Raw genomic sequence first — 57,671 nt, 5'->3', positions numbered from 1 at the left:
CCGCCAAAGCGCCTGGACCATTCTGAAGGCGGCCGCGGAGAAGGCCGGCATTACCCAGCCTGTTTCTCCGCACACCCTGCGGCACTCCTTCGCCACCCACCTGCTGGAGGGCGGCGCGGATGTCCGTGTGGTGCAGGAGATGCTGGGCCACGCGTCCGTCACCACCACGCAGATCTACACGCTGGTCACCGCCGATACGCTCCGTGAGGTCTACGCCGCAGCGCATCCGCGCGCCCTGGGCTAGGGCGGCGGAGCCGAAGGGCAGGCCGCCCGTTCCGGGCTAGACTCGCTCCCATGACCGTTGCCGTTGCCCTGTGCTTCCTGCTGAGGGAAGAATCCGGGCAGAGCTGCGTGCTGCTTGGCCGGAAGAAAACCGGCTTCGGCGTCGGGAAAGTCGTGGGGGTCGGAGGGAAACTGGAGGCGGGGGAGTCCGACGGCGACGCTGCATGCCGCGAGATGCAGGAGGAAACCGGGGTGCGCGTCAGGCCCGAGGACCTGGAACTGGCCGGACGGATTTTCTTCGACTTCCCGGCGCAGCCGGCGTGGAACATGGACACCGCCCTCTTCGTCGCGCGGCGCTGGAGCGGCGTGCCGGTCGAGTCGGCGGAAATCGCCCCGTCCTGGCACCGCGTGGACCAGCTGCCGCTGGGGCTGATGTGGCAGGACGCCGGGCACTGGCTGCCGCTGGCGCTTTCGGGGGACCAGCCGCGGCTGCGGGTGGTGATGCGGCCGGATAACGAAACGGTGGCCGACGTCGAGAATCTCGACACCGGCCACCGGGTGGCCTGGCAGTTCTAGCGGTCCAGCGCCCGCTGGCCGGGTCCGTTGTACTCACTGAGCGGACGGATCAGCGAGTTCGATTCCAGCTGTTCCATGATGTGCGCCGTCCAGCCGGTGATCCGGCTGGCCACGAACAGCGGGGTGAACATTTCCGTATCGAACCCCATCAGGTGGTAGGTGGGGCCGGCGGGGTAGTCCAGGTTCGGCTTGATGTCCTTCGCCTCGGCCATCGCGTGCTCCAGCCCGTCGTACAGGCCGAGGATTTCGGGGCGGCCGTAATAATCGATCATCTTGTCCAGGGCGGCCTTCATGGTCGGCACGCGGGAATCGCCGTGCTTGTAGACCCGGTGGCCGAAGCCCATCACCTTCTTCTTTTCCGCCAGGGCCTGCTCCATCCAGGTCCGGGCCCGGGCGGCGGCCTCCTCGCGGGATTCGTCGGTGCGGATGCCGATTTGTTCGAAGGTGTGCATCACCGCTTCGTTGGCGCCGCCGTGCAGCGGGCCTTTCAGCGCGCCGATGGCACCGGTGACGGCCGAGTGCAGGTCGGACAGCGTGGAGGTGATGACCCGGGCGGTGAAGGTGGAGGCGTTGAACGAGTGCTCGGCGTACAGGATCATGGAAATGTTGAACGCGTCCACTACCTCGGGGGCTGCCTCCTCGCCGAAAGACATCCAGAGGAAATTCGCCGCGTAGCCCAGGTCATCGCGCGGTTCCACCAGCTCCTGCCCGCGGCGCCGGCGCTGGTCGTAGGCCACCACCGCCGGGAACGCCGCAAACAACTCCAGGGCCTTGGCCATGTTCGCTTCCGGCGACGAGTCCTCGGCCAGCCGGTGGCGGGCTCCGATCACGCTGGCCGCCGTCCGGCAGACGTCCATCGGATGGGCTTCAACCGGCAGCGAATCGATGACCGACTTCACCACCGGATCCAGTGCGCGGCCGCCACGTTCGGCGGCGCTGAAGTCCCGCAACTGGTCCGCGTCGGGCAACTCCGAGTTCCACAGCAGATACGCCACCTCTTCGAAGCTGCAGTGCGCGGCCAGGTCCTGGACGGGGTAGCCGCGGTACAGCAGCGAGTTGGTCTCCGCGTTGACCTTGGAGATCTTCGTGGTGTCGACGACGACGCCGGCCAGCCCTTTGTGGATCTGCGGTGCTTCAGTGGTTGCATCGGTGCTCATGACGACTCCTATGTCTTGTGGTCAGTGCTGACCGGGCACTTGGAAATTGAATACAGAGGTGTCGAATTGGTTATACGCCTCATAATCCACCAATTCGTACAAACGCGCACGGGTCAGCATGTGCGGGACCTGTGCTTGCTGGGTTCCGTCGGCCTTGATCGCGTCCAGGGTCCGCTCGGCGGCCCCCATGGCGCTGCGCAGCAGGGTCACCGGGTAGATGACCATGTTCACGCCTACCGAGGCCAGTGCTTCGGCGGTGAACAGATCGCTCTTGCCGAATTCGGTCATGTTGGCCAGCACCGGCACGTCGACGGCGTCGCGGATGGCGGCGAATTCCTCCAGGGTGCGCATGGCTTCGGGGAAGATGGCGTCCGCTCCGGCGTCGACCAGCGCGCGGGCGCGGTCCTGTGCCGCGGCCAGGCCGTCCACGGCGCGGATGTCGGTCCGGGCCATGATCAGGAAGTTCGGATCGCGGCGGGCGTCGGCGGCGGCCCGGATGCGTTTGCTGGCGGTCTCCAGGTCCACCACGTTCTTGCCGTCCAGGTGGCCGCAGCGTTTGGGGTTGAACTGGTCTTCGATGTGGCAGCCGGCCAGGCCGGCGTTTTCCAGTTCCTGCACGGTGCGGGCCACGTTCATCGGTTCGCCGAAGCCGGTGTCGGCGTCCACCAGGGCGGGCAGGTCGGTCATCCGCGCGATTTGTCCGGCCCGGGTGGCGACTTCGGTCAGCGTGGTCAGGCCGATGTCCGGCAGCCCCAGGTCGTTGGCCAGGACCGCGCCGGAGATGTAGACGCCGTCGAACCCCTTCTCCTGGATCAGCCGCGCGGAGAGCGGGTTGAACGCTCCCGGGAACTGCTGCAGCTCTCCGGACGCCAGTGACTCGCGCAGCGTCCGGCGCTTCTGCTCGGGTGTTGTGGCGGGGTAGAGCATTTAGAACAATCCCTTCGGGCCCGCGGAGAGGTCGATGACCCCGTTGGCGGCCTGGATATTCAGCTGGTCCAACTCGCCGGCGGCCAGTTCGGGCAGCCGCTCGACGGCGGCCAGGAACCTGTCGATTTCGGCATCGTCGACGATCCCGGCGGCCAGGGTGCGCAGCTTGTGGACGTACTGTTCGCGGGTGAACGGGCGTGCGCCCAGCGGGTGGGCGTCGGCCACGGCGATTTCGTCGGTGATGACGGTCCCGTCATTCAGCGTGAACTCCACCGAGCCGCCGAAGGCCTTCTCGGCGATGTCCAGCGAATGGTAGCGGCGGGTCCACTCCGGGTCTTCCTCGGTGCTGACCTTATGCCAAAGCGCCACGGTGTCCGGCCGGCCCGCCCGCTCGGGGGCGTAGGAGTCTACGTGGTGCCAGACGCCGTCCTGCAGGGCCACGGTGAAGATGTACGGGATCGAGTGGTCCAGTGTTTCGCGCGACGCCGTCGGGCTGTACTTTTGCGGGTCGTTGGCGCCGGAGCCGATCACGAAGTGCGTGTGGTGGCTGGTCTTGATCAGCACGGACTTCACGTTCTCCGCGTCGGCGGCCTCGGGGTGTTCCCGGTGCAGCTTGCGGGCCAGATCGATCCAGGCCTGCGCCTGGTATTCGGCCGAGTGTTCCTTGGTGTAGGTGTCCAGGATGGCGCGCTTCGCCTCTCCCGGTGCCGGCAGCGGGACGGTGTAGGAGGCGTCCGGGCCGTCCAGCAGCCAGGCGATGACGCCGTCTTCGCCTTCGTAGATCGGCACCGGCGAGGTCTGCCCGCGCATGGCCCGGTCCACCGCTTCCACCGCCATCTTGCCCGCGAAGGCCGGTGCATGGGCCTTCCAGGTGGAGATCTCGCCCTTGCGCGACTGGCGGGTCGCCGTCGTCGTGTGCAGCGCCTGGCCGACGGCCTGGAAGATGGTTTCCACGTCCAGGCCCAGCAGCGTTCCGATGCCCGCTGCAGCCGACGGGCCCAAGTGGGCCACGTGGTCGATCTTGTGTTTGTGCAGGCAGATGGCCTTGACCAGGTCCACCTGGATCTCGTAGCCGGTGGCGATGCCGCGGAGCAGGTCGCGGCCGTTTGAACCGACATGCTGGGCCACCGCGAGGATCGGCGGGATGTTGTCGCCCGGGTGCGAGTATTCGGCGGCCAGGAACGTGTCATGGTAGTCCAGTTCGCGCACCGCCACGCCGTTCGCCCACGCCGCCCACTCCGGCGAGGTTTTCTCCGCGATGCCGAAGATGCCGGCGCCGTTACCGCCGCCGGAGAGGGGGTGGCTCAGCGCCTGTGCCCGCGCGGCGACGATGGGGCCGCGGTTCAGCGAAGCGATGGCCACCGAAGCGTTGTCGATGATCCGGTTGATCACCATGTCGGCCACGTCGGCCGAAACCTCCACCGGATCGGTGGCGACCTGGGCAATCTTGTAGGCGAGCTGGTCCTCTCGCGGCAGGTTCTCTTCGCTGCGGTAAACGCGCACTTTGTGGTCGACGGTCATTAAACTGTCCTCTCGGCTGGCAGATCGGGTCGATGGTTTGGATCGGTGGACTTGAAATGTTCCAGGCTCTGGTGCAGATGGATGCGGGTGGCCGCCGCTGCCACCTGGCTGTCGCCGCCGGCGATGGCGCCGGCGATGTTGGCGTGTTCGGCTGCCGAGGCCAGCAGCCTGGCCGGATTGTCCCGGGCCAGCCGTCGGATCCTCACCAGGTGGACGCGGAGGTTGGTCATCGCCTGGTGCAGGTAGGTGTTTCCTGCCGCCTGGTCCACGGCAGCATCCAGCCGGCCGACCAGCTCGTAGTATGCCTGCGGATCCGGTGCAGAGCCGCGCATGGCGTCTGCTGCGGCAAGGAATTCCTGCTGCAGCTGGCGGAAACCGGCCGGTTCGCCGCGAGCGGCGGCCAATGCCGCCGCTTGGCATTCCAGAGCCGTGCGCAGTTCGAAGAGCTCGGTGACATTCTCCAGCGAGATGGCGGCGACGACGACGCCGCGTCCGGCATGAGGGGCGGTCAGCCCTTCGGCATTGAGCCGGCCCAGTGCCTCGCGCAGGGGAGTGCGGGAGACGCCCAGCCGGGCCGCCTGCTCAACCTCGCCCAGGACGGTGCCCGGAGGCAACCGCCATTCGACGATGTCCTCCCGCAGCGCCCAGTACGCGCGCTCGCTGGCCCGTAGGGGCGGGCTAGCTGTCCTTGGCTGGTGCCGTTCCGCGATACTCACCCTCCTACTGTATACACGAAAGTCCAAATGACGCTAGGGGAAGCGGTAAAACCACGCTTCCTGTCGAGCTGTGTATACATAACGGGTGGTTGCCGCAACCGATCGACCGGCTGCTGGTGGCCAGGCGGTTGTCGCCCTAGACTTTGTCGATGTGGTGTGGAGCACCATGCCATCCCTTCACGCAGAATGCAGGTGAGTGCAATGGTCGGACGTGTGGTGCATTTCGAAATTCCAGCGGAAGACCAGGACCGCGCGAAAGAGTTCTACACCGCGGCCTTTGGTTGGAATATCAATACGATGCCGGAGATCGATTACACCTCACTGGGGACAACCCCGACCGACGACCAGGGCATGCCAACCGAGCCTGGGGCCATCAACGGCGGCATGTTCCGCCGCGAAGGTGAGCTGACCGGTCCGATCATCACCGTCGACGTTGATGACATTGACGCTGCGTTGGAAAAAATCGGCAACCTGGGTGGATCGACAGTCAAGGCCAAAGGCGCCGTACCGCAGATGGGGTACTTCGCTTACTTTCGGGACAGTGAGGGTAACTTGATGGGGCTGTGGCAGACCGATCCGGCTGCCGGATAGTGTCTGGGGCCCCGCTCCCTTTTCTCGGGTGGCACCCCTAATCTCCAGTTCTCTTCGGATGTGCTGAGCATCGGTAAACGGCCCGCCAAAACGAGTTGAACCTTAGACCTCTACTTGAAGCTAAAGGCTCGCCGATCGTCAGCGGCCTGTCGATCGATAACAGGACCGTCGCTGTAACCTTGTCAGGAAGAAGTACGGCAGCGAAACGATGGAAGCTGGGTTTGATACGTGAGCAGCGAACAAGGTGCGACAACCACTCTGCGGCAAGCGGACGAGGATGTCCTGGGCCCCACCGGCCGACCGCTGACCGAGTTCCCTGAACCGCCCGCCTTGGCATCGCACGGTCCCGCGCGGATTGTGGCAATGGTCAACCAGAAGGGCGGCGTGGGTAAGACCACGTCCACCATCAACCTTGGCGCTGCCTTGGCCGAACTCGGCCGCAAGGTGCTGCTGGTCGATTTCGACCCGCAGGGCGCGCTGTCCGCCGGTCTCGGCACGAATCCGCATGAGCTCGACCTGACCGTCTACAACGTGCTAATGGACCGCAAGACGGACATCCGCGAGGCGATCCAGCCCACCGACGTGGAGAACATCGACCTGCTGCCGGCCAACATCGACCTCTCCGCCGCCGAGGTGCAGTTGGTCAATGAAGTTGCGCGCGAGCAGGTCCTGGCGCACGCGCTGCGCAAAGTGGAGGATGACTACGACATCATCCTTATCGACTGCCAGCCCTCCTTGGGCTTGCTGACCGTCAACGCGCTGACCGCGGCCCACGGCGTGATCATTCCGCTGATCTGCGAGTTTTTTGCGCTCCGGGCGGTGGCGCTCCTGGTGGAAACCATCGAGAAGGTCCAGGACCGGTTGAATCCGCGCCTCCAGATCGACGGCGTGCTCGCCACCATGTACGACCCGCGCACGCTGCACAGCCGCGAGGTCATCGGCCGCCTGCTTGAGGCCTTCGGAGACAAGGTTTTCGAAACCGTGATCAAGCGCACGATCAAGTTCGCTGACGCCACCGTTGCCGCCGAGCCGATCACCAGCTATGCCGGCAATCACGCCGGAGCCACCGCCTACCGCCAGTTGGCCAAGGAGCTCATTTCGCGCGGAGGCGCCCCCTGATGACCCTGACGCCGGCAGGCGAGATGCCTGCTGGTCGTCCTCCGGCAGTTCAGGACTCGGTGTCCCCGGCAGATCAGGAAACGGTGTCGGTCGGCCCGGACGGCGACCGGAAGACGGCCGGGTTTGCTGTGACTTTGGACAACTTCAGCGGGCCCTTCGATCTGCTGCTGGGGCTGATTTCCAAGCACGAAATGGACATCACGGAAGTGGCGCTCTCCCGGGTCACCGACGAATTCATTTCCTATATACGGGGCTTGCAGGCCGACGGCGATGACAAAGCGTTGGACGAAGCCAGCGAGTTCCTGGTCATCGCCGCCACCCTGCTGGACCTCAAGGCCGCCCGACTGCTGCCGACCGGCGAGGTCGAAGACGATGAAGACATCGCCCTGCTCGAGGCCCGTGACCTGCTCTTTGCCCGGCTGCTGCAGTACAAGGCCTTCAAGGAGATTGCGGCGCTCCTGGGACAACGCTTGGCCCGGGAGTCCGACCGCTTTCCACGCCAGGTATCGCTGGAGCCGCACTTTGCCGCGTTGCTGCCGGAGCTGATCTGGCGCACGCCGCTGGCGGAGTTCGCAGCCCTCGCGGCCAAGGCGCTGGAGCCCAAGGAGCCCGCGCCCACCCAGGTCGGCCTCTCGCACCTGCACGCTCCGCCGGTCAGCGTGAAGGAGCAGGCCGCCATCCTGGGCGCCCGGCTCCAGGCCGGCGGGCCGCTGTCCTTCCGCACGCTCACCGCTGACGCGGATGGCACCCTGGTGGTGGTGGCCCGCTTCCTGGCGCTGCTGGAGATGTTCCGCGATGCCGTCATCGCGTTCGACCAGGCGGCCCCGCTGGGCGAGCTGACGGTCCGTTGGACCGGCCCGGACGCGGAATGGACCGGCGAGAACCTCAGCGAAGAGTATGAAGACACCCCGGTGCCGGATACGGCCGCGGACGGAACGGAGGAGACCCATGACTGATCCTGTGAAGGACGCAGCGGGCGGGCCGGAGATGGACGTGGACCAGTTGCCCGGCGGGGCCCGCGCCGCGTTGGAGGCGGTGCTGATGGTGATCGATGAACCGGCCTCGGAGATCGAATTGGCCACCGCGCTTTCCCTGCCGGTGGACACTGTCCTGGCGCTACTGCTGGACCTGCAACGGGATTACGACGGCGGTGCCCCCTCGGGCGGTCTGCCCGCCGCTGCGCCCCGGGGCTTCGAACTGCGCAATATTGCCGGCGGCTGGCGCATCTTCTCTCGCAGCGATTTCGCTCCGCTGGTGTCCGGCTTCGTGCTGGAAGGACAGACCGCCCGGCTGACCCAGGCCGCTTTGGAGACGCTGGCAGTCATCGCCTACCGCCAGCCGGTCTCCCGGGCCCGGGTTTCCGCCATCAGGGGAGTCAACGTTGACTCGGTGGTGCGGACGCTGACTCAACGCGGGCTGATCGAGGATTCCGGCACCGATCCGGAGACCGGAGCCATCCTGTACCGGACCACCTCGTATTTTCTGGAAAGATTGGGTATAGGAAGCATCGGCGAACTGCCGGAGATCGCCCCGCATCTGCCGGGGCTGGAAAACCTGTCCGAGTACGACGACGCTTCGCTCTAGACTGCCGGCAGCCGGCAGCGCCAGACCATTGACGTAGTTCCCACGGGTAAGGATCCACCATGACACAACCGCCTCGTTCCGGCTCCGGACGGAATAATCCCCGCGGCGGAAAGCGTCCCGGCGACGCCCGCCGTCCCGGCGACGCCCGCCGTTCGGACGACGCCCAGCGCCGACCGGAAGGCGGCTCGGCCCAGGGGCGCGGCCGGCCCGTTCAGGGCAGCGGTGCCGGCGGCGCAGGCAGGACCGGTGCCAGCAAGCCGGGTGGCGGCCGCCCCGGCTCCGGCGCCAGCCGGGACCAGAGCCGCAGCGAATTCGGCAAGAGTGCCGGTCAGCCCGGTGCCCGCAGGGGACCGGCCGAACCTGGTGCGGGCAAGCCGGGGAGCCGCAAGCCGTCGACGGCGGGCCCGGGCGCAGGTAAGCCGGCCACCGGCAAACCTTACGGCAGCAAGGCCGCCGGCAAGGCCGGTGCGGGTAAGGCCCGCGGTGCCAAGCCGCAGCGCCCCGCAGGGCCCAAGGCCTTCGGCCGGGAGCGCTTCGGCCAGAACCTGGGCCCCGTGAGTCGACCCGCTCGTGGTTCGCGTTCCGGTGCCGGCGCCGGAGCAGTCTCCGACTTGCACGATCCCGAGGGAGTGCGCCTGCAGAAGGTCCTCGCCGGGGCCGGTGTCGCCTCGCGCCGCGTGTGCGAAGAACTGATCCAGGCCGGACGGGTTGAAGTGGACGGCGTCGTCGTGCGTGAGCTCGGCGTGCGGGTCGATCCCGCCCGCGCGGTCATCCACGTGGACGGTATCCGCGTGCAGATGGATGAGACGCTGACCTACCTGGTCTTCAACAAGCCCAAGGGGGTTGTCTCCACGATGGAGGATCCCGAAGGGCGCCCGTGCATCAGCGACTACCTCAAGCCCCAGCAGGGCCAGCGGCTGTTCCATGTGGGCCGGCTTGACCAGGCCACCGAAGGTCTGCTGTTGCTGACCAACGACGGCGAGCTGGCCAACCGCCTCACCCATCCGTCCTACCAGGTCCCCAAGACGTATCTAGTGCAAGTCCGTGGACCCATGGCTCACGGTGTTGGGGCGCAGATGAAAGCCGGAATCGAGCTGGAAGACGGCGTTTCCTCGGTTGATTCGTTCAAGCTGGTTGACTCCACTCCGGGACACGTCCTGGTGGAAGTTGTGCTGCACTCGGGCAAAAACCGGGTGGTGCGGCGTTTGTTCGACGCCGTCGGCCACCCGGTGGAACGGCTGGTCCGGACCCAGGTCGGACCCATCCGGCTGGGCGATCAGCGCCAGGGCAGCATCCGCGCACTGGGCCGCCAAGAAGCCGGACATTTGCTGGCATTGGTGGGGATGTAGCAGGTGAACCCAGCACATGTGCAGGCCACCCATCTGTCCGGGCCGGTCCTGGTGATCGGAACCGGGCTGCTGGGGGCCAGCATCGGTCTCGGCCTGCGTGCCCGCGGTATTGACGTCCTGCTGTCGGATCCTTCGCCGTCGGCCCAGGCCGTGGCCCAGGACATCGGCGCCGGACGGGTCCTGCCGGCGGGCGAACGCGTGGAGCCACAGTTGGTGGTCGTCGCGGCGCCGCCGGATGTTACCGCCGCCGTGGTGTCCCAGGCGCTGCGCGACTACCCGGACGCCGTCGTCGTGGACATTGCCAGCGTCAAGACGGCCGTCTTCGAGGCCCTGGCCAAGGACCCGGACCTGACCGAGGCCGACCTTGGCCGCTACGTGGGCACCCACCCGATGGCCGGCCGCGAGAAATCGGGTCCGGTCGCCGCCCGCGGCGAGATCTTCACGTCGATGCCGTGGGTCCTGTGCCCGTCGGAATGGTCCTTGCCGGGCGCCGTGAAGACCGCGCAGGCGCTGGCCATCGATCTGGGCGCCGTGGTTTCGAGGATGTCCGCGGACGAGCATGACACGTCCGTGGCGATGATTTCGCACCTGCCCCAGGTGATGTCCTCGCTGCTGGCCAGCCGGCTGCAGGACACCCCGGCGCATGCCTTGTCGCTGTCGGGCCAAGGCCTGCGCGACGTGACCAGGATCGCTGCCAGCGACCCGGCGCTGTGGGTGCAGATCCTCGGCGCCAACGCGGCCCGGCTAGTGAACCTCCTGTACGGCGTCCGCGAAGACCTGGAACGGCTGATCAGGACTCTGGAACAGCCGGAGGCCGACGGCGCCCGGCTGGATATGGCCCAGCTGATCAGCGAGGGCAACGCCGGCCAGGCCCGGATTCCCGGCAAGCACGGTGCGCCTCCGCAGGCGTTCGCGTGGCTGACCGTGCTGGTCGACGACACCCCTGGCCAAATTGCCCGCCTGCTGACCGAAATCGGCGAGGTGGGCATCAACCTGGAAGATCTCCGCCTAGCGCACTCGGCCGGCCAGCCGGTGGGACTGGCGGAGATCGCGGTGCTGCCCAGCAAGCGCCACGAACTGATCGAATATCTCACCTCACATGGATGGAAGGTTGTGCAATGAGCGCGGCGGAAGTGGACATGGCTCGTTACCGGCTGGGCAAGGCCCTGGTGGTTGCCATCGACGGGCCCTCGGGCTCCGGCAAGTCGTCCGTCAGCAAGGAAACCGCGCGCCGGCTGCATGCGTCCTATCTGGACACCGGCGCCATGTACCGCGCCGTGACCTGGTACTGCGTCAACACCGATGTGGACCTGGCCGACGCAGCTGCGGTCGAGCAAGCCTGCAAGGACGTGGACCTGCAGATCGGCACCAACCCGGACGATGAATTTGTGCGCATCGGCTCGACCGACATCACCGACGAGATCCGCGAGCCGTCCATCTCCGCATCGGTCAGCGCCGTGGCCACCACGCTGGGCGCACGGGCCGAACTGGTCCGCCGCCAGCAGCAGATCATTGCGGATTCGGGCCGCCGGATTGTTGCCGAGGGCCGCGACATCACTACGGTAGTCGCGCCCGACGCCGAGGTGCGGCTGCTGCTGACCGCCAGCGAAGAGGCAAGGCTGCGGCGGCGCGGCCTCCAACTGGGCGGCACCCAGAGCGACGCCGACCTGCACGAGCAGGTGTTGGCCCGGGACGCCAAGGATTCGACGGTCGTGAATTTCTCCGAGGCCGCGGACGGCGTTTTCACCGTGGATTCGTCCGATTTGGACTTCGAACAGACCGTGGAAGCGGTGCTCGCCGTCGTGCGGCGTGCCGCGCACTGAGCCCGCCCGGGCCGGAGGATTCACCGCCCCGTCCGCTGGGGTCCGCGCTGGGCCGGCCGGTGGGCAAGGTACTGGACCATCTGGTCTACCGGACCCGCATCCATGGACGCGAAAATGTTCCGGCCGGCGGCCCGGTCATCTTCGCAGGCAACCATCTGAGCTACCTCGACGGTCCGGTGATGGTGGGGGCGCGCCCGCCCGATGCACGTGCTGGTCAAACAGGAAATGTTCACCGGATTCCTCGGCAAGGTCCTGCAGTACTCCGGTCAGATTCCGGTGGACCGCAGCGGTGACCGGGCAGCCCTCGGCGACGCCAAGGCCTTGTTGGCCGAGGGCCGCTGTGTCGGAATCCTGCCCGAGGGAAGCCGGGGCGCCGGGGACGCCGCCGAGGTCACAGACCTACCGGCGGCTGCCCTCGGCGTCCGGGCGTGTTTCAATTGACACTGCAGCCGAAGCGATCCGCCGGCAGTTGTCCGGCCATGTCCGGCACAGCGTGGCGTTCACCGGGCAGCGGCTTCCGGCCGCCCACACCCGCAGCGACAACCGGCTTGCAGCCTACCCAGAAGGAACAGACGATGAGTGAGACCCAGCCCGGATCCTCCCCGGCGGAACGGCCGGCCGACGAGGAATACCGTCCGGCGGGCGAAGACCAGGTCGTCGAGCGCATGCTTGCGCTTGACGACGACGAAGCCGAGTTGCGGGCAGCATCGCTGCGCGCCGGCTTGGCGGACTACGAGCTTGATGACGAAGACGCGGCACTGCTGGCCGCCGGAGAAGAACCCATCTCCGAGGAAGAGCCGCTGCGCGTAGCACCGGTGCTGGCCATCGTGGGCCGGCCCAATGTGGGCAAGTCCACGCTGGTGAACAGGATCCTGGGCCGGCGCGAGGCCGTGGTCGAAGACACTCCGGGTGTCACCCGTGACCGCGTCTCCTACTCGGCCCACTGGAACGGACGCCCCTTCACGCTGGTGGACACCGGCGGCTGGGAACACGACGCCAGGGGGATCCACGCCCGCGTGGCCGACCAAGCCGAAATCGCGGTGGACATGGCCGACGCCGTTCTGCTGGTGGTTGACGCCAATGTGGGCGCTACGGCCACGGACGAAGCGGTCGTGAAGATGCTGCGCCGCAAGAAGAAGCCGGTCATCCTGGTGGCCAACAAGGTGGACGACATGGCCCAGGAAGCCGAGGCCACCACGCTGTGGGGCCTCGGTTTCGGCGAGCCACATCCCGTGTCGGCGCTGCACGGCCGGGGCGCGGCCGACATGCTCGACGCCGTCATGGACGTGCTGCCCGAATTTTCCGCCTATGGGGGACTGGAGCGTACCGGCGGCCCCCGCAGGGTTGCGCTGATCGGCCGCCCGAACGTGGGCAAATCGTCGCTGCTCAACAAGCTGGCGGGCAGCGAGCGGGTGGTGGTCGACTCGCTGGCCGGCACCACACGTGATCCGGTCGACGAAATGATCGAACTTGGTGGACGCACCTGGCGGTTCGTTGACACGGCCGGCATCCGCCGCCGCGTGCACATGCAGCAGGGCGCCGATTTCTATGCCTCGCTGCGAACCCAGGCCGCGCTCGAAAAGGCGGAGGTCGCCGTCGTGCTGCTGGCCGTGGATGAAGTGCTCAGCGAGCAGGACGTGCGCATCCTGCAGTTGGCCATCGATTCGGGCCGGGCGCTGGTGCTCGCCTTCAACAAGTGGGACCTGCTGGACGACGACCGCCGCCGGTACCTCGAACGCGAGATCGAGCAGGATCTGGCCCACGTGGAGTGGGCGCCTCGGGTGAATATTTCGGCCAAGACCGGGTGGCACAAGGACAGGCTGGTGCCGGCGCTGGACCGTGCACTCGAGTCCTGGGACAAGCGCATCCCCACCGGGCGCCTCAACGCGTTCCTGGGCGAACTGGTGGCCGCCCACCCGCACCCGGTGCGCGGCGGCAAGCAACCGCGCATCCTGTTCGGCACGCAGGCGACCTCGCGCCCACCGAAGTTTGTGCTGTTCACCACCGGCTTCCTGGATCCGGGCTACCGCCGTTTCATCACCCGCCGGCTGCGCGAAACCTTCGGTTTCGAAGGCACCCCGATCGAAGTCAGCATGCGCGTTCGCGAGAAGCGGGCACGCAAGCGCTGACCTGGCTGCGGCCGCCGGACAACGTGCCGGCGGCCGCTGCGCCGGGCGGGCCCTCGAGTGGTCATGGCCGGTGCAAAAATGCTGTACAGTATTTGAGGTGGTTCCGCCGGATGCATGAAGGCGGAGCTTCGGGTTGTGGCGCAGCTTGGTAGCGCACTTGACTGGGGGTCAAGGGGTCGCAGGTTCAAATCCTGTCAACCCGACGGAAATGGGCAGCTGACCAGTAGAAGATACTGGTTGGCGGCCCTTTGTGGTTTCCGGCATGATGAACGTCCCGCCGCCCAGCAGGGCAGCGGGACGTTTTTTCATCGAGTGGCCCGAACGTTATGTAGGCCTGGCCTACTTGGCCGGATCTTGCCGCTTCCTTACCTGGGCGGACGACCAGCCCTGCCGGTGGAGTCTCTCGAATCCGTCGAGGAGCAGGTCCAGCGCGAACTCGAACTCAAACTGATCGTCACAGCCGTGACCGATGACCGAGCCGTCGTCATGTTGCGCCGCGGTGGCGACGGTGACAATGTTCGGGTACAGCTCCTGCATCTGGGCGAACATGGCCGCCTGCGCTTCCGGCGTCAGCGCGGGCGGCGCTTCCGCCGCCGGGGCGGCCGACCCGTCGAAGAGCTCCTGGGTGAACCCCCACATCCGACCCCCCAAGGCATGCATGACGTGGTGGGCGAGGTCGGGGGTGAATCCGCCAGCAAGGAAAATGCCGGCGAACGAATCCTGATACTCCAGTACGGCAGGGGTGGGGCGTGCACGGGATTCGATCGCCTGGCGGGCCCACGTGTGGCGCTGGAGCGCCTGCCGGGCGGAGAGCACCCGTAGCCGGATTGCGCTCCTCCAATCGGCCCCAGGGGCCGGCGGGTCGATTTCCCGGATGAGGACCTCCACCATCCCGTCGAGCAGGTCCTCCTTGTCTGCGACGTGCTTATACAGCGCCATTGGGACCACATCGAGCTCCTGCGCAAGCCGGCGCATGCTGAGCGCGTCGATCCCCAGTGTGTCTGCAAGGGCGACGGCGGTTTCCAGGACCCGGCTCCGGTTAAGGCGAACGCGCGCTCTGCCTTCGGCTTTCTGAATCATTCCGTCACCTCTCAACGCATGGCAAAATCCGCCGTTGACAAGTGTACAGCGTACGCTGGGCTGGCGAAGCAGTAGGTGTACGCCGTACACTTTAGGTATCCCTTGAGCCAGGCAACGATCGCCCGTTGCAGGAGAATGACAATGAAATTCACTCAGCAGTCCCGGACTTTGAAGCGAGTTCCGATCGATCCGCTTCGAAAGACCTCGCTGGCCGCCGGCGGGCTCTATCTGCTCACCTTCGTGTCAATCCCGACGCTGTTTCTGTACGGCCAGGTGAAGAGCGATCCGGCCTACATCACGGGGCCGGGCCCGGACACAGCAGTCGTCTTGGGAGGGGTCCTTGAGGTGGTCGTCGCCCTCGCCTGTATTGGCACCGGTGTCGCGTTGTACCCGGTGGTCAAGAGGCAGAACGAGGGCATCGCGCTCGGGTTCGTTGCAGCTCGGACCCTCGAAGCCGGCGCCATCTTTGCGGGTGTTGTGGCCCTCATGTCGATCGTCACGCTCCGGCAAGCCGGCTCTGGCGAAGAGTCGCTGGTCACCGGCCAGGCACTGCTCGCCCAGCACATCTGGACCACCCTTCTCGGCCAAGGCCTCCTCCCGGCATTCAATGCGCTGTTGCTCGGTTCGCTCATGTATAAGTCACGCCTGCTGCCGCGAATACTCCCCGTCTTCGGTTTCATCGGTGCTCCGTTGCTCATCGCGGGTGCTGTCGGCATGCTGTTCGGTCTGTGGGGGCCGGTGTCGCCGCTGTCTGGTTTCGGGGCACTTTTCTTGGCCATATGGGAGTTTGGCATGGGCCTGTGGCTGGTGGTCAAGGGGTTCAAGCCCGAGGCCCTTGCACGTCTCACTTCCGCCGGCTCCGACGTCGCCGCAAACGTTGAGGTGGTCCGGTGAGACCCACGGGCCCTTTCCATTAGCTTGTGCAGGGCCTTGTGTGCCTATACTTTCAGCGATGGCGGGGAACTCGGTTTCTTGCCTGGAGCAACTGGATGTCCATGGTGCGAGAAAGGCAACCTATGAGCAATATTCCCGCCGACCTGAAGTACACCGCTGAGCACGAGTGGGTGGCTGCCGCAGATGCCGAGGGCACTGTGCGCCTGGGTATCACCGACTTTGCCCAAGACGCCCTCGGCGACGTGGTCTATGTGCAGATGCCGGAAGCCGGCTCCTCCATCACCGCCAACGACGTCGTTGGTGAAGTGGAATCGACCAAGAGCGTCAGCGACATTTACGCTCCGGTGAGCGGCGAAGTCGTGGCCGTCAACGACGCGCTGGAGTCCGATCCGGCACTGATCAACTCCGATCCGTACGGGGAGGGCTGGCTGCTGGAGGTGAAGCTGTCGGATCCGGGGGCGCTGGAGACCCTGCTCAGTGCCCCGGAGTATGAACAGCAGGTAGGCTAGAGCTACCGGAACCAAATCGACGGCCAACCGGTCTTAGACCGGTTGGCCGCTACATTTTTACGGAGGATCTATTGATGGTGGGCGACGCTCGCAACGCCGCAAACGACGGGCACGGCCACGGCCACGGCCGGCACCTAGAGGCGCATGCGGAAACCACATCCATCTTTTTGCCGCCGCAGACTCTGGCCCACGTCAAGCCGATGCTCAGCCCCGAGGAAGAGGCATCGGTGGCAGCTTTGCCGGCCGGGTCGGCGCTCCTGATAGCCCACGGCGGCCCTAATGCCGGTGCCCGGTTCCTGCTGGACCAGGACGTCACTACGGCCGGCCGGCACCCGGAGGCGGACATCTTCCTGGACGATGTGACGGTCTCCCGCAAACACGTTGAATTCCGCCGGTCGGGCGACGGCTTCATGGTCGTTGACTCGGGCAGCCTCAACGGCACCTACGTCAACAACGACCGGGTGGACAGCTTGCAGTTGCGGACCGGCAATGAAGTGCAGATCGGCAAGTTCCGCCTGACCTTCTACGCAGGCACGGCGGCAAAGGGGCAGGGCTAACCGGTGCCGGCGCCCCAGCCAGCGCGGCGCACCCTCGGGTCGTCCCGGGAGGGCTACCGCAGCAGCGTCCTCAATATCGGCGAGGTGTTGCAGCAGCTGACGGACGAGTTCCCGCAGATCAGCGCCTCCAAGATCCGGTTCTTGGAGGAAAAGGGCCTGATCAGCCCACAACGCACGCCGGCCGGCTACCGGAAATACACGGGCCAGGACGTTGAGCGGCTCCGTTTTGTGCTGGCGCTCCAGCGGGACCAGTACCTGCCGCTCAAGGTGATCAAGGACTATCTGGACGCGATCGACCGCGGCGAGCGGCCGGAGGCGCTGCCCGGCGGCATGACGCTGGCGCCCAGGATGGTGTCGGACCCGCTGGCCGCTGAACTGAACGGTCGCGGCCGGGCACTGACAAGAGGGGAGCTCCTGCAGGTCAGCGGAGCTTCGCCGGAATTGGTGGACGACCTGCTCGCCTACGGTCTCATCCACGAGCAGGACACGCGTTTCGACGAACACGCGCTCAAGGTGGTTCGCGCCTGCATGCAGTTGGGCAGCCACGGAATCGAGCCGCGGCACCTCCGGTCCTTCCGGGCCGCGGCGGACCGGGAAGTGGGGCTGGTGGAGCGGGCCGTGGCGCCGCTGGCCTCCCGCCGCGACGTCGCCTCGCGTGCCCGTGCCGCGGAAACCGCCAAGGAAATCAGCGATCTGTGCCTGAATCTGCACACTGCCCTGGTCCACGGGCATCTGTCGCAGATGGAGCGCTGAACGGAGGAGCCATGCTCGAACTAGAGGTTGTCGGAGTCCGCATCGAGCTTCCGTCGAACCAGCCGCTGGTGCTGCTCAAAGAAACCGACGGGGAGCGTCATATTCCCATCTGGATAGGCGCTCCGGAAGCCAGCGCCATCGCTTTCGCCCAACAAGGCATCAAGCCGCCGCGTCCCATGACGCACGACCTGCTCAACGATGTCGTGGAGGCGCTGGGCAGGCGCATCACCGAAGTCCGCCTGGTCACCGTGCAGGACACAGTCTTCTTCGCCGAGTTGGTTTTCGACGGCGGCGCTACCGTCAGCTCTCGTGCGTCGGACGCCATCGCGGTCGCTCTGCGCGTGCCGTGCCCCATCTACTGCGCGGACGAGGTGATGGAGGAGGCAGGGGTCAAGATCGCCGAAGCTTCCGACGACGAGGAATCGGGCGGCGAGACGCAGGACAACGCGGAAAGCCAACTGCGCCAGTTCCGCGAATTCCTTGCCGACGTAGAGCCCGAGGACTTCGAAAAGTAGCCGCTGCCGGGATGCAATTCCCGCATTGAAGCCGGCCAGGCCAAGGGCACCGGATCCGACACGCCGCAGCAAAAATGCCAGCGTCTTTGACCGGCGGCCCCCGCCGTTCTAACGTCGAAGCATACAGTTCCCATTGCACCGCAGGCCAACTCAGGGCAGACTGAAACCAGACCTCTGGGCTGACTGCGATGCTCACTTCCCCACAGGGAACTTCGACAAGGAGGGTTCACGTGAGTCCTAAAGGTGATGCAGGCGAGATGCCGCACGCTCGAACGACCGGTGCTGCCATACCCGCAAGCGCCCAGGGCCTGCTGTTCACCGAAGACTTGCCCGTGCTGGACGAGGACGCCGGTTACCGCGGCCCCACAGCCTGCAAGGCAGCCGGTATCACCTACCGGCAGTTGGACTACTGGGCACGTACTGGACTGGTGGAACCCGCCGTCCGCGGCGCGTCGGGCTCCGGCTCCCAGCGCCTCTACAGCTTCCGGGACATATTGGTCCTGAAGGTGGTCAAGCGCCTGCTGGACACCGGTGTCTCGCTGCAGCAGATCCGTTCCGCCGTTGAGCACCTGCGGGAACGCGGCGTGGAAGACCTGGCCCAGATCACCCTGATGAGCGACGGCGCCAGCGTTTACGAGTGCACCTCCGCCGACGAAGTCATCGACCTCGTCCAGGGCGGGCAGGGCGTCTTCGGCATTGCGGTCGGCCGGGTGTGGCGGGAGGTCGAGGGCAGCCTCGCGCAGCTCCCCAGTGAACACGCCGCCGAGCAGCACGAGTTCCACGACGATGAACTGAGCCGTCGGCGCGCAGCGCGCAAAATCAGCTGACCTCAGCACAACTTAACAACAGCGGGAGGGGCTCCGGTTTCGGAGCCCCTCCCGCTGTTATGTCGGATCGGGGCGGTCTTCGCCGCGGTGCGGCAGAGGGAGCCGCTTGGTCAGCTGGGCTGGCGGCGGAGCGCACGGCTGCGCATCCGGCCCGAATCGGTGATGTTCTTGAGCAGGTCGTCGAAGAGCGAGGCGGCCTGCCTGGCGGATTCGCCGGGCCACTGATGGACGGAATGTGCCGCCCCCTGGATCTGCTGCCAGTTCGCTTGCTCAACGATGGTGGGGGAGAGCAGCAGGTCACCGAACATGGTCTTCATTTCCGCCAGCCGGTAATTATGTTCGTTGGAACTGGGCCGGACGCGGTTGGCAACCACACCTGCGGTTTTGAGCTCCGGCGCGAACTCCTCCCGGAACAGGTCGATCGCCCGCATGGTGCGTTCGGTGCCTGCAACCGAGAAGAGGCTGGGCTCGGCCACCAGCAACACCCGGTTGCTGGCAGTCCATGCCATCCGCGTCAGGCCGTTGAGGGACGGCGGGCAGTCGATGAGTACCAGTGAATACCCATTCACGCGCGAGAGCACGGTGGAAAGCCGGCGCAAGTCCCGGCGGCTGAGGTCCGGGCGGTCGTAGATGCCGGAATAGGCCGAGCCGACGGCGACATCAAGGACGTTTCGGCCCGACGACGTGGCCGGGCCGGACTCCGCTGCGCCCACCCAGCCGCTCGGGGCGACGTTCTCGGACAGATCGGCTCTACGTGCGTTCTTAAGCAACCGGCCGATGTCGGTCGGGTGGGACGGCTTGACGCCGAGCCCCGTGGTGGCATCAGCATGCGGATCCAAGTCGATGACCAGGGTGGGAATTCCCGCTGCCAGCGCCGCAGAGGCCAGGCCCAGCGTGACCGAGGTCTTGCCGACCCCGCCCTTGAGGCTGCTGATGCTCACTACTTGCACGTAAAAACCAAAACCTAACGTATCGAGTCGTGGGGCTTCTGCGCCGGATAAGTCTTCACGGCACCCTATCCATCATAGGTGGAGCGCCGCAGGAGACTGTGCCATCGGCGCGGCCACCCGGCGTTTCTCTTCGGCGGCCGCCGCGGCACCGTAACATGCCGTCTGCGAACAACACCAAGGAGGTGATCTGTGCAACACTGGCTTGCCAGTCCAGCGGGCCGTCCGTGAGACTTGGCTCACTGAGTCCGCCGGCTTTGGCGCCGGACGGTCGTGTCTCAAATCCTCAGTCCGGACCCGGCAATGATGCAGGAGTGAAATGTTCTCTAAGATCCTGGTAGCCAATCGTGGCGAAATCGCCATCAGGGCTTTCCGCGCGGCCTATGAACTGGGCGCGAAGACAGTGGCCGTGTTCCCCCATGAGGACCGCAATTCGATCCACCGGCAGAAAGCCGACGAAGCGTATCTCATTGGCGAGCCCGGGCATCCCGTGCGGGCGTATCTCGACATCAACGAGATCATTCGGGTGGCCAAGGAATCCGGCGCGGACGCCATCTACCCTGGCTACGGGTTCTTGTCCGAGAATCCGGATCTGGCCCGCGCGGCTGCCGGTGCGGGAATAGCCTTCGTCGGCCCGAAGGCCGACGTGCTGGAGTTGGCCGGGCACAAGGTCCGCGCCCTGCAGGCAGCGCGCAAGGCCGGGATTCCGGTGCTGAAGTCCACCGACCCCAGCTCCGATCCGGAAAAGTTGCTGGCCGAGGCCGAGGACATCGGTTTCCCGATCTTCGTCAAGGCTGTGGCCGGCGGCGGCGGGCGCGGCATGCGCCGCGTGGATGGCCCGAAGGATCTGCCGGAAGCCCTGGCAGCTGCCATGCGCGAAGCCGACACCGCCTTCGGCGACCCTACCGTTTTCCTGGAGCAGGCTGTGCTGCGGCCGCGCCACATCGAAGTGCAGATCCTGGCCGACGGGCAGGGCAACGTCATGCACCTCTTCGAACGCGATTGCTCGCTCCAGCGCAGGCACCAGAAGGTCATCGAAATCGCCCCCGCACCCAATTTGGACGAGAACATCCGGCAGGCGCTGTACCGGGATGCAGTGAAATTCGCCGAGGCGCTCGGCTACACCAACGCCGGCACGGTCGAGTTCTTGGTGGACACCGTGGGCGAACGGGCCGGGCAGCACGTCTTCATTGAGATGAACCCGCGGATCCAGGTGGAGCATACGGTGACCGAGGAGATCACCGACGTCGACCTGGTGCAGTCCCAGCTGCGCATCGCCGCCGGCGAGAGCTTGGCCGATCTGGGGTTGTCCCAACAGACGGTCTCCGTCAACGGCGCGGCCATGCAGTCCCGAATCACCACCGAGGACCCGTCCAACGGATTCCGGCCCGACGTCGGCAAGATCACCGCCTACCGCTCTGCTGGCGGCGCGGGCGTCCGGCTGGACGGCGGAACCATCTACACCGGCGCCGAGATCAGCCCGCACTTCGACTCAATGCTGGTCAAGCTCACCTGCCGCGGCCGAGACTTTGCGACGGCGGCGGCCCGCGCCAAGCGGGCCTTGGCCGAGTTCCGCATCCGCGGCGTCTCCACCAACATCCCGTTCCTGCAGGCTGTGCTGGAGGACCCGGATTTCCTCGCCGGCAATGTGGCCACATCGTTCATTGACGAACGGCCGGAGTTGCTGAAAGCCCGTGTCTCCGCCGACCGCGGCACGAAGCTGCTCACTTGGCTGGCGGATGTCACGGTCAACAAGCCGAACGGGGAGCTGCCGGTGGCCACCGCGCCGCTGGAAAAGCTGCCCGAACCGGCTCGGCAGGCACTCGAAGCCACCGGCGCCCTGACCGCGGTCCCGGCCGCGGGCTCGCGGCAGCGGCTGCAGCAGCTGGGCCCGGAGAAGTTTGCTGCCGAGCTGCGCGCCCAGACGGCCGTGGCGGTCACGGATACGACCTTCCGCGACGCCCACCAGTCGCTGCTGGCCACCCGCGTGCGGACCAAGGACCTGCTGAATGCGGCACCTGCCGTGTCGGCCCTGACCCCGCAGTTGCTCTCGGTGGAGGCATGGGGCGGAGCGACCTACGACGTGGCGTTGCGGTTCCTCGGCGAGGACCCGTGGGAGCGGCTGGCGGCGCTGCGCCAAGCGATGCCCAACATCTGCCTGCAGATGCTGCTGCGCGGCCGGAACACAGTGGGCTACACGCCGTACCCGGAGGAGGTCACCACGGCGTTCGTCCGGGAAGCGGCCGCCACCGGCATTGATATTTTCCGGATTTTCGATGCGCTCAACGATGTCTCGCAGATGGAACCGGCCATCCGCGCCGTGCGGGAGACCGGAACGGCCGTGGCGGAAGTCGCGCTCTGCTACACGGGCGACCTGCTGGATCCCGCCGAGGACCTCTACACGCTCGACTACTACCTGGGCTTGGCCGACCGGATCGTCGATGCCGGAGCCCACATCCTGGCGATCAAGGACATGGCCGGCCTGCTGCGTCCGGCGGCCGCGGCCAAGCTGGTCTCGGCGCTGCGTGACCGGTTCGACCTCCCGGTGCACCTGCACACCCACGACACGGCCGGCGGGCAGCTCGCCACGCTGTTGGCTGCCGTCGATGCCGGTGTGGACGCTGTCGACGCCGCCAGCGCCGCGATGGCCGGCACCACCAGCCAGCCGTCGATGTCGGCGCTGGTCGCCGCCCTGGCCCACACCGAGCGTGATACCGGGCTGGACCTGACCGCGGTGGGTTCGTTGGAGCCGTACTGGGAAGCGGTCCGCCGCGTCTACGCTCCGTTCGAGTCGGGGTTGCCGGGGCCGACCGGCCGCGTGTATGCCCACGAAATTCCGGGCGGCCAGCTGTCCAACCTCCGGCAGCAAGCCATCGCGCTGGGACTCGGAGAGCGATTCGAGGCGATCGAGGACATGTACTCCGCCGCCGACAAGATCCTGGGCCGGCTGGTGAAGGTGACTCCGTCGTCCAAGGTGGTGGGCGACCTGGCCCTGCAGTTGGTGGGCGCCAACGTCGACCCGGCGGATTTCGCAGCGGATCCGCGGAAGTACGACATTCCGGACTCCGTGATTGGCTTCCTCTCCGGCGAGCTGGGTGACCCGCCCGGCGGCTGGCCCGAGCCGTTCCGCACGAAAGCCCTGGAAGGGCGCAACATCAAGCCCCGCAACGAGGTGCTCTCCGCTGAAGACTCGGCTGCGTTGGCCGCGGATTCGGCCACCCGGCGGGCCACGCTGAACCGGCTGCTCTTTGCCGGCCCCACCAAGGAATTCGAGAAGACCCGGGAAACGTACGGGGATGTCTCCGTCCTGGACACGCTGGACTACCTCTACGGACTGCAGCCGGGGTCCGAACATGTCATCGCGCTCGAGAAGGGCGTCCGCCTGATCGCCATGCTTGGAGCCATCTCCGAGCCGGATGAGAAGGGCATGCGCACTGTGCATTGCACCCTCAACGGCCAGCAGCGCAACGTGACGGTGCGGGACCGCAGCGTCGAATCAGAGGTCAAGGTCGCGGAGAAGGCCGATCCGGGACAGCCGGGACACGTCGCGGCTCCGTTCGCCGGCGCGGTCACGGTGACCGTCAAGCCGGGGGACACCATTCAGGCCGGTGACACCGTGGCAACCATCGAGGCGATGAAGATGGAAGCCGGTATCACTGCTCCGGCAGGGGGGACCGTGGCGCGACTGGCGGTCTCCGCCGTCGAACAGGTCCAGGGCGGCGACCTGCTGCTGGTCATCGACCCGGCGTAGCCGGAAGGCCGGTACACCGAACGGCCCGACAGACGACGGAAGGGCTGCCGCTGTGAAGCGGCAGCCCTTCCGTCGCGCCGGAGCGGTTATTGCCGGACGCTGGTGTAAATCTGCTCCACATACTCGTCGAAATCGGCCAGTACCTGCGCCCGCTTGATCTTCAGCGACGGCGTCAGATGCCCTGACGCCTCGGTGAAATCGGAGGGGATGACGCGGAAGGACTTGATCCCCTCCGCCTGCGAGACCGACCGGTTGGCTTGGTCGATCAGCGCCTGGAGGGCGGTCTTCACGGCGTCGTGGTTGGCCGCTTGCTCCGTCGTGGTGCTGGCCGGCAACCCGTGGCGTTCCAGCCAGCCGGGCAGGGCTTCCTCATCCAGCGTGATGAGCGCGGAGATGAACGGGCGGTTGTCGCCGATCACCACGCATTGGGACACCAGCGCGTCGGCACGGATCTGGTCTTCAAGCTGTGCCGGGACAACGTTCTTGCCGCTGGCCGTCACGATAATTTCCTTCTTCCGGCCGGTGATGCTCAGGAAACCGTCGGCGTCCAGTTCGCCGATGTCGCCGGTGCGGAACCAGCCGTCCTGGAACGCCTCGGCGGTCAGATCGGGCCGGTTGAAGTAGCCGCGGAGCACGCAGATCCCCTTGGTGAGGATTTCGCCGTCGTCGGCAATCTTGACGGCGTTGCCGGGCAGCGGCGCCCCCACCGTGCCGATCTTGATCAGCTGGGGCGTGTTGACGGAGATCGGCGCCGTCGTTTCGGTGAGCCCGTAGCCTTCCAGTACCAGCAGGCCGATGCCGTGGAAGAAATGCCCTAGCCGTTCGCCCAGCGGGCCGCCGCCGGAGACGGCGTGCTCCACGCGGCCGCCCATGGCCTCGCGGATCTTGTGGTAGACCAGCTTGTCGAAGAGCTTGTGCTTGAGCTTGAGCGTCAGCGGCACCTTGCCGGCCGCGTCGGCCCGTGACCAGGCGACGGCAGTGTCAGCGGCGGCGTGGAAGATCTTGCCCTTGCCGCCATCCTCCGCCTTCAGCATGGAGCTGTTGTATACCTTCTCGAAGACGCGCGGAACGGCCAAGATGAACGTGGGCCGGTAACTCTGCAAATCCGGCAGCAGGTTCTTGATGTCCGGGGTATGCGCCACCGTGGCCCCCGCGGCAACGCAGAGCACGGAAATAAACCGTGCGAAGACGTGCGCCAGCGGCAGGAACATGATGGTCTGGGCGCCCTCGTGGGCGACGTCCGGCAGCGCTGCGGCGGCGTTCTTGGACAGCTCCACGAAATTTCCGTGGGTCAGTTCACAGCCCTTGGGCCGGCCGGTGGTGCCGGAGGTGTAGATAATCGTGGCCAGGTCGTCGAGGCCCGCCACGGTGCGGCGTTCCTCCACCTCAGCGTCCGGTACATCGTTCCCGGCGGTGCGCAGCGCATCCAGCGACTCTTCGTCCAACTGCCACACGTGCTTCAGGTTTTCCAAGCCTTCGTCGAGGGCGGCCCGGCGGACCTTGGCCTCATGGGCGGCGCTTTCGGCGAACACTGCCACCGCGCCCGAATCGCCCAGGATCCAAGCGATCTGGCTGGGGGAGGAGGTCTCATAGATCGGCACGGACACGGCGCCCGCGAACCAGACCGCAAAGTCCACCAGCGACCATTCGTAGCGTGTGCGGGCCATGATGCCCACGCGCTGGCCCGGCTGGACGCCGCTGGAGATGAGCCCCTTGGCCAGCCGTGTCACGTCCGCGAGGAATTCGGTGGCACGGATGTCCTGCCAGGCGCCGGACGAATCCTTGCGGGAAAACAAGGCCGGGTTCGATGCCTTCTGCGCCTGCTCAACCACCAGGTCTGCGATGTTGGCATCCCGCGGAACGTCAACCAAGACGGGCACGCTGTATTCGCGCACGTTAGCTCCTCACTACTTCAGCTGTGGCCAGCTCTGCTCAGCCTCCCTGACGGAGGTTGCCTTTAGCCTATAACCTAAATCACAGGGCCTACCGGCAGGTAACCTACAAAACGGTAACGGTCCTTGGTGCTCCAGCGGCCCGGTACGTGGGCTCGACTTGCCTACGATGGGGAGGTGGAGAACAGCGGACTGGCGGTGGGGATCGATATCGGCGGCACCAAAGTGGCGGCCGGTGCCGTCGATGGTTCCGGGAACGTGATCGCGGAACTGGTTCGCCCGACCCCGGGCCACGATCCGCGGGACGTGGAAGATCTTATCGCGGCGCTGGTGCGCGACTTGGCGTCGGAACACCAGATTGTGGCGGTGGGCGTGGGGGCGGCCGGCTGGATGGACCTCGCCGGCGGCACCGTATTGTTCAGCCCGCACCTGGCATGGCGGAACGAACCGCTGCGGGACAACCTGGAACGGCTGCTCCGCCGGCCCGTCACTGTCGTCAACGACGCCGATGCCGCCGCCTGGGGCGAGTTCCGGTTTGGTGCGGGGGCGGGGGAGTCGCGACTGGTGTGCATTACCCTGGGCACGGGCATCGGCGGAGCGATGGTGATGGACGGCCGGCTGGAGCGGGGCCGCTGGGGAGTTGCGGGGGAATTCGGGCATCAGGTCATCATGCCCGGCGGACACCGCTGCGCATGCGGAAACCGCGGCTGTTGGGAGCAATATGCCTCGGGTAACGCCCTGGGCCGCGAGGCCAGGGAACTGGCGGCGGCGAATTCGCCGGTGGCCCAGCGATGGCTGCAGGCCGCGGGCGGCATGGTGGAGGACATCACCGGCGCAGTAGTGACGGAACAGGCCAAGCGGGCCGACCCGGCCAGCGTCCGGCTGCTGGAAGAGACCGGCGAATGGCTGGGGCTGGGGCTGGCCAACCTGGCCGCGGCGCTGGATCCCGGCCTGTTCGTGATCGGCGGGGGACTCTGTGAAGCCGGAGATCTGCTGCTGCAGCCGGCCCGCCATGCGCTGGAGCGGAACCTGACCGGCCGGGGTTTCCGCCCGCTGGCGGACGTCCGGCTGGCGGCCTTGGGGCCGAAGGCAGGAATGATCGGTGCCGCAGACCTCGCCCGGGCCGCCGCCGGCTGAAACCGGCGCCGGTCGCGTCAGACGCGTGCCCCGTCGTCGTACCCATCGCGTTCCTTCGGCAGCCGGAAGAGCAGGTAGACGGCGGAAGCCACGAAAATGACCACCATTCCCAGCACCGCAGCCAAGGGTACGCCGCGCCACAGCATGGCGGTCAGCAGCAGGCCCAGCGGCGATCCCACAGCGCCGATCCACGCCAGCACCAGCAGCGGCTCGCCGGCGCCCAACGGTTCGGGCTCCGGCGGTACGTAGCCCTCGTCGTCGTCGGGTTCCTCGACGACGTAGTCCCGCGGGCCGGATGGCGCACCCGGCGACCCGGCCTCCGGCAGGCGGTGCTCGAAGATATCGCGCAGCCGCCGGGGATCCGTGCCGCCGTCCGCTGCCGGCTGCTCCGGGAGGGGCCCGTCCGGGTTCCCGGAGTCGGTTTCTTCCAGCCGGGCCACCAGATCCTGCCAGACGGCGTCGTCCCGGTCCTGATCATGCCCCGGCACGGCTGGCTCCTGTGTGTGTTGGTGACGTGGCCGCGATGGCGTGGATGAATTCCGCCGATCGGCGGTAGATCAGTTCGGCGTCATGGTCCATGGTGGCCACATGGTAGCTGTCCGCGAGCGGCACCACCTCCAGCCGGGGGGTGCCGATGCGGCGCCGCAGCACACGCATGGAGGACTCCGGCACCGTATGGTCCACGGCGGAGCGGAAAACCAGCGTCGGAGCGGTGACCCGGGGCAGGTCGGCCACCACCGTCTTGAAGAGCTGACCCAGTTGGTGGGCTGCCGCCACCGGGGTGCGGTCGTACGCGCCCTCATCGATGCCCGGCATGTTGATGTCATTGCCAATGGCCGGCACCGATTTCAGGACGTACTTCATCAGTCCGGTGAACGGTGCCCGAGGGTCGGCGATGGTTAGCCCCGGGTTCACCAGCAGCACGCCGGAGACCGGACGGTGCGCAGCCAGCCGCAGTGCGAGGGCGCCGCCCATGGACAGACCGGCGACGAAGACCTGGCTGCGCTCGCGGGCGAGTTCGGCGAAAGCCTGCTCGGCCGCTCCGTACCAGCTTTGCCAGCGCGACGTTCCCAGATCCTGCCACGTGGTGCCGTGGCCGGGCAGCAACGGCAGCCGCACCGCGAAGCCGGCATCGGCCAAGCTCTCCGCCCACCCCCGCATGCTGCGCGGGGAACCGGTGAAGCCATGCAGCAGCACCACGCCCAGACGGGAACGGGGGCCGTGCCCGGAGCTGGAGAAGGCCCCGTCGAGAGCAGAAGTCATGGCACTATCGTGTCATTATGGGAGCCGTTCGGCCATTGATTGCCGTCCTCCTCCTTCTCCGGCGTTGCCCGCGGCGCAGCCACGCAGACGCCAAGCTGGAGTAGAGTCTCAAACGGAATTGTTATGCGGCCTGGGGCGGCGGAATGGAAAGGCACACGTGTTCTACTGGTTTATGAAGACCATTGTCGTGGGGCCGGTGGTTCGCCTGCTCTTCCGGCCGTGGGTCAAGGGCCTGGACAACATTCCGGATAACGGGCCCGCCGTGCTGGCCAGTAACCACCTTTCCTTCTCCGATTCGATTTTCCTGCCACTGGCCGTGTCCCGGCCCGTGGTGTTCCTGGCCAAGAGCGAATACTTCACCGGCAAGGGACTCAAAGGCAAGCTCACGGCGGCGTTTTTCAAGATGACGAACCAGCTGCCGATGGACCGCTCGGGCGGGGCGGCCTCGGCCACCTCCCTGTTGGCCGGCCGGGACGCGCTGCAAGAGGGCGGGTTGCTAGGCATCTACCCGGAAGGAACCCGGTCGCCGGACGGCAAGTTGTACCGTGGCAAGACCGGCGTAGCCAAGCTGGTGCTGAGCACCGGGGTGCCGGTCATTCCGGTGGCGATGATCGGCACGGACAAGGTCCAGCCGATCGGCCGGCGCATCCCCAACATCCGCCGGGTGGGCATCATCATGGGCAAGCCGCTGGACTTTTCCCGCTACAAGGGTCTGGAAGACGACCGGTTCATCCAGCGCTCGGTCACCGACGAGATCATGTACGAGATCATGCGGCTCTCCGGCCAGGAATATGTCGATTCGTACGCCAGCACGGTCAAGGCGCGGCAATCGGCACGCAAGCCGGTGCGCGGGGAAAACCAGCGCCAGGCCGCCGTCGGACTGCCCGCAGAGCAACCGGAACCACCGAAGACCAAGGCGCCCGGCGCCATCACGGTGATCGGCGCAGCAACGCCTACCGCCGAGGTGCCGGCACCTCCCGGGCCGGAGAACGGGCTGCGGCGAGCAGCGGAACCGGCGAACGGCAAAGCTGCAGCCGCCGCACCCTCCGCCGCACCTTCAGGCGCCCCTTCAGGCGCCGCACCGAACGGCGTGGCCGGACGGAGTGAAGCAGTCGGCGGAACCGCCGCTCAGCAAGGGGACACGCCCGGGCTTCCGGACAGCGGCGGCACGGCCCCGGGATTGGGTCAGGACGGCCCGCACTAATCCGGCCGCATTGTGACGGCGAGTCGTCGGAGCATGACTTCTCCACATGAAGCCGGGCAGAGCCGCGGTCTACGATTGAGGCGTGACCGATACAACCTTTACTGCTTCCGTTCCCGACCAGCTGCCTACGGCGGCGAACTACCCCGGTTTGGATGACTGGCGCGACCTGCCGGTGGTGCAGCAGCCCAGCTGGCATGACGCCTCGGTCCACGCCTCCGCTGTTGCCGAGCTCAACACCCTGCCGCCTCTGGTCTTCGCCGGCGAAGTCGACGTCCTGCGGGAACGTCTGGCCCAGGCCGCCGATGGCAAGGCCTTCCTGCTCCAGGGCGGGGATTGTGCCGAGACCTTCGGTGCTGCCACTGCCGACAAGATCAGCGCCCGGGTCAAGACCATTCTGCAGATGGCCGTGGTGCTCACCTACGGCGCCTCGCTGCCCGTGATCAAAATGGGCAGGATGGCCGGGCAGTTCGCCAAGCCCCGTTCGTCCAACGACGAGACCCGCGAAGGCGTGACGCTGCCGGCCTACCGCGGCGACATGGTCAACGGGTTCGACTTCACCCCCGAGTCCCGCGCCCACGATGCCAGCCGGATGGTGCAGGCGTACCACACCTCCGCCTCCACGCTGAACCTGATCCGGGCTTTCACGCAGGGTGGATTCGCCGACCTGCGACTGGTGCACCACTGGAACAAGGGCTTCACCGCCAATCCGGCACATTCCCGCTACGAGTCGCTCGCGCGCGAAATCGACCGCGCGGTGAGATTCATGGACGCATGTGGAGCCGACTTCGATGCGCTCAAACGGGTGGAGTTCTTTGCCAGCCATGAGGCGCTGGTGCTGGACTATGAGCGGGCCCTGACGCGCATCGATTCGCGTACCGGCCTGCCCTACAACACCTCCGGGCATTTCCTCTGGATCGGCGAACGCACCCGGCAGCTGGACGGCGCCCACGTGGAATTCCTGTCCAAGGTCCGCAACCCGATCGGGGTCAAGCTGGGACCGACCAGCTCGGCCGACGACGCCCTGCGGCTGATCGACAAACTGGATCCGGAACGCGAGCCCGGACGGCTGACGTTCATCACCCGCATGGGTGCAGGCAACATCCGCCAGAAGCTGCCGGAACTGGTCAAGCGGGTAACGGCCAGCGGCGCCAAGGTGCTCTGGGTGACGGACCCCATGCACGGGAACACCGTCACCTCGCCGAACGGCTACAAGACCCGGAACTTCGACGACGTGATCGACGAAGTGCGCGGCTTCTTCGATGTCCACCACGAACTCGGGACGTTCCCCGGCGGCCTGCACGTGGAAATGACCGGCGACGACGTGGCCGAGTGCCTCGGGGGTGCCGATCCGATCGACCAGAACGCGTTCTTGGACCGTTACGAGTCCGTCTGCGATCCGCGGCTGAACCACATGCAGTCGCTGGAGATGGCGTTCCTGGTGGCCGGAGCGCTCTCCCGCCAGCAGTAGCCGCCCCGGCTCTGAGGAGCACACGGCAGAGGGCCCGGAACCATCGAACAGGTTCCGGGCCTTCTGCCGCTCAGGGGTGTCTGACCCGGCCGGCCCGCCCGGGGGACGGCCACTGCCGGAATCACACCACGGTCAGTGTGATGACGGAGCCCTCGGGGACCGACTCATTGACCGGATCCTGGGCCCGGACCGTGCCGAAGAAGCCGCCGAGGATCTCGTTGACTTCCACCTCGAAGCCAAGTTCCTTCAGCTGGCGCTCGGCGTCGTCTATCTGCAAGCCAACCATGTCCGGGACTTCGACCATCCGCGGTCCCTTGGAGAGGGTCAAGGTGACCGTGTCGCCGCGGATCACCTGTCCCTCGGCAGGAGCCTGCGCGGCGACCGATCCCTCCGGGACGTTGCGGTCAAAGATTGCCTCGGGTGCTATCTCCACCTTCAGCCCGGCACCTTCCAGGACGGCGGCGGCATCACCCTGTGGCTGTCCGATCACCTGGGGGACGTCAAAAGGCTTTGGCCCCTTCGAAACTGTCAGCTCGACGGCGGAGCCCCGCCTGAGCTGTTCGCCTTCGCCAGGTTTGTGGCTGAGGACCGTGCCCGCGGCGACGTCCTCGTCGTAGGCCTTTTTGACCTTGCCGGCGGTGAGATTGGCTTCTTCAAGTGCGGCGGTGGCCTTGTCCAACGTCATGCCGGCCAGCGGCGGGACCGCGAACAATTCCGGCCCCTTCGACACCACCAGCGCCAGATGCTCGAACCGGCGTACTTCGATGGGCGCGTCAGGCTCCGTGCCCACGGCGATTCCCTTGGCCACCTTTTCGTCGAAGACTTCTTGGAGCCTGTACTCCAGCCCCTGCTCCTGAAGCATGCTCTGGGCTTCCGCCACGGGTTTTCCGGCGACGTCCGGTACGGAAACGAGAGCGCCGGGGCCCATCCCGAAGAACCATCCCGCGGCGGCAACCAGGGCGGCAACGATCGCCAGCACGACAATCCAGATCACGCCGCGGCGCCGAGGATTGCCGCGGCGAAGGTTCTGTTCAGGACGCCGGGCGCTTCGGGCGAGTTCCCGCTGGCGCTTCTTCGACTCACGCGCGGACAGCGGCCGTTGCTCGCCAGCCGGTGCCTCGGCAACCTGGCCGGCGCTGAAGATCTGCGTGTGCTGGGCAGGACGGGAGATCACGGTGGTGCGATGTGGGTCGGAGGCGATGACCTCGGTGGCGGATGTCCCCGCTTCCCCGGCCGGTGCGGTCTGGAGATCCAGTTGTGCATCGCTGAGCGACTTGTGCACGTGTCGCAGTTCGCCGAGCAGGGCTGTGGCATCCACCGGCCGCTGTTCCGGGTCCGAACCCGTGCACCAGAGCACCAGTTCGTCCAGATCGGAAGCGAGCCCGGGAACCAGGGTGGACGGCGCCGGAACGGTGGAATTGACGTGTTGGAAAGCCACCTGGATGGGTACGTCTCCGGTGAAGGGCTGACGCCCGGTCAGCATCTCGAACAGCATGATGCCCACGGAGTACACATCGCTGCGTTCATCGGCCGCCGTGCCGGTGACCAATTCCGGCGGCAGATACGCCACCGTCCCGATCAGGGTCCCGGTGCTGGTGCTGGTGGTGACCGCGCGCGCCAGGCCGAAGTCTCCCAGCTTGATCCGTCCGTCGTCGGACATCAGGACGTTCTCCGGCTTGATGTCGCGGTGGACCAGGCCGGCGGAGTGCGCGGCCGAAAGCCCCTCGATGACGGGGTCCAGCACGGCCAGCGCGTGCCGGGGCGTCAGCGGCGCGGAATCGTTCAGCAGGTCGCGGAGCGTGTGCCCGCGGACGTATTCCATCGCCAGATAGGCGACATTGCCATCGAAGCCTTGGTCGTAAACCCCCACCACATGGGGGTGCGAGAGCCGGGCCGCCGATTTGGCTTCGCGCTCAAACCGCTCGAGGAAGCTTCGGTCTTCGGCCAGATACGGGTAGAGGACCTTGAGCGCCACATTGCGGTCCAGCCGGGTGTCGGACGCCAGATAGACGGTGGACATCCCGCCGCGCGCCAGGCGCGAAAGAACACGGTAGCGTCCGTCGATCAGGGCGCCGACCAGTGAATCAGTTGCCGGTTGCTGCACTCTACGATCCTAGTCCGATGAGCGAAAGGACCCGAATCAACTCCGTGGTTCGGGTCCTTTCGCGCCGAGGCCGTGACCGGCTAGAACTTCTTCATGTGCGACTTCACCGAAGCCACATAGGCCTTGGTGTCCTTGTACATGCCGTAGGTCATCACACCGTACTGGCCCTGGTAATAGGACGCGATGGCGATGTCCAGGGACGGGCTGGTGCTGACCAGGGACCGAATAATCGCCACACCGGCGGTCGCATTGTCATAGGGATCCAGCAAATTGAGCTTGCGGCCCACCAAGTCCGAGGCCCACTCGCCAGAAGACGGGATGACCTGCATAGCGCCGATGGCGTTAGCCGGCGAAACGGCGGTCTGCTGGAAGCCGGACTCCTGGTAGGCATGTGCCAGCGCGAGCTTGGGATCGACGCCCATCTTGCGGGCGGTTTCGGCGATGATGTCCTTCATCTGCGCCTGGCTGGGCTGTGGCGTGGAGAGCAGCAGCCGCTTGTTCTCGTTCGCCTTGGACACCACGGCTTCCGGGTAGGTGTAGTGCAGGAAGGTGCTCGGCACCAGCGGTGCGGCGGACGCCGTGCCGACGTTCGACGTCGTTGTTTGCGAGGCCGCCGAATTGCCCGGGACGCCGATCTTCTGGCCCGGGTAGATGATCGACGTCGACTTCAGGCCGCTGGCCTGCAGCAGGCTGGAGAGCGTCACGTTGAGCTTGCCGGCGATGCCGGAGAGGGTGTCCCCGGACTTGACGGTGTAGCTGCCGGAGCCCGTGGCGGTGTTAATCTTGGCCGGCGCCTTGGCCGAGGTTGAGGCGCTGGACACGGACCCGCCGGATACCTTGATCTTCTGGCCGGGGTGAATCACCGACGTGACCTTGAGGTTGTTGGCGGAGAGGACGGAGGCCAGGCTCATCCCGTGGCGGGCGGCGATGCCGGAGAGTGTATCGCCCGGCTTGACCGTGTAGTTGCCGCTGACGGAGGCCTTGCCGGTCTTGGCGGAAGCCTTCGCCGGGGTCTTGGCCGCGGCGCTGGATACGGAGGAAGAGCCGCCGTTGACCTTGATCTTCTGGCCGGGGTAGATGATGGAACTGATCTTGAGGTTGTTGGCCGAGAGGACGGCGCCCAGGCTCATGCCGTGCTTGGCGGCGATGCCCGAGAGGGTATCGCCGGACTTGACGGTGTAGTTACCGGAACTGGAGGCTTTGCCGACCCTGGTGGAAGCTTTAGCCGGGGTCTTGACCGAGGCGCTGGACACGGAGGACTTACCGCCGTTGACCTTGATCTTCTGGCCCGGGTAGATGACCGAACTGATCTTGAGGTTGTTGGCCGAGAGGACGGCGCCCAGGCTCATGCCGTGCTTGGCGGCAATGCCGGAGAGCGTATCGCCGGACTTCACCGTGTAGTTGCCGGCGCCGGACGTGGTCTTCGCAGCCGTGCTGCCGGAGGACTTGGCCGCGGCCGAGCCGCCCAGCTTGATCGTCTGGCCGGGATGAATGACGGTGCTGGCGCTCAAGCCGTTCAGTGAGAGCACCTTCTGGGTGGACAGGCCGTAGCGGGCAGCGATGCCGCTGACCGTCTCGCCGGCGCGCACCGTGTGGGCGGACGGGGTGGTCCGCAGCGCAGCGGGCAACTGGGCGGCGACCTGGGAGGCGGGAATGAAGGCGGCGGCCGGAACCGTGACACCCGGAATTGCTGCCTTAGGTTGCAGCGCGGCGCGGGGCGGGAGTTCAGCCGCCTGCGCAGGCATGGCCAATGCGGCGGAGGACAGCACGACGGCGGGAATCGCCGCGGTAGCTGCCGCGGACAGTAGCACCCGGCGGGGCTGGCTGCGGTCGTTGCGCGTGATCGGGCGCTGATCGGTCATTGATGTCCCTCATCCTTGTTCTGCGGCCTGGCGAGCGTCCCCCAACGGGCCGCACAGTGGTACTGGTGTGCCATTTGTTATCAATGTTAAAAGTGTGACTCAAGTGAATCTACACTATTGACGCATAACACAACAGCCGCAACTGGTGAATGAAGAATGAAGGCGGCGTGTCGGGCTTTTGAAATGGCTCCGGGTGGGTCGCCGTGGCACGCTTATACCGTGAGTGAACTTGAAGAACTGATTGCCGATTGGCTGCCGCTGCCCGACGTCGCAGAGCGGCTGGACGTCTCCGTAAAGGACGTGCGCAGCATGCTGGAGGAACGGGCCCTGCTGGCAGCGAAGGTGGGGGAGCGCCAGATCCGCTCGGTGCCGGCGGCTTTTCTGCTCGAGTCAGGCGTCCTCGAGAGCCTCAAGGGCACGCTGGCGGTCCTAGCGGATGCCGGCTTCAGCGATGAGGAAGCGTTGCGCTGGCTTTTTACCGCCGACGATTCATTGCCCGGCCGGCCCATTGACGCCCTGCGTGAAGGCCGAAAGACCGAGATCCGCCGCCGCGCCCAGGCGCTGGGCTGGTAGCCGGCCGCCTGGCCCGCCGCACTTCGTTGACCTGATTCCGGGGTCCGTCCGCGCTTGGAGGCGGGTGGACCCCGCCCTGCTTTTAAGCGCTGCGGCGCACCGCCGAGTCGGCCAGCCGACCCAGTGCGTGGCGGACCTCTTCGGTCACGGGCAGGGCGGCGAGTGCGTCATCGACCGCAGCCGTTCGTTGGGAAATCATCTGTTCGGCTGCCGCCAGGGCGCCGCTGCTGGTGATCAGCCCGCGGAGTTCTTCCACCATCGGGTCGGAAAGCTCCGGTGAGCCCAGCTTTTCCTCCAGATAGTCGCGTTCTGCCGGCGTGCAGTGGTTGAGGGTGTGGGCGATCAGGACCGTGCGCTTCCCTTCCCGCAGGTCGTCGCCGGCGGGCTTGCCGGTGGTGGCAGGATCGCCGAAGACGCCTAGGACATCGTCCCGGATTTGGAAGGCTTCTCCCAGCGGCAGCGAAAACGCTTCGTAGGCGTCGATCAGTTCGGCTGATGCGCCGGCCAGGGCGCCGCCCACGCTCAGGGGGTGGACGGTGGAGTACTTGGCCGACTTGTAGCGCAGGATCTGCAGGGCGCGGTCGACCGCGGCTTCAACCGGACGGCCCGGGCCGGCGGCTTCCTCCAGCAGGTCCAGATACTGGCCGGCCATGACCTCGGCACGCATCCGGTTGAAGATGGCGCGGGCCGGTGTCCCCGCTGCCGACTCCGCCCCGATGCCGGAAAAGACCTCCTCGCTGAGGGACAGGCAGAGATCGCCGGCCAGCAGGGCGGAGGCCTGTCCATAGCGTTCGGCGTCCAGCGACCAGCCGTTGCGGCGATGCTGCTGTTCAAACCGGCGGTGCACGCTGGGGTTTCCCCGCCGTGTATCCGAGCGGTCGATGATGTCATCGTGGATCAGCGCCGCGGCTTGGAAGAGTTCCAGCGCGACTCCGGCCTGCACGGCCGGTTCGGCCAGCACCGGCCCCCCGGCCCCGCGCCACCCCCAGTACGCCAGCAGCGCACGCAGGCGCTTGCCGCCGGCGGTGAGGTCCGCGATGGCCTCCACCAGCGGCGCCGCGTCCGGGGCCGCCTCGAGCAACAGTTCCTTCTGTTCGCCCAGGAATTGCTGCAACATGCCTGCAACGGCCTGCCGGAAGTCATCCTGCTCGGCAGGACTCGTTGTGGTCAGTGACGATTCCATGCTGCTACCTCCGGTCTGCCCGTGTATGGCGGGATTCCTCTTCGGCCGTGCGGCATGGTGCGGAGCTCCTCGCGATGGTTCTGATGTCTGCAGCCCAGTCTAGACAATCGTGTGCCACAGCCCGCGCGGCGGCGAGTGCATGGGACGACGGCTGCCAGCCTACGATTGTCCTGTGACCTCCCCGGACCAGCAGAACTGCACCATCCTCCACGTGGATATGGATGCCTTCTTTGTTGGCGTGGAACTGCTGGAGCGGCCCGAGCTTGTTGGGCTGCCGGTGATCGTGGGCTCTGCCTCCGGCCGGGCAGTGGTGCTGTCGGCTTCCTACGAGGCCCGCAAATACGGGGTTCGCTCGGCCCTGCCTATGGCGCGGGCGCGCATGCTGTGTCCACAGGCGCAGATTATCGAGCCCAGCCACACGAAGTACCAGCAGGCCTCGGCACGGATCATGGCGATCTTCCGCGAGATCACTCCGCTGGTGGAGCCGCTCAGCGTCGATGAGGCCTTCCTCGACGTGGCCGGCGCGCGACGGCGGCTGGGGGAGCCGCTGGAGATTGGGGCGCTGATCCGCCGCAGGATCTCCGCCGAGTTGGGGCTGACCGCGACGGTGGGCATCGCGGCCTCCAAGTTTGTGGCAAAGATTGCTTCCACCCACGCCAAGCCGGATGGGCTGCTGCTCGTCCCCGAGGCGGACACGCTGGCCTTCCTGCATCCCTTGCCGGTTGGCGCGTTGTGGGGCGTCGGGGCCAAGACGGGCGAGGTTCTTGCCCGCCTGGGCATCCGTACCGTGGGCGATGTGGCACAGACTCCGCAGGCCGCGCTGCACCGCGTGCTGGGTGCCACCGGCGACCACGTCCATCGGCTTGCCTGGGGCATCGACGATCGGGTGGTGACGCCCGAACGCTTTGAGAAGAGCATTGGAGCCGAGGAGACCTTCGAGAAGGACGTCGACGACGACCAGGTGCTGCGCCGCGAACTGTTGCGGCTGGCGTACCGCACGGCGGCGAGGCTGCGGGCCGGCAGCCTGCGGGCCGGAACCATCGCGCTGAAGTTGCGCTATTCCGACTTCACCACCTTGAGCCGGTCGCGGAAGCTGCAGGTGCCGTCCAACAGCGCGAAGCAGCTCCAGGCAGTAGCCGCGGCCCTCTTGGCGGATCTTGGCGAGCGTCCGCAACCGGTCCGGCTGATCGGGCTCCGGGCGGAGCAGTTGGAGGACGCCGGACGCGGCGGCCAGCAGCTCAGTTTCGACGGCCATGAGGATACCTGGCACAACGCTGAACAGGCCTTGGACGAAGTCAATCGAAAGTTCGGAGCAGCCGGGATCCTGCCGGCTTCGTTGCTCCGGCGCGGGGCCCGACGGCCCGTGCCGCCCGACCCGGGAACGGGCCAGCAGGGGCTGCCGGAGCCCGGCGAATGAAATCCTCGTGGGCGGAGTCACAGTTGGGTCACCGCAGCTTTCGATTGGCGGGTTTGCGCTCTATTCTTAGTAGAAGGGGTCAATAAGGTTCCGGTAGGTGTCAGGAACTCTTGTCCCGCGGGGTTCGTTGAACGACTGAGTCAGCCCTCGGGGGACTGGAACAAAGGAGGCTCAGATGCCACTCTCAGAGCATGAGCAGCGGCTGCTGGAACAACTCGAGCAACAGCTGCATGCTGAAGACCCGAAGTTTGCCAGCCACATGGAATCGGCCAGCGGCCGATCGTTGTCGACGCGCCACATTGTGGTGGGTTCCCTCGTCGCGATTGCCGGAATACTGGTCTTGCTCACCGGCATCCTCAGCCAGATCATCGCCGTCGGGGTCCTGGGCTTCGTGATTATGGGCGCCGGCGTTTACTGGGCCACCACGCGGCGGGCCGGGGCGGGGTCGCCGCGGTCCACCGGAAATAAGCAGGCGTCCTCGTCGAAGGGCGGCTTTATGGCCAATCTGGAAGAACGGTGGGACGAACGCCATCACGGCGAAGACCGCTGAGCAGCAGACCCCGTCGGGGACAGCCGCCAAGCTGCTCCACTTTGCTCCACTAGGCATCTGAGCGCCGCTCTGCACGAAGGTAAGGCCCGTTGTATGACGGGTCTTTTCGTGTTTAACGGGCCTTTTGGCGCCGGTTCACTCCTTTTCATCCCCACTGCGGGCCGCGCGGCCGGAACACTGCGGTGAACGAACGCGTCCGCGCCTCCGGGGCGCTCCACCCCCTCCGCATCCCCTCCACTGCGCTCCACGCCTGACTTCCTTGCGGTGGCGCGGAGGGAGTCAAACATTTCCAGCTACAAAACCGGGTCGATACAGTTGACTGTGGCTTGATGTGGAGTAAAGTGGAGGACATAAGAGGGTAGTGGTGACGCAGGGGGTCGACGGTCTCCTCCAATCGGCAAGGCGGTGGCGATGTTCCTCGGGACACATTCGCCGCGGCTGGACGAGAAGGGGCGACTGATACTTCCCGCAAAGTTCCGCGATGAACTTGCCGACGGTCTCGTCCTGACGAGGGGCCAGGAGCGTTGCATCTACGTCTTCAGCCAGAAGGAATTCGAACGGGTACACGAGGAGATGCGGAAGGCTCCGATATCTTCCCGCCAGGCCCGTGACTACATTCGCGTCTTTCTGTCCGGAGCCTCTGACGAAGTACCTGACAAGCAGGGCCGGGTCACCATCCCGTCGGCACTGCGAAGCTATGCAGGGCTGGGCAGGGAACTGGCAGTGATCGGTGCGGGTACCCGCGCGGAGATCTGGGACGCCCAGGCCTGGGACAACTACCTACTGGAGCAGGAAACCGCCTTCTCCGAAACAGACGAAGATGTATTGCCCGGAGTCTTCTGACCCGGTACCACAACACAACACTCGGCACGGACGTTCTTGGATGAGATCTCCAGCCGCCCGGCAGGTTCAACCTGGCTCACTTCCCCGGAGCCAGGCGGGGCAGGCCAGGCGCGGATGGGGATCTGGTTCAAGGACCTTCGGCCTTAAAGACTTCAGGGCCAGCCGGCCCGGCGGACGAGACAGACAGCAGCAGGAAGAGGGCATCCAGGATGAACAGCGAGCGGCCGGCAGGGGAGCGCCACGTCCCGGTGCTCCGCGACCGCTGCATCAACCTGCTCGCTCCTGCCATCGAACGCGCCATCGAGGAACGCGGCCGGGCCGTCGTAGTCGACGCCACGCTGGGCATGGGCGGACATTCGGAGGCCATGCTGCAGCGTTTCCCGCAGCTGCATCTGGTCGGCATCGACCGGGACGAGCAGGCGTTGGCCCTCGCCGGAAAACGGCTTCGGCCCTTCGCCGCGCGCACCGACCTGGTCCACGCCGTTTACGACGAGATCGCCGACGCGGTCGAGGACCTGGGCATCGGGCAGATCGACGGCGCCCTGTTCGACCTGGGCGTATCCTCGCTCCAGTTGGACGAGCGCGACCGCGGCTTTGCCTACTCCTATGACGCTCCGTTGGACATGCGGATGGACACCAGCCGGGGCATGACTGCAGCGGACGTCGTCAACACCTACTCCGAGGCGGACCTGGTGCGCATCATCCGGCGCTGGGGCGAGGAGAAGTTCGCCGGCCGCATCGCCTCCAGCATTGTTGCGGCCAGGGACGCCGCCCCGCTGACCACCACAGGTCAGCTGGTGGAAGCCATCCGCAAGGTGGTGCCGGCCGCGGCGGCCCGGACCGGCGGCCATCCGGCGAAACGCACTTTCCAGGCGCTGCGCATCGAAGTCAATGAGGAGCTGGACGTGCTCGAGCGGGCGTTGCCCGCCGCCATCGACGTGCTGGCCCTCGGCGGGCGGATCGTCGTGATGTCCTACCACTCGCTGGAGGACAAGATCACCAAATCGGTGTTCGGCCGGCTCGCGAAGTCCTCCGCGCCGCGTGGATTCCCCGTCGAACTGGAAGAACACAAACCGCAGCTGAAGACCTTGACCAAGGGCACGGAAGTGCCCACGGCAGCAGAAATTGAAGAAAACCCGCGCGCGGCGTCCGCCAAGCTGCGGGCGGTAGAACGGATCCGGAACAGGAGTGCACAATGAGTGCCAGTGCCCATGCAGCCCGTCCCGACCAGCAGCAGTACGTGCACGGCAGTGCCGCTCCGGCCGGCCGACCCGGCGCTTCGCCCAGGCAAGCCCCCCGCCGTACCCCTCTGTCAGTCGTCCCCAACAGTCCGGCCCGCAAGCGCGTGCCGTTCGCCCTGTTCTGCTTCACCGTCCTGGTGCTGGCCCTCGGCAGCGTGCTGGTGCTGAACATCTCGGTCTCCAGCGGGCAGTACAAACTGGTGGAGCTGCGCAACGAGCAGGTGTCGCTGGCCCAAGCGAACGAAAAACTGACACAACAGCTGGAAAACAACCAGGCTCCGCAGAATCTGGCCGCGAAGGCGGCAGACTTGGGGATGGTAACGTCGCCGTCGGCCGGCTCCATCGATCTGGGCAGCCAGAAAGTTTCCGGAAAGCCGAAGGCGGCTGAACCGGGCGCAGCGCCGGAGCTGTTGGTGGCGCAACCGGAAAACCCCGGCCACCAGCCGGCGGCAAAGGCCAAGACGGAGAAGAAGAGCGGCGCCGCCGCAGCCGCTGAGCCGGCTGCCAAGTCTGCGGCCGCGGCCGAGGCTGCGGGCGAGGATAAAGCGGCGCAGAAGAAAGCGGCACAGAAGGACGACCAGCAGCAGCTCAACGGCGGCAGCATCCCGGCGCCGAAGCAACAGACAGGGCAGTAACTGTCCGGCAACGCAAACGAGGTACCTGTGGCAGCACCAACGGCCAAGCACCAGCAGCCCGACCGAACGGCGAGGGCCACCCGGCGGCTCCGGGCCGGACTCGCCATAGTGCTGGTCCTGTTGGTGATCCTTGGGGCCCGTTTGTTCCAGCTGCAGGGATTGGACACGGCCGGCATGGCCCAGGCTGCCGTGGACAAACGCCTTCGCACCGTGGACCTGCCGGCGCTGCGCGGTGAAATCGTCGATGCCAACAACAAGGTGCTGGCCCGCAGCGTCCAGCGGTTCGACATCGTGGTGGACCAGCGGCTGGTGGAGGATTTCACCAGGTTCGATCCGATCAGCCAGGAAGCCGAAGACATCAAGATCGCCGACGCCATCGCGGAGCTGGCCGGGATCCTGGGCCAGAATGCGAAGACCGTCACCAAAGCCGTCACCGGCGACAAGCCCTTCAGTTATGTGGCCAAATCCGTCACCCCGGAAGTCCAGCAGAAGATCGAAGACCTGGCGTTCCCCGGGCTGTCCGCCCGTGAGACCACCGTCCGCAACTACCCGGCCGGCGCCGTGGCCGGTTCCGTGGTCGGGTTCCTGCGCTCGGACGGCGTGCCGCTCGAAGGCATCGAGGCGTCCCAGAACGACGTACTTTCCGGGACGCCCGGTTCCAGGACCTACGAAATCGGCGCCGATGGCATCCGCATTCCGGTGGGCACCAATGAAGAAGTCCCCTCCGTCGACGGCCGGAGTGTCCGCCTGACCCTGAACACCGATATCCAGTGGTACGCCCAGGAAGTCATCGCCGAGACCGTCAAGGACTACGGCGCCGACTACGGCACCGTCGTCGTCCTCAATGCCAAGACCGGCGATCTGATTGCGCTGGCGGACTCCACCACGGTGGATCCCAATGACCCCGGCGCCACTCCCGACGGCGACCGGCAGTCGATGGCGGTGACCCGCGCCTTCGAGCCCGGCTCGACGACCAAGATGATCACCATGGCGGCGGCGATCGAAGAGGGAATCACCACCCCAGCGTCGCGGTACACCATCCCGCCCAAGTACACGGTCAACGGCCAGACCTTCCAGGACGCAACCCCGCACGGCACGCTGACCCGCACCACGGCCGGCATCTTTGCCCAGTCGCTGAATACCGGGACCACCATGATCAGCCAACAGCTGACCAGGCAGCAGCGCTACGACTACCTGCGGAAGTTCGGCATCGGCCAAAGCTTCGACATCGGCATCAACGGCGCCACCGCCGGCTTGCTGGCACCTCCCGACACCTGGGACGGGCGTCAGGAATTCACCGTCATGTTCGGCCAGGGCCTCGCGCAGACCGCGCTGCACACGGCCGTTGCGTTCGGCACCATCGCCAACAACGGGGTGCTAATGCAGCCGCGGCTCATCGACGCCTACATCGACCCGGACGGCACCGAGCATGAGGTGCCGGTCAAGAAGGGCAGCCGGGCCGTCTCCAAGAAGACCGCCAACCAAGTGCAGGACATGCTGGAGACCAACCCGAAGTATCACAGCGGCAAGGCCGGTAATATTGAGGACTACCGGATCGGGGTCAAGACCGGAACCGCGGAAGCACCCTCCGCCACCGGGGGGTTCAGCGGCTACACCATCTCGATGGCCGGCATCGCTCCGATGGAGGATCCGGAGTTCGTCGTCGTTGCGACCATTCAGCGGCCGCAGGGCGGCGTGCTGACGCTGACCGCCGGTCCGACATTTAAGAAGGTCATGACGCAGGTCCTCAATGCCTACAACGTGCCGCCGTCCACCAGCAAACGGGTCGACCTGCCGCTGGAATGAGCCAACCTGGAGAATATGTGAGTTCCACCGCCGACCAGCCCCACCGGTCCGCCTCGCCCCTGCGGCCCCAAACGGTCAGGCCGGTCCGTCTGGCGGAGCTGCGCAGCATGCTGCAGCACCGCGGCCTGCCGGTACCGGAAGGCGGCCCGGCCACGGACGAGCTGGCCTTCACCGGCATCACCATCGATTCGCGCTCCGTGGAGCCGGGGGACCTGTACATCGGCCTGCCCGGGGCCCGTCGGCACGGCGCCGGCTTCGCCGCCCAGGCGGAGGCGGCCGGGGCGGCGGCCATCTTGACCGACGACGACGGTGCCCGGCTGGCCGCCGCCGATGCCCCGGGACTGCCGGTGCTGCGTTCCGCCGACCTGCGTGCCCTCGTGGGACCCTTGGCAGCGACCATTTACCGCAGCCAGCCCGAGGTCGGCGCGGCACCCACGCTTTTCGGCGTGACCGGGACCAACGGCAAGACCACCACCACCTACTTCATCAATTCCCTGCTGGCGGCGCTGGGACTGGGCAGCGGACTGATCGGCACCATCGAGATCAAGGCAGGCTCCGAAGCGATTCCCAGCGCCTTGACCACGCCGGAATCGCCCGAAGTGCACGGGCTGTTGGCCCTGATGCGCGAACGGGGACTGGACGCCGCCGCGATGGAAGTCTCCTCGCACGCCATTTCCTACCGGCGCGTGGACGCTGTCCGGTTCGACGTGGCCGGCTTCACCAACCTCACCCAGGACCATCTGGACCTGCACGGCAGCATGGACGAGTACTTCGACACCAAGGCCCGCCTGTTCGCTCCGGAACGGGCCCGCCGCGCGGTGGTCTGCGTTGACGACGACTGGGGCCGCCGGCTCGCCGAACGGGCGCGGGCCGGCGGAGTCGACGTGGCAACGCTGGCCACCGACGGCGGCAGTGCCGACTGGAACGTGCGCAGCGTGGTCCGCGAAGGCCTGGGGCACCGGTTCGAGCTGCACGGCCCCGCCGGTGAGGTGCTGCGCCTGCACACCGGGTTGCCGGGCACGTTCAACATTTCCAACGCCTCGCTGGCCGTGGTGATGGTGCTGGCGTCCGGAACCGATCCCTCGCGGTTGCAGGAGGCGTTGGACAGCGCGGACCCGCTCACCGTGGAGGTGCCCGGGCGGATGCAGCTGATCAGTGAGAACCCGGCCGCCATTGTCGACTTCGCGCACAATCCCGACGCGCTGGAAAGGACTCTGGCCTCGGTGCGGCGTCCCGAACCGGGCGCCCGGGTGATTGTGGTGTTCGGCGCCACCGGAGAGCGCGACCAGACCAAGCGCCCGCTGATGGGGGCCATTGCCGCCCGGCTGGCCGACGTCGTCGTGATCAGCGACGACGACCCACACGGCGAAGACGCGGCACAGATTCGAGCCGATGTGTTGGCCGGCGCCCGAGCCGCTGCCGACAAGGAACAGTTGTCGGCCCAAATCGTCGAGGTTTTCCCGCGCGCGGAGGCCATCGAGCGTGCCGTAGCCATGGCTGAGCCGTCGGACACGGTGCTGGTTGCCGGCCGCGGACACGAGGTCTGGCAGGAGGTCAACGGGGAAAACCTTGCCCTCGATGACCGGGTGGAACTGCGCGCGGCGCTGCACCGGCACGGATTCGGACTGCTCTCCCCGAAGGCGGTAGAGTCCTAGATCGTCATGATTGAACTTACTGCAGCCGAAATTGCGGCGATAACGGGCGGACGGGTCATTGGGGAGCCGGTCGACGGCACGGGGGAGACCGCCGACATCACCGTGAGTTCCGCCACCACAGATTCCCGCGAGATCGAACCCGGCGGCCTCTTCGTGGCCAAGCCCGGCGAGACCGCGGACGGCCACTTCTACGTTGCCACGGCGTTCGAGGCCGGCGCCGTGCTCGCCTTGACCGAACGCGAAGTTTCCGATCCCTCGGGCCGGGTCTTGCCGCAGGTCATCGTGGCCGACGCCGTGCTGGCCATGGGTGCCATCGCTGCAGCCATCGTGGCCCGCCTGCGTGCCGCCTCGGGGCTCGAGGTCGTGGGCATAACCGGCAGCGCCGGCAAAACCACCACCAAGGACCTGCTGGCCAGCATCTTGGGCCAGGTGGCGCCGACCGTGGCGCCGATCGGCTCCTACAACGGCGAGGTCGGCGTTCCGCTGACGGTCTTCGCCGCCGGTTTCGACACCCGCTACCTGGTGGTGGAAATGGGAGCCACAGGTATTGGCCACATCGCGTACCTTGCGGACATGGTCAAGCCGGACATCGGCGTGGTGCTGGGAGTCGGCAGCGCCCACGCCGGGGAATTCGGCGGAGTGGAAAACATTGCCATCGCCAAGGGCGAGCTGGCCGAGGCGCTGCCCGCCGACGGAACAGCCGTGCTCAACGCCGACGATCCCCGGGTCAAGGCGATGGCCGCCCGCACCGGCGCCCACGTGCTCTACTTCAGCTCCGACGACGGTTTCAGCCTTCCCGCCGGCAGCACCGCACAGCTGCTGCGGGCCCGCGGAGCCGGCATCAACGAGGCCGGCCACCCCGAATTCACGCTGTGCTTCCCGGACGGCAGCGAGCACCCGGTCACGTCCGGTCTGATCGGCATCCACCACATGGCCAACCTGCTGGCTGCCGCCGGCGCCGCCTGGGCTCTGGGCGTACCCCCGGAAACCATCGCCGCGGGCCTGAGCGGGCGCGGCCCGGCCAGCCGCTGGCGGATGGAACGGACCGAGCGGCCGGACGGCGTGACGGTGATCAACGATGCCTACAACGCCAACCCGGAATCCATGCGGGCGGCGCTGCGCACGCTGGCCGAACTGGGCCGCGGCCGCCGCACCTGGGCCGTGCTGGGCGAGATGCTGGAATTGGGCGATGACACCGTTCACGAACACGACGCGATCGGCCGGACCGTGGTCCGGCTCAACATATCGCGCCTGATCGTGGTCGGCGCCGGCGCCAGGGCAATGCACACCGGAGCCGTGATGGAAGGCTCGTGGGGCGATGAATCGATGTGGGTCGCCACCCCGGACGAGGCCCACCGCGTGCTCGAAGAGCAGCTGGAACCGGGCGATCTGGTGCTGTTTAAGTCCTCCAACGGCGCCGGACTGCGGTTCCTGGGCGACCGGGTAGCATTAGGAAGCCCGCCGTCGGACGATCCCGCGGCGGCTGCAGTGCGCGGATCCCAAACCCCAGAGGAAGGTCAGGCGCAGTGATAGCCCTGCTGATCGGTTCTGCCCTGGCGCTGGTCCTGTCCCTGCTCGGGACGCCCCTGTTCATCAAGCTGCTGGTGAAGAAAGGCTACGGCCAGTTCATCCGCGACGACGGCCCGACGGCGCACCACACCAAGCGCGGAACGCCCACCATGGGCGGCGTGGTCATTGTGGCCACCGTGGTTTTGGCTTATTTCGCCACCCACCTGGGCATGTGGATGATCAATGGGGGCGCGCACCAGGGACCCACCGCCTCCGGCGGCGTGCTGCTGCTGCTGATGGCCGGCATGGGCCTGGTGGGTTTCCTGGACGACTTCATCAAGATCACCAAGCAACGCAGCCTCGGACTCCGGGCCTGGGCGAAGATCGTGCTCCAGGGCATTGTTGGCATCCTTTTTGCCCTGCTGGCCCTGAACTTTCCGGACAACCTGGGCCGCACGCCGGCGTCGCTGAACATCTCCTTCACCCGAGACATTCCCTGGCTGGACCTTGCCTTTGGCGGCACGGTCCTCGGTACCATCCTGTTCATCATCTGGTCCAACATCATTGTCACCGCCGCCACTAATGGCGTGAACCTGACCGACGGGCTGGACGGGCTCGCGGCGGGCGCATCCGTGATGGTCTGCGGGGCCTACATGCTGATGGGCATCTGGCAGTTCAACCAGAGCTGTGGATCCGTCAAAGTGCCCGGTGAGGCCTGCTATGAAGTACGCGACCCGCTTGACCTGGCGTTGCTCGCCGGTGCGCTGGCCGGTGCGCTGATCGGATTCCTGTGGTGGAACACCTCGCCCGCCAAGATCTTCATGGGCGACACCGGGTCGCTGGCCATCGGCGGCGCCATTGCCGGGTTCGCCATCCTGTCCCGCAGCGAGCTGCTGCTGGTGGTCATGGCCGGGCTGTTCGTCATCATCTCGCTCTCCGTGATCATCCAGGTGGCCTTCTTCAAGCTCAGCGGCGGCAAACGGGTCTTCAAGATGGCCCCGCTGCAGCACCACTTCGAGCTCAAGGGCTGGGCCGAAGTCACCGTCGTGGTGCGCTTCTGGATCATCGCCGGGCTCTGCGTGGCGGCCGCGCTGGGAATCTTCTACGCAGAATGGGTCTTGGGTTCATGAATCGTCTTGACGCGCTGACATCCTGGGATGCCGACTGGGCCGGACTGCGCGTGGTGGTCGCCGGCATCGGACTGTCGGGGTTCTCCGCTGCCGACACGCTGATCGAACTGGGCGCCGCCGTGGTCGTCGTCGACGGCCGCGACACGGAGGAAAACCGGGCCAAGGCCGACACCTTGAAGATCGTCGGCGCCCGGGAAGTCCTGCTCGGTGCCGAGCATGGCCACGCATTGCCCGACATCGGCGGGGAACCGGCCGAACTGGTGGTCACGTCGCCGGGCTGGAGCCCGAAGACTCCGCTGCTGGCCGCCGCCGCGGCCGCGGGCATCCCCATCTGGGGCGATGTGGAACTGGCCTGGCGGGTGCGCGAACGCGCCGGGCGGCGCACGGCCGACTGGCTGGCCATCACCGGCACCAATGGCAAGACCACCACGGTGGGAATGGCCGAATCCATGCTGCAGGCGGCCGGGCTGCGCGCCATCGCTGCCGGCAACGTGGGCACGCCCATCCTGGACGCCGTGCGCGATCCGATCGGGTACGACGTGATCGCCGTTGAACTCTCCAGCTTCCAGCTGCACTGGACCCACACCATGTCCCCGCTGGCCTCCGTGGTGCTCAACGTGGCGGAAGACCACGTGGACTGGCACGGCTCCTACGCCGCGTACCTGGCCGACAAGGCCAAGATCTACGAGCGGACCAAGATCGCGTGCGTCTACAACGCGGAGCAGCGCGAGACCGAGGAGATGGTCGAAGCGGCCGACGTTGTCGAAGGCTGCCGGGCAATCGGTTTCACCACCGGCATGCCGGCCGTGAGCATGGTCGGCGTGGTGGAGCGCCTGCTGGTGGACCGGGCCTACATCCAGGAGCGCCGCGACTCGGCGGCCGAATTGGCCAGCCTGGCCGATCTGGGCGAGCTGGCGCCGCGGCATCAGGTCGCCAACGCACTGGCTGCGGCCGCCCTGGTCCGGGCCTACGGCGTGGAGCCGGCCGCGGTGCGCGAAGGACTGCGGCGCTTTGATCCGGGATCCCACCGGATCCAGAAGGTCCTGGAGCAGGCCGGGGTGCTCTGGATCAACGACTCCAAGGCCACCAATCCGCACGCCGCCTCGGCCTCGCTGGCGTCCTTTTCCTCGGTGGTGTGGATCGCCGGCGGACTGTCCAAGGGCGTCAACTATGACGAATTGATCGCGGACCACGCACGCAGGCTGAAAGCGGTGGTGCTGATCGGCACCGACAACTCCGCGCTGCTGGCCTCGTTACAACGACACGCACCGGATGTCCCCGTCATCGACGTGCCGCCGGAGGAAACTGAAGACAGGATCCCGACGTCGGGCGTCCCCACCGGCGAGAGGGTGATGGCGGCAGCCGTAGAGGCTGCAGCCGGCATAGCCGCCGACGGGGACACCGTCCTGATGGCCCCGGCTGCCGCCTCGATGGACCAATTCACGTCCTACGCGCACCGCGGCAATGCGTTCATGGAAGCCGTCCGCCGGTTCGGGGAAGGGCAGGCACCGTCGACCAAGGAGCAGTAATGGCCACCAGCGGCACCCGCAGCGGAAGCCGGACGTCCGCACCCGCCGTCGAGCGCGCATCCGGCACCGCCGGGACGAAGGCTGCCCCGGCGGCCAAGCTCCGACTGCTCCGCGAACGCGGCACCGTCTTGCTGGACCGGATCCAGGGCACGGGAACGCAGTCCAGCGGCGCCAGCTATTACCTGATCCTCGGCTCAGCCCTCGCCCTGACAGCCATCGGCCTGCTGATGGTGCTCTCGTCGTCTGCGGTCGAATCCATCGCCGACGACAATTCGCCGTTCAGCCTGTTTATGCGGCAGGCGATCTTCGCCGGCCTCGGCGTCACGGCAATGCTGATCCTCTCCCGATGGAGGCCGGCCACCTATCGCAAGCTGGCCTGGCCGGCCCTCGCGCTGTCGGTGTTCCTGCTGCTCTTGGTGTTCACGCCGCTGGGCGAGTCCGTCGGCGGCAACCGCAACTGGATCACCTTGCCCGGCGGGACGTCGCTGCAGCCCTCGGAAGTCGCCAAGCTGGGCATGTGCCTCTGGATGGCGGCCGTTCTGGCTGCCAAGGAGCGGCTGCTGGGCAATTGGAAGCATTTGGTGGTTCCGGTGGTGGTGCCCGGCGCCATCCTGATTGTCGGACCGGTGCTGGCCGGCAACGACCTGGGCACCGCGATGATCCTGATGCTCATTATTGCCGGCGGATTGTTTTTTGCCGGCGCGCCGTTGAAGCTGTTTGGCATCGCCGGTCTGGGCGCTGCAGCGCTGGTGCTGCTGCTGGTGGTGGTCAGCCCCAACCGGATGGGCCGCATCCTGATGTGGACCGACCAGGGCTGTGAAACCACCACTGGGCTCAACATGCAGTCCTGCAACGGGCTCTTCGCTCTGGCCTCCGGAGGCTGGTGGGGTGTGGGCCTGGGCCAAAGCCGGCAGAAGTACAACTGGATTCCGGAAGCCCACAACGACTACATCTTCGCCATCATCGGCGAAGAACTGGGGCTGCTCGGCACCATGGTCATCCTGGCCCTGTTTGGCATCCTGGCCATCGCGCTGGTGCGCACGGTGATGCGCCAGGAGTCCCTGTTCGTGCGGATCTTCGCCGGATCCATCATGGTCTGGATTATCGGCCAGGCCTTCGTGAATATTGCGGTGGTCACCGGCCTGCTGCCGGTGATCGGCGTGCCGCTGCCGTTCATCTCCTACGGCGGTTCGGCCCTGACCGTGACCCTGGCAGCCGTCGGTGTACTCTTGTCCTTTGCCCGGACCGGCGCAGCCGGCCGGAAGAAGCCCGGAGCACTGATCAGCCGGCTGCGGCAGCACACGTCCGCCGGCACCCGCTGAACCTATCCACCAGAAGCCGAGCAGAAGGTATTCCAGCCACACCATGAACACTTCCGAGCCCTCTGTGGTCCTGGCCGGCGGCGGCACTGCGGGGCACGTCAGTCCGCTGCTGGCCATCGCTGGGGCCGTGGTCGAGGCGGTCCCCGCGGCCCGCATCCTCGCCGTCGGCACCGCCGCCGGCATGGAGACCCGCCTGGTGCCCGCGGCCGGCTACCGACTGGCCACCATCGGGCGCGTGCCGCTGCCGCGCCGGCCCTCGCTTGACCTGCTGAAGCTGCCGTTCAAATTCGCCGCGGCAGTGCGCCAGGCCGCCGGAATTATCGATGCTGCGAAGGCCGACGTCGTGGTGGGCGTGGGCGGGTACGTCAGCACGCCCATGTACATTGCGGCCAAGCTGCGCCGGGTGCCGATCGTGATCCATGAAGCCAACGCCAGGCCCGGCCTGGCCAACCGGGTGGGGGCCCGGCTGGCCGAGCGGGTGGCGGTAGCGTTCAAGGACACCAAGCTGCCCGGAGCCCGCTGGGTCGGCATGCCGATGCGGCGGGAAATCGCCACCTTGGACCGCCAAGCCTCCCGCAGCGACGCCCGCCGGAGGCTGGGGTTGGCGCCGGACGAGCCGACGCTGATCGTCACCGGCGGCTCATCGGGTGCCCTGAGCATCAACCGGTCCATCGCCGCTGCGCTGCCGGAACTCGCCGCAGCCGGAATCCAGGTGCTGCACATCACCGGCCGGAACAAGGCGCTGCGGGATGCCCAGGGACAGCTGCTCACTTCTCCCGGCTACCACCAGGTGGAGTATGTGGACGGCATGCAGGATGTCTACGCCGCGGCCGACCTGCTGTTGGCCCGCGCCGGTGCCGCTACGGTGTGCGAAGTTGCCGCCGTCGGCCTGCCGTCGGTGCTGGTGCCGCTGCCGCACGGCAACGGCGAACAGGCCCTGAACGCCGCCTCCCTCGTGGAGGCAGGCGGGGCCGTGCTGGTCCGGGACGGGGACTTCGGCGCGGCCTGGGTGACGGACGAGCTGGTGCCGCTGTTGAAGAATCCGGCACGGCTGCAGCAGATGTCGGCCGCGGCGCACGGCCTGGGGATCCGTGACGCGGACGCGCGAATGGCACAATTAGTGCTCGAGGCAATGGGGGAGGAGCACCGTTGAAAGCCACTGATTTCCACACCACGGCCCGGCTGCCGTTCGGCGAACTCGGCGCGGTGCACTTCATCGGACTCGGCGGCGCCGGCATGTCCGCCATCGCCCGGATCCTGCTGGCCCGCGGCGTCCCGGTATCCGGTTCGGATGCGCGCGACTCGGCCGTCCTCCGGCAGCTGGAGGCGCTCGGCGCCACGGTCTTCGTCGGCCATGAGGCGGGACACATCCGCGGCGCGGACACGGTGGTGGTCTCCACCGCCATCCGGCCGGAGAACCCCGAACTGCAGGCCGCCGTTGCCGCGGGCCTGAACATTGTGCACCGTTCGGTGGCGCTCTCCGCCGCCATGGAGGGGAAGCGGCTCATCGCCGTCGGCGGCACCCACGGCAAGACCACCACCACGGCCATGGCCACGGTGATGCTGCAGGCCGCCGGGCGCGAGCCGTCGTTCGCCATCGGCGGCGATGTGGCGGCGCTCGGTGTCAACGCGGCGCACGGGGAAGGCGACCTGTTTGTCGCCGAAGCGGACGAATCCGACGCCTCGTTCCTCAACTACCGGCCGCAGGTCATCGTCGTGACCAATGTGGAGGCCGACCACCTGGACCACTACGGGTCTGCCGAAGCCGTCTACGCCTCCTTCGACCAGTTCACGGCGCTGCTTCCCGACGACGGCACGTTGGTGGTCTGCCTCGACGACGACGGCGCGCGCGCCTTGGCGGAGCGGGTGGCCGCGTCCGGCGCGCCGTGCCGGGTGCTCGGCTACGGCTACGCGGCAGAAGCCGAGCTGCGCATCGTTGCCAGCGAGTTCGCCGGCTCCGGCAGCGCCAGCCGGATCGATTACCCGGGCGGCACCTGCACGTTGCGGCTCCAAGTACCCGGCGAGCACAACATCCGCAATGCCGCTGCGGCCCTCGCCGTCGCCATCACGCAGGGCATCGATCCCGCCACCGCGGCCGAGGGGCTGGCCGGCTTCACCGGGGCCGCCCGGCGGTTCGAGGCCAAGGGCGCGGCGGCCGGGGTCCGCGTGTTCGATGATTACGCGCACCATCCCACCGAGGTGCACGCGGCCCTGACCGCCGCGCGTAAAGTCGCGGCCGGACATGCGGTGCATGTGCTCTTCCAACCGCACCTGTTTTCGCGGACCCGGGAGTTCGCCGCGGAATTTGCCCAGGCGCTGCAGTTAGCCGATTCGGCCGCCATCCTGGACATCTATCCGGCGCGCGAAGATCCGATCCCGGGCGTCACCAGCGAGCTGATCACCACCAGGTTGCCGTCCGGCAGCTATGCACCGGACCCGGCCCGCGCCGTGGCAGACATCGTCGCCCGCTCACAGCCCGGCGACATCGTGCTGACCGTCGGCGCCGGCGATGTGACCCAGTACGGACCCGTCCTGGTCGAGGCCTTGGAGCAGGCCTCCACCGCCGTGCAATGAGTCCGCGCAAGCCGCGCCCTCCCGCGGCGCGCCCGGCCGCCCCGGCTGCCTCGGCCGGACGGCCGGACGGCGCGGCGCCAGCACCGGAAGCCGCGGAGCGGCAGCGCGGACCCGAAAGCTCGACGGCGGTCGGCGCGGGTTCCGGGGTACGGCTCACCTCCGGAAAAGTGACGGCGCTGCCCCGGCCGGCATCCGGCCAGGCTGCTACGTCCGCGGAAGCTCCCACGTCGCCCCGGTCACCCAGGCCTGCTGCCGCCCCTCGTCCGTCCGGGCACGGCAGCGGGGCACCGGCGTCGGCCGCAGGAAAATCCGCCGCGGGAATTTTCGCAGCCGCATCCACGCCCCGGCGCGGCGCGGCGGCGGGCCTGGTGGCGCGCTGGCGCCGCCAAGGGCCCGAGCCGTCCCACCCGTCATGGGCCGGGGGAGACGACACTACGGTGGTCAGTTTCCCCGAACCGGCCCGGCGCAAGACCCGGCGCCGGCTGCTGATCGCGGCGGGCACCGTCGTCGTGCTCCTTGCCGTCTTGATGTCTGTCATCTTCCTGTCGCCGGCGCTGGCCGTGAAAACCATCACCGTCGAGGGCGCCAAACTGACGGACTCCGCCACGCTGAGTGAGGCGTTGGAGCCGTTGAAGGGAACCCCGCTGGCGCGGGTCGGCGAAGGGGAAGTGGCCGCCCAGGTGGGCCACTTTCCGGCGGTCGAATCCGTGGAAGTCGTCGCCAAGCCGCCCGCCGAGCTGCATGTGCGGATCATCGAGCGCACCCCTGTAGCCGTGTTGAAGGACGGCAAGAAATTCGTGCTAATCGACGAATCCGGGAAGGCGCTGGCCTCGGTCCGCAAGCGCAGCGAGGCCAAACTGCCGTTGATCGACGGCGCCAAGGCGGCCGAGGATCCCGACGTTTTCGCGTCGATCACCGGCGTGCTCGGCGCCCTGCAGCCGGAGGTGCTGAAACAGCTCGACCACGCCTCGGCCCGGTCGGTGGACTCGGTGGAACTCCAGCTGACCAACGGCCAGAAGGTGCTGTGGGGCAACGCGGGGCAGCAGGAACTCAAAGCCACCGTGCTGCAGGCGCTGCTGCAGGCGAAGGGCGTGAAGGGCAAAGCCAGCGTCATCGATGTGAGCACGCCCACGCGGCCGGTGACCCGGTGAGGCCCGGGGAGCGCGGCAGCGAAATGCAACAGCGCCGATCGCGCGACACGCGGAGTCGGGTCATTGTGCCGGCCCGGCCTTCCGTCTAGCGTCTCGGATAGGAACTACTTGACATAACTCTAACCTTCAAGTTGAGGGTTAAGGTTAGGTGAAACTGCCGGACCGGGGACCCGCCCGCTTCGGCAGAACAGACAGTGCACAGACTCGAGCAAGGGACACAGGACGTGGCAGCACCGCAGAATTACTTGGCCGTCATCAAAGTCGTCGGCATCGGCGGCGGTGGCGTGAATGCCGTCAACCGGATGATCGAGGTGGGGCTCCGCGGCGTGGAGTTCATCGCGATCAATACCGATGCTCAGGCACTGTTGATGAGCGACGCGGACGTCAAGCTCGACGTCGGACGTGAGCTCACCCGCGGGCTGGGCGCCGGAGCCGACCCGGAGGTGGGCCGCAAGGCCGCCGACGACCATGCCGAAGAGATCGAGGAAGTCCTGCGGGGGGCGGACATGGTCTTCGTGACGGCCGGCGAAGGCGGCGGTACCGGTACCGGCGGCGCGCCGGTGGTGGCCCGGATCGCCCGTTCGCTCGGCGCGCTGACCATCGGCGTCGTCACCCGTCCGTTCACGTTCGAGGGCCGCCGCCGCTCGAACCAGGCCGAAACCGGCATCGAAACGCTGCGCGACGAAGTGGACACGCTGATCGTGATCCCGAACGACCGCCTGCTGTCCATCAGCGACCGCAACGTCTCCATGCTGGATGCCTTCCGGTCCGCCGACCAGGTGCTGCTCTCCGGCGTCCAGGGCATTACCGACCTGATCACCACGCCCGGCCTGATCAACCTCGACTTCGCCGACGTCAAGTCCGTGATGCAGGGTGCCGGTTCGGCGCTGATGGGCATCGGCTCCGCGCGCGGCGAGGACCGTGCCGTCAAGGCCGCCGAGCTGGCCATCGCGTCTCCGCTCCTGGAAGCTTCCATCGATGGCGCGCACGGTGTGCTGCTCTCGATCCAGGGCGGCTCGGATCTTGGCCTGTTCGAAATCAACGAGGCCGCACGGCTGGTGCAGGAAGTCGCGCACCCCGAGGCGAACATCATCTTCGGCGCGGTCATTGACGATGCCCTCGGCGACGAAGCCCGGGTCACCGTCATCGCCGCCGGTTTCGATCAGGTGGACGTCACCTCCGCCCCGGCGCAGAAGCCGGCCGTGGCCCCGGCCGGCGCGCCCGCCGTGCCGGCCGCGCAGCCTTCGGTGCCGGTGTCCGAACCCTCGGAGCGCAGCTTCACGGGTGCCGTGCCGCAGGTGCAGCACATCCACGCCGATGCCGGTTTCGATATGGACCTGCCCGCCATCGTCGAGCCGGACCTGAGCGCAGGCCGCGTCGACGACCTGGACGTTCCGGATTTCCTCAAGTAACCAGCCCTTGACTGGCCCGGCAATGTTCTGGTGGAAGCAACGGATCCATCCCGATGTGTGGATTGGTTTCACGGACCGGTCGGCCGGCAATCTTGGCCTGCATGTCGGGGACGACGCCGACACCGTGCTCCGGCGCCGCGCGTCGCTGGAAGATGCCATGCCCGTGCCGGCCGGTTCGTTGCGGTTCATGAACCAGGTGCATTCGGCCGAGGCCGCGGTGGTGGCGGTCGACGGCCCGGCTTCGACACCGGCGGCCGTGACGGCCGATGCGATGGTGAGCCCCGACGGCGCGGTGCCGCTGGCCGTGATGGTTGCGGACTGCCTGCCGGTGGTGCTGGTGGGGACACGGCCCGACGGCGGTGCCGCCACCGCGGTGGCGCATGCCGGACGCCGCGGACTGCTGGACGGCGTGCTGGCCAACGCCGTGGCCGGGCTTCGGGATGCGGGCGCCGGCGGGCTGCAGGCGTGGATCGGTCCGTCCATCTGCGGAGCGTGCTATGAGGTCCCTGAGCAGATGCAGGCCGACGCCGTAGCCCGGATTCCCGAGCTGGCATCGCGGACCGCGTGGGGCACGCCGGCACTCGATCTTGCCGCCGGTGCCACCGCAGAGCTGGTCGGGCTCGGCGTGGAGGCGCACCGGGTGCACGGCTGCACCCGGGAGGAAAGCCGGTTGTACTCCTACCGGCAGGATCATCACACCGGCCGGTTCGCCGGCTTGGTCTGGAAGGACGCATGAGCACCAACTCTCGGAAGGCCGAGCTTTCGGCGAATCTGGAACGCGTTCGGGAGCGAATCACCCGGGCCGCCGCCGGGCGTCCGGCGGAGCCGGAACTGATTGTGGTGACAAAGTTCTTCCCGGCGTCCGACGTAGCGCTGCTGCATGACCTGGGCGTGACGGACGTCGGCGAGAACCGGGATCAGGAAGCCGCCGCGAAGGCCGCGGAGCTGGCCGGCCGCGGGCTGCGCTGGCATTTCATCGGGCAACTACAGACGAACAAGGCCAAGTCGGTGGTCCAATACGCCGATCTGCTGCATTCGGTGGACCGGCCGCAACTGATCCGCGCGCTGGGCAAAGCCATGGCGGCCGAGCAGGAGCGGCGGCAGGCGGCCGGCCTCGAACCCCGGGCGGCTCTCGGCTGCCTGATCCAAGTGGACCTTGACGAGTCGGACCTGCCGAGGGCAGCCGGAACAGCGGCCCGCGGCGGCGCCCGCCCCGGGGAAATCCGGGCGCTGGCCGATGCCCTCCAGGAGGCTGAGGGATTGACTCCGGCCGGGCTGATGGCGGTAGCTCCGTTGGGCGCGGACCCGGCCCGGGCCTTCGGCCGGTTGGCTGAGCTCTCCCATCAGCTGCAGGAAGAACACCCCGGGGCCGGCATGGTCTCGGCTGGGATGAGCCAGGATCTTGAAGCAGCGGTCGCAGCGGGCGCGACACACCTCCGTGTCGGATCCGATGTCCTCGGACCGCGACCGGCCGTGCGGTAGCGTTTTGGCTAGGCAGGCTCTTTGCCGGCACCCATGTTCGTGACCGGGGGCCGTGCAAGGCATGCAGCAGCGCTGAAGACAGGATGGGAGCTACCATGGCAGGCACACTGCGCAAGACAATGATTTATCTTGGGCTCGCCGATGGTGACGAGCACTACGAACCCGAGCAGGCGGATACCGCCGCTCGAGATGAGGAGCAGCCCGTGGACCAGCCCCGACAGGAGCGCCGCGCGGAGCCTGCAGCGGCACCGGTCAAGCCGGCTGCCGAGGAATACCGGGCACCGGTGACGCCGATCAAGCGCGCACCGTCCGCCCGCGAGGACGCCACCGTGCTGCACCAGATCACCACAGTGCACCCGCGCTCCTACAACGACGCCAAGATTATTGGTGAGAGCTTCCGCGACGGCATTCCGGTGATCATGAACGTCACGGACATGGGCGAAGCGGAAGCCAAGCGCCTGGTCGATTTCTCTGCCGGCCTGGTCTTCGGCCTGCACGGTAGCATTGAACGGGTTACCAATAAGGTTTTCCTGCTCTCGCCGTCAAGCGTGGAAGTGCTGGGAGAGGACCGCAAGTCCAGCGACCAGCAGGCCAGTTTCTTTAACCAGAGCTAGCCTGCCGCACTTTCCGGGAGGCGTGCCGCCCGTCAAAATCCTTCTAGCGCTAGGAATCGTGGAACAGGCGTGTCCATCATTTTCGTCCTGCTGTACCTGATCTTGATGTTGTTCCAGCTGGGCTTGATCGTGCGCATCGTTTTTGAAGTCGTGCAAGCCTTCGCCCGGCGCTGGCGGCCGCGAGGTATCGCCTTGGTCGCGGCTTCCGTCATTTACACCGTGACCGACCCGCCGCTGAAGGGCCTGCGCAGGATCATCCCGCCGCTGCGGATTGGCGGATTCGCGCTTGACCTTGCCTTCCTGGTGCTGTTCCTTGCCGTGACGATCGCCATGGCGATTGTGGCGGGTTTGGCCTGACCGAGGGCGCGTTAGTGTTCGTCTCCGAAACGATATATTCTGATTCAGATATAGCTGGCGAATGTCCTTGCACGGGGAATATTCGCTACCGTTGTTATGAATCCAGCACGTTGCATTCATGACCCACGAACCAGTATGAGGTGACCAGATGGCTTTGACGCCAGAAGACGTTGTCAACAAGAGGTTCCAGCCGACTAAGTTCCGCGAAGGC

The 57,671-nt window shown here is 66.9% G+C and carries 51 protein-coding genes, 1 tRNA gene and 2 pseudogenes (1 of these 54 running past the window's edge); 42 read left to right on the top strand and 12 right to left on the bottom strand.

Annotated features, from left to right (window positions below; all coding sequences use genetic code 11):
- Together xerD and AC5RWT_RS13035 are read left to right on the top strand one after the other, a co-directional pair.
- Positions 1-244 carry the final stretch of a site-specific tyrosine recombinase XerD gene (gene xerD / locus AC5RWT_RS13040; RefSeq protein WP_494080548.1) on the top strand. Its footprint begins 737 nt before the window's first position, so only the last 244 of its 981 coding nucleotides appear in the window; its start codon lies off the left edge, out of view; the stop codon is at positions 242-244.
- A 50-nt stretch (positions 245-294) separates the two neighbouring features.
- A complete protein-coding gene (locus AC5RWT_RS13035; protein ID WP_494080547.1) occupies positions 295-798 on the top strand; it encodes an 8-oxo-dGTP diphosphatase in 504 nt (167 codons plus the stop codon).
- On the opposite strand, the gene AC5RWT_RS13030 is transcribed toward AC5RWT_RS13035, so the two are convergent.
- Genes AC5RWT_RS13030 through AC5RWT_RS13015 form a run of 4 tightly spaced genes read right to left on the bottom strand, consistent with a single transcriptional unit; the run spans position 795 to position 5,119 of the window.
- Entirely contained in the window at positions 795-1,955 is a 1,161-nt protein-coding gene (locus tag AC5RWT_RS13030; RefSeq protein ID WP_494080546.1) for a bifunctional 2-methylcitrate synthase/citrate synthase, read from the bottom strand. The genes AC5RWT_RS13035 and AC5RWT_RS13030 overlap by 4 nt on opposite strands.
- A 21-nt stretch (positions 1,956-1,976) precedes the next feature.
- Positions 1,977-2,882: a methylisocitrate lyase gene (prpB, locus tag AC5RWT_RS13025; RefSeq protein ID WP_494080545.1), complete on the bottom strand. Its 906-nt coding sequence runs from the start codon at positions 2,880-2,882 to the stop codon at positions 1,977-1,979.
- Positions 2,883-4,403 carry an MmgE/PrpD family protein gene (locus AC5RWT_RS13020; protein ID WP_494080544.1) on the bottom strand — a complete coding sequence of 507 codons (1,521 nt, stop codon included), beginning with the start codon at positions 4,401-4,403 and terminating at the stop codon, positions 2,883-2,885.
- Positions 4,403-5,119 carry a GntR family transcriptional regulator gene (locus tag AC5RWT_RS13015; protein ID WP_494044150.1) on the bottom strand — a complete coding sequence of 239 codons (717 nt, stop codon included), beginning with the start codon at positions 5,117-5,119 and terminating at the stop codon, positions 4,403-4,405. The genes AC5RWT_RS13020 and AC5RWT_RS13015 overlap by 1 nt, the downstream gene beginning before the upstream one ends.
- Before the next feature lie 201 nt (positions 5,120-5,320).
- Between AC5RWT_RS13015 and AC5RWT_RS13010 the strand changes: the two genes are divergently transcribed.
- From AC5RWT_RS13010 to AC5RWT_RS12965, 10 genes and pseudogenes are all read left to right on the top strand, one after another.
- A complete protein-coding gene (locus AC5RWT_RS13010; protein ID WP_494044208.1) occupies positions 5,321-5,710 on the top strand; it encodes a VOC family protein in 390 nt (129 codons plus the stop codon).
- Positions 5,711-5,938: 228 nt separating this feature from the next.
- Positions 5,939-6,829: a ParA family protein gene (locus AC5RWT_RS13005; RefSeq protein WP_494044149.1), complete on the top strand. Its 891-nt coding sequence runs from the start codon at positions 5,939-5,941 to the stop codon at positions 6,827-6,829.
- On the top strand, positions 6,829-7,785 hold the full coding sequence (locus AC5RWT_RS13000) for a segregation and condensation protein A (protein ID WP_494080543.1): 957 nt from the start codon (positions 6,829-6,831) through the stop codon (positions 7,783-7,785). Before AC5RWT_RS13005 ends, AC5RWT_RS13000 begins: the two co-directional genes overlap by 1 nt.
- Positions 7,778-8,413 carry an SMC-Scp complex subunit ScpB gene (gene scpB, locus AC5RWT_RS12995; RefSeq protein WP_494044147.1) on the top strand — a complete coding sequence of 212 codons (636 nt, stop codon included), beginning with the start codon at positions 7,778-7,780 and terminating at the stop codon, positions 8,411-8,413. The genes AC5RWT_RS13000 and scpB overlap by 8 nt, the downstream gene beginning before the upstream one ends.
- 59 nt (positions 8,414-8,472) lie before the next feature.
- Positions 8,473-9,762 carry a pseudouridine synthase gene (locus AC5RWT_RS12990; protein WP_494080542.1) on the top strand — a complete coding sequence of 430 codons (1,290 nt, stop codon included), beginning with the start codon at positions 8,473-8,475 and terminating at the stop codon, positions 9,760-9,762.
- Positions 9,763-9,765: 3 nt separating this feature from the next.
- A complete protein-coding gene (locus tag AC5RWT_RS12985; protein WP_494080541.1) occupies positions 9,766-10,884 on the top strand; it encodes a prephenate dehydrogenase in 1,119 nt (372 codons plus the stop codon).
- Positions 10,881-11,585, top strand: a complete 705-nt coding sequence (gene cmk, locus AC5RWT_RS12980) for a (d)CMP kinase (protein ID WP_494080540.1) — start codon at positions 10,881-10,883, stop codon at positions 11,583-11,585. The genes AC5RWT_RS12985 and cmk overlap by 4 nt, the downstream gene beginning before the upstream one ends.
- A gap of 59 nt (positions 11,586-11,644) precedes the next feature.
- A pseudogene (locus tag AC5RWT_RS12975) lies at positions 11,645-12,168 on the top strand (lysophospholipid acyltransferase family protein).
- Positions 12,161-13,714 (top strand): ribosome biogenesis GTPase Der, encoded by a 1,554-nt coding sequence (gene der / locus AC5RWT_RS12970; RefSeq protein ID WP_494080539.1) that lies wholly within the window; start codon positions 12,161-12,163, stop codon positions 13,712-13,714. The pseudogene AC5RWT_RS12975 and the gene der overlap by 8 nt, the downstream one beginning before the upstream one ends.
- Positions 13,715-13,843: 129 nt before the next feature.
- Positions 13,844-13,917 (top strand) — tRNA-Pro (locus AC5RWT_RS12965).
- Positions 13,918-14,053: 136 nt separating this feature from the next.
- Here AC5RWT_RS12965 and AC5RWT_RS12960 read toward each other — a convergent pair.
- Entirely contained in the window at positions 14,054-14,794 is a 741-nt protein-coding gene (locus AC5RWT_RS12960; RefSeq protein WP_494044142.1) for a TetR/AcrR family transcriptional regulator C-terminal domain-containing protein, read from the bottom strand.
- A gap of 141 nt (positions 14,795-14,935) precedes the next feature.
- On the opposite strand from AC5RWT_RS12960, the gene AC5RWT_RS12955 reads away from it, so the two are divergent.
- The 6 genes from AC5RWT_RS12955 (at position 14,936) to AC5RWT_RS12930 (ending at position 18,849) form a co-directional block, all read left to right on the top strand.
- Positions 14,936-15,688 carry a DUF4386 domain-containing protein gene (locus AC5RWT_RS12955; RefSeq protein ID WP_494080538.1) on the top strand — a complete coding sequence of 251 codons (753 nt, stop codon included), beginning with the start codon at positions 14,936-14,938 and terminating at the stop codon, positions 15,686-15,688.
- Between the two features lie 122 nt (positions 15,689-15,810).
- Positions 15,811-16,197, top strand: coding sequence for a glycine cleavage system protein GcvH (gene gcvH / locus AC5RWT_RS12950; RefSeq protein ID WP_127514488.1), 387 nt, complete (start codon positions 15,811-15,813; stop codon positions 16,195-16,197).
- Positions 16,198-16,271: 74 nt separating this feature from the next.
- Positions 16,272-16,754: an FHA domain-containing protein gene (locus AC5RWT_RS12945; RefSeq protein ID WP_494044140.1), complete on the top strand. Its 483-nt coding sequence runs from the start codon at positions 16,272-16,274 to the stop codon at positions 16,752-16,754.
- A 75-nt stretch (positions 16,755-16,829) separates the two neighbouring features.
- Positions 16,830-17,507: a transcriptional regulator FtsR gene (ftsR, locus tag AC5RWT_RS12940; RefSeq protein ID WP_494044207.1), complete on the top strand. Its 678-nt coding sequence runs from the start codon at positions 16,830-16,832 to the stop codon at positions 17,505-17,507.
- A gap of 11 nt (positions 17,508-17,518) precedes the next feature.
- The gene (locus tag AC5RWT_RS12935) at positions 17,519-18,022 is read left to right on the top strand and encodes a bifunctional nuclease family protein (RefSeq protein ID WP_494044139.1); all 504 of its coding nucleotides are present in this window, start codon (positions 17,519-17,521) and stop codon (positions 18,020-18,022) included.
- Positions 18,023-18,252: 230 nt separating this feature from the next.
- Positions 18,253-18,849, top strand: coding sequence for a MerR family transcriptional regulator (locus AC5RWT_RS12930; protein ID WP_494044138.1), 597 nt, complete (start codon positions 18,253-18,255; stop codon positions 18,847-18,849).
- Positions 18,850-18,959: 110 nt separating this feature from the next.
- On the opposite strand, the gene AC5RWT_RS12925 is transcribed toward AC5RWT_RS12930, so the two are convergent.
- A complete protein-coding gene (locus AC5RWT_RS12925; protein WP_494080537.1) occupies positions 18,960-19,799 on the bottom strand; it encodes a ParA family protein in 840 nt (279 codons plus the stop codon).
- 316 nt (positions 19,800-20,115) lie between these two features.
- Between AC5RWT_RS12925 and AC5RWT_RS12920 the strand changes: the two genes are divergently transcribed.
- The gene (locus AC5RWT_RS12920) at positions 20,116-23,547 is read left to right on the top strand and encodes a pyruvate carboxylase (protein ID WP_494080536.1); all 3,432 of its coding nucleotides are present in this window, start codon (positions 20,116-20,118) and stop codon (positions 23,545-23,547) included.
- Between the two features lie 86 nt (positions 23,548-23,633).
- Here the strand turns inward: AC5RWT_RS12920 and AC5RWT_RS12915 are convergent, their stop codons facing one another.
- Entirely contained in the window at positions 23,634-25,442 is a 1,809-nt protein-coding gene (locus AC5RWT_RS12915; protein WP_494080535.1) for an AMP-dependent synthetase/ligase, read from the bottom strand.
- Positions 25,443-25,616: 174 nt separating this feature from the next.
- Here AC5RWT_RS12915 and AC5RWT_RS12910 point away from each other — a divergent pair, with 174 nt between their 5' ends.
- Positions 25,617-26,576 carry an ROK family glucokinase gene (locus AC5RWT_RS12910; protein WP_494080534.1) on the top strand — a complete coding sequence of 320 codons (960 nt, stop codon included), beginning with the start codon at positions 25,617-25,619 and terminating at the stop codon, positions 26,574-26,576.
- Positions 26,577-26,593: 17 nt separating this feature from the next.
- Here the strand turns inward: AC5RWT_RS12910 and AC5RWT_RS12905 are convergent, their stop codons facing one another.
- Both AC5RWT_RS12905 and AC5RWT_RS12900 read right to left on the bottom strand, forming a co-directional pair.
- The gene (locus tag AC5RWT_RS12905) at positions 26,594-27,064 is read right to left on the bottom strand and encodes a hypothetical protein (RefSeq protein WP_494080533.1); all 471 of its coding nucleotides are present in this window, start codon (positions 27,062-27,064) and stop codon (positions 26,594-26,596) included.
- Positions 27,051-27,839 carry an alpha/beta hydrolase gene (locus AC5RWT_RS12900; protein ID WP_494080532.1) on the bottom strand — a complete coding sequence of 263 codons (789 nt, stop codon included), beginning with the start codon at positions 27,837-27,839 and terminating at the stop codon, positions 27,051-27,053. Before AC5RWT_RS12900 ends, AC5RWT_RS12905 begins: the two co-directional genes overlap by 14 nt.
- Before the next feature lie 157 nt (positions 27,840-27,996).
- Between AC5RWT_RS12900 and AC5RWT_RS12895 the strand changes: the two are divergent.
- Both AC5RWT_RS12895 and AC5RWT_RS12890 read left to right on the top strand, forming a co-directional pair.
- A pseudogene (locus tag AC5RWT_RS12895) lies at positions 27,997-28,669 on the top strand (lysophospholipid acyltransferase family protein); the annotation flags it as partial.
- Positions 28,670-29,125: 456 nt separating this feature from the next.
- Positions 29,126-30,511, top strand: coding sequence for a class II 3-deoxy-7-phosphoheptulonate synthase (locus AC5RWT_RS12890; RefSeq protein WP_494044131.1), 1,386 nt, complete (start codon positions 29,126-29,128; stop codon positions 30,509-30,511).
- Positions 30,512-30,632: 121 nt separating this feature from the next.
- On the opposite strand, the gene pknB is transcribed toward AC5RWT_RS12890, so the two are convergent.
- Positions 30,633-32,615 (bottom strand): Stk1 family PASTA domain-containing Ser/Thr kinase, encoded by a 1,983-nt coding sequence (pknB, locus tag AC5RWT_RS12885; RefSeq protein ID WP_494080531.1) that lies wholly within the window; start codon positions 32,613-32,615, stop codon positions 30,633-30,635.
- Between the two features lie 80 nt (positions 32,616-32,695).
- Positions 32,696-33,964: a LysM peptidoglycan-binding domain-containing protein gene (locus AC5RWT_RS12880; protein ID WP_494080558.1), complete on the bottom strand. Its 1,269-nt coding sequence runs from the start codon at positions 33,962-33,964 to the stop codon at positions 32,696-32,698.
- Positions 33,965-34,696: 732 nt separating this feature from the next.
- Here AC5RWT_RS12880 and AC5RWT_RS12875 point away from each other — a divergent pair.
- Positions 34,697-35,050 (top strand): Rv2175c family DNA-binding protein, encoded by a 354-nt coding sequence (locus AC5RWT_RS12875; RefSeq protein WP_494080530.1) that lies wholly within the window; start codon positions 34,697-34,699, stop codon positions 35,048-35,050.
- Positions 35,051-35,132: 82 nt separating this feature from the next.
- Here AC5RWT_RS12875 and AC5RWT_RS12870 read toward each other — a convergent pair whose 3' ends face one another.
- Positions 35,133-36,233, bottom strand: a complete 1,101-nt coding sequence (locus AC5RWT_RS12870) for a polyprenyl synthetase family protein (RefSeq protein ID WP_494080529.1) — start codon at positions 36,231-36,233, stop codon at positions 35,133-35,135.
- A 139-nt stretch (positions 36,234-36,372) separates the two neighbouring features.
- On the opposite strand from AC5RWT_RS12870, the gene dinB reads away from it, so the two are divergent.
- The 19 genes from dinB to AC5RWT_RS12775 all read left to right on the top strand — a co-directional run bounded on the left by dinB (position 36,373) and on the right by AC5RWT_RS12775 (position 57,460).
- On the top strand, positions 36,373-37,650 hold the full coding sequence (gene dinB, locus AC5RWT_RS12865; RefSeq protein WP_494080557.1) for a DNA polymerase IV: 1,278 nt from the start codon (positions 36,373-36,375) through the stop codon (positions 37,648-37,650).
- A gap of 175 nt (positions 37,651-37,825) precedes the next feature.
- Entirely contained in the window at positions 37,826-38,200 is a 375-nt protein-coding gene (locus AC5RWT_RS12860; protein ID WP_494044126.1) for an SCO2097 family morphological protein, read from the top strand.
- Positions 38,201-38,611: 411 nt separating this feature from the next.
- Positions 38,612-39,043 carry a division/cell wall cluster transcriptional repressor MraZ gene (gene mraZ / locus AC5RWT_RS12855; protein WP_494044125.1) on the top strand — a complete coding sequence of 144 codons (432 nt, stop codon included), beginning with the start codon at positions 38,612-38,614 and terminating at the stop codon, positions 39,041-39,043.
- A gap of 209 nt (positions 39,044-39,252) precedes the next feature.
- Positions 39,253-40,242: a 16S rRNA (cytosine(1402)-N(4))-methyltransferase RsmH gene (gene rsmH, locus AC5RWT_RS12850; RefSeq protein WP_494044124.1), complete on the top strand. Its 990-nt coding sequence runs from the start codon at positions 39,253-39,255 to the stop codon at positions 40,240-40,242.
- Positions 40,239-40,919 (top strand): cell division protein FtsL, encoded by a 681-nt coding sequence (gene ftsL / locus AC5RWT_RS12845; protein WP_494080528.1) that lies wholly within the window; start codon positions 40,239-40,241, stop codon positions 40,917-40,919. The genes rsmH and ftsL overlap by 4 nt, the downstream gene beginning before the upstream one ends.
- Positions 40,920-40,946: 27 nt before the next feature.
- Positions 40,947-42,725, top strand: a complete 1,779-nt coding sequence (locus AC5RWT_RS12840) for a peptidoglycan D,D-transpeptidase FtsI family protein (protein ID WP_494044122.1) — start codon at positions 40,947-40,949, stop codon at positions 42,723-42,725.
- Positions 42,722-44,380: a UDP-N-acetylmuramoyl-L-alanyl-D-glutamate--2,6-diaminopimelate ligase gene (locus AC5RWT_RS12835; RefSeq protein WP_494080527.1), complete on the top strand. Its 1,659-nt coding sequence runs from the start codon at positions 42,722-42,724 to the stop codon at positions 44,378-44,380. The genes AC5RWT_RS12840 and AC5RWT_RS12835 overlap by 4 nt, the downstream gene beginning before the upstream one ends.
- Before the next feature lie 6 nt (positions 44,381-44,386).
- Positions 44,387-45,910 carry a UDP-N-acetylmuramoyl-tripeptide--D-alanyl-D-alanine ligase gene (locus tag AC5RWT_RS12830; RefSeq protein WP_494080526.1) on the top strand — a complete coding sequence of 508 codons (1,524 nt, stop codon included), beginning with the start codon at positions 44,387-44,389 and terminating at the stop codon, positions 45,908-45,910.
- Positions 45,907-47,019, top strand: coding sequence for a phospho-N-acetylmuramoyl-pentapeptide-transferase (gene mraY / locus AC5RWT_RS12825; protein WP_494044119.1), 1,113 nt, complete (start codon positions 45,907-45,909; stop codon positions 47,017-47,019). The genes AC5RWT_RS12830 and mraY overlap by 4 nt, the downstream gene beginning before the upstream one ends.
- Positions 47,016-48,548, top strand: a complete 1,533-nt coding sequence (murD, locus tag AC5RWT_RS12820; protein ID WP_494080525.1) for a UDP-N-acetylmuramoyl-L-alanine--D-glutamate ligase — start codon at positions 47,016-47,018, stop codon at positions 48,546-48,548. The genes mraY and murD overlap by 4 nt, the downstream gene beginning before the upstream one ends.
- Entirely contained in the window at positions 48,548-49,870 is a 1,323-nt protein-coding gene (gene ftsW / locus AC5RWT_RS12815; RefSeq protein ID WP_494044117.1) for a putative lipid II flippase FtsW, read from the top strand. Before murD ends, ftsW begins: the two co-directional genes overlap by 1 nt.
- A 43-nt stretch (positions 49,871-49,913) precedes the next feature.
- Entirely contained in the window at positions 49,914-51,023 is a 1,110-nt protein-coding gene (gene murG / locus AC5RWT_RS12810) for an undecaprenyldiphospho-muramoylpentapeptide beta-N-acetylglucosaminyltransferase (RefSeq protein ID WP_494080524.1), read from the top strand.
- On the top strand, positions 51,020-52,444 hold the full coding sequence (gene murC / locus AC5RWT_RS12805) for a UDP-N-acetylmuramate--L-alanine ligase (RefSeq protein WP_494080523.1): 1,425 nt from the start codon (positions 51,020-51,022) through the stop codon (positions 52,442-52,444). The genes murG and murC overlap by 4 nt, the downstream gene beginning before the upstream one ends.
- Positions 52,441-53,595 carry a cell division protein FtsQ/DivIB gene (locus AC5RWT_RS12800; protein ID WP_494080522.1) on the top strand — a complete coding sequence of 385 codons (1,155 nt, stop codon included), beginning with the start codon at positions 52,441-52,443 and terminating at the stop codon, positions 53,593-53,595. The genes murC and AC5RWT_RS12800 overlap by 4 nt, the downstream gene beginning before the upstream one ends.
- Before the next feature lie 224 nt (positions 53,596-53,819).
- Positions 53,820-55,007, top strand: coding sequence for a cell division protein FtsZ (gene ftsZ, locus AC5RWT_RS12795; RefSeq protein WP_494044113.1), 1,188 nt, complete (start codon positions 53,820-53,822; stop codon positions 55,005-55,007).
- Positions 55,008-55,014: 7 nt separating this feature from the next.
- Positions 55,015-55,743, top strand: coding sequence for a purine nucleoside phosphorylase YfiH/LACC1 family protein (locus AC5RWT_RS12790; protein ID WP_494080521.1), 729 nt, complete (start codon positions 55,015-55,017; stop codon positions 55,741-55,743).
- Entirely contained in the window at positions 55,740-56,489 is a 750-nt protein-coding gene (locus AC5RWT_RS12785) for a YggS family pyridoxal phosphate-dependent enzyme (RefSeq protein ID WP_494080520.1), read from the top strand. The genes AC5RWT_RS12790 and AC5RWT_RS12785 overlap by 4 nt, the downstream gene beginning before the upstream one ends.
- A 95-nt stretch (positions 56,490-56,584) precedes the next feature.
- A complete protein-coding gene (locus tag AC5RWT_RS12780; RefSeq protein ID WP_353916867.1) occupies positions 56,585-57,103 on the top strand; it encodes a cell division protein SepF in 519 nt (172 codons plus the stop codon).
- 69 nt (positions 57,104-57,172) lie between these two features.
- Positions 57,173-57,460: a YggT family protein gene (locus tag AC5RWT_RS12775; protein ID WP_494044110.1), complete on the top strand. Its 288-nt coding sequence runs from the start codon at positions 57,173-57,175 to the stop codon at positions 57,458-57,460.
- Positions 57,461-57,671: the final 211 nt, after the last annotated feature.

This window comes from Arthrobacter sp. Dra40 (assembly GCF_059091905.1).
Note: the sequence above shows the minus strand (reverse complement) of the source record. Positions and strands in the feature narration are given on the sequence as shown.

Coding starts and splice junctions, on each gene's coding strand:
- AC5RWT_RS13035 (WP_494080547.1), top strand. CDS start 295: ATGACCGTTGCCGTTGCCCTGTGCTTCCTGCTGAGGGAAGAATCCGGG.
- AC5RWT_RS13030 (WP_494080546.1), bottom strand. CDS start 1,955: ATGAGCACCGATGCAACCACTGAAGCACCGCAGATCCACAAAGGGCTG.
- prpB (WP_494080545.1), bottom strand. CDS start 2,882: ATGCTCTACCCCGCCACAACACCCGAGCAGAAGCGCCGGACGCTGCGC.
- AC5RWT_RS13020 (WP_494080544.1), bottom strand. CDS start 4,403: ATGACCGTCGACCACAAAGTGCGCGTTTACCGCAGCGAAGAGAACCTG.
- AC5RWT_RS13010 (WP_494044208.1), top strand. CDS start 5,321: ATGGTCGGACGTGTGGTGCATTTCGAAATTCCAGCGGAAGACCAGGAC.
- AC5RWT_RS13000 (WP_494080543.1), top strand. CDS start 6,829: ATGACCCTGACGCCGGCAGGCGAGATGCCTGCTGGTCGTCCTCCGGCA.
- scpB (WP_494044147.1), top strand. CDS start 7,778: ATGACTGATCCTGTGAAGGACGCAGCGGGCGGGCCGGAGATGGACGTG.
- AC5RWT_RS12990 (WP_494080542.1), top strand. CDS start 8,473: ATGACACAACCGCCTCGTTCCGGCTCCGGACGGAATAATCCCCGCGGC.
- cmk (WP_494080540.1), top strand. CDS start 10,881: ATGAGCGCGGCGGAAGTGGACATGGCTCGTTACCGGCTGGGCAAGGCC.
- der (WP_494080539.1), top strand. CDS start 12,161: ATGAGTGAGACCCAGCCCGGATCCTCCCCGGCGGAACGGCCGGCCGAC.
- AC5RWT_RS12960 (WP_494044142.1), bottom strand. CDS start 14,794: ATGATTCAGAAAGCCGAAGGCAGAGCGCGCGTTCGCCTTAACCGGAGC.
- AC5RWT_RS12955 (WP_494080538.1), top strand. CDS start 14,936: ATGAAATTCACTCAGCAGTCCCGGACTTTGAAGCGAGTTCCGATCGAT.
- gcvH (WP_127514488.1), top strand. CDS start 15,811: ATGAGCAATATTCCCGCCGACCTGAAGTACACCGCTGAGCACGAGTGG.
- AC5RWT_RS12945 (WP_494044140.1), top strand. CDS start 16,272: ATGGTGGGCGACGCTCGCAACGCCGCAAACGACGGGCACGGCCACGGC.
- AC5RWT_RS12935 (WP_494044139.1), top strand. CDS start 17,519: ATGCTCGAACTAGAGGTTGTCGGAGTCCGCATCGAGCTTCCGTCGAAC.
- AC5RWT_RS12920 (WP_494080536.1), top strand. CDS start 20,116: ATGTTCTCTAAGATCCTGGTAGCCAATCGTGGCGAAATCGCCATCAGG.
- AC5RWT_RS12900 (WP_494080532.1), bottom strand. CDS start 27,839: ATGACTTCTGCTCTCGACGGGGCCTTCTCCAGCTCCGGGCACGGCCCC.
- AC5RWT_RS12880 (WP_494080558.1), bottom strand. CDS start 33,964: ATGAGCCTGGGCGCCGTCCTCTCGGCCAACAACCTCAAGATCAGTTCG.
- AC5RWT_RS12870 (WP_494080529.1), bottom strand. CDS start 36,233: ATGGAATCGTCACTGACCACAACGAGTCCTGCCGAGCAGGATGACTTC.
- dinB (WP_494080557.1), top strand. CDS start 36,373: ATGGGACGACGGCTGCCAGCCTACGATTGTCCTGTGACCTCCCCGGAC.
- AC5RWT_RS12860 (WP_494044126.1), top strand. CDS start 37,826: ATGCCACTCTCAGAGCATGAGCAGCGGCTGCTGGAACAACTCGAGCAA.
- mraZ (WP_494044125.1), top strand. CDS start 38,612: ATGTTCCTCGGGACACATTCGCCGCGGCTGGACGAGAAGGGGCGACTG.
- rsmH (WP_494044124.1), top strand. CDS start 39,253: ATGAACAGCGAGCGGCCGGCAGGGGAGCGCCACGTCCCGGTGCTCCGC.
- ftsL (WP_494080528.1), top strand. CDS start 40,239: ATGAGTGCCAGTGCCCATGCAGCCCGTCCCGACCAGCAGCAGTACGTG.
- AC5RWT_RS12835 (WP_494080527.1), top strand. CDS start 42,722: ATGAGCCAACCTGGAGAATATGTGAGTTCCACCGCCGACCAGCCCCAC.
- AC5RWT_RS12830 (WP_494080526.1), top strand. CDS start 44,387: ATGATTGAACTTACTGCAGCCGAAATTGCGGCGATAACGGGCGGACGG.
- murD (WP_494080525.1), top strand. CDS start 47,016: ATGAATCGTCTTGACGCGCTGACATCCTGGGATGCCGACTGGGCCGGA.
- ftsW (WP_494044117.1), top strand. CDS start 48,548: ATGGCCACCAGCGGCACCCGCAGCGGAAGCCGGACGTCCGCACCCGCC.
- murG (WP_494080524.1), top strand. CDS start 49,914: ATGAACACTTCCGAGCCCTCTGTGGTCCTGGCCGGCGGCGGCACTGCG.
- AC5RWT_RS12800 (WP_494080522.1), top strand. CDS start 52,441: ATGAGTCCGCGCAAGCCGCGCCCTCCCGCGGCGCGCCCGGCCGCCCCG.
- AC5RWT_RS12785 (WP_494080520.1), top strand. CDS start 55,740: ATGAGCACCAACTCTCGGAAGGCCGAGCTTTCGGCGAATCTGGAACGC.
- AC5RWT_RS12780 (WP_353916867.1), top strand. CDS start 56,585: ATGGCAGGCACACTGCGCAAGACAATGATTTATCTTGGGCTCGCCGAT.